The organism is Streptomyces sp. BL1, from assembly GCF_057628045.1.
The window spans coordinates 6,140,172-6,196,446 of sequence record NZ_JBXYWZ010000002.1 but is presented as its reverse complement, the minus strand read 5'-3'; the positions used below and the strand labels follow the sequence as shown (position 1 = coordinate 6,196,446).

The following is a 56,275-nucleotide window of genomic DNA, read 5'->3' as shown; positions in this document are numbered from 1 at the left end:
CAAGGATCCGCAGGTGAAGAACGGCAGTTACTCACTCGCGGCCGACCTGCCGAAGAAGTCGGGCCGGCACCTGATCTACAGCGTCTGGCAGCGCTCGGACAGCCCGGAGGCGTTCTACAGCTGCTCCGACGTCACCTTCGGCGGCAGCGGCAGCGCCACGAAGGCCGCGGCGGCCGGCTCCTCCGGTGACAGCACGAGTGCGGCCGCCGAGAGCAACGCGGCCGGGAGCGCGGCCCCGCAGGCGCCGAGCGACGAGCAGATCGCGTCGGACGCCGCGAAGTCGACCGTGGACCACAGCGGTCACGGCGCGGACCACGCGGGCCACAACGGTACGGAGACGCAGGCCGCCGGGGAGGGCACGCAGCCCAACGGCGGCGCGGCGAAGCTGGCGCACACCGGCGGCGGCGAGGACGACGGTACGACCACCGTCGCGATCGGCGGTGCGGCGGCCCTCGCGGTCGGTGCGGCCTTCCTGTTCGGCACCGTCCGGCGCCGCGCCGTGAACGGCCGGCACCGCGGCTGACCCGCGACCCCACAACCCGGCGCCGCCGCCCCCGCTCCTTCACCTCCGGGGTCGGCGGCGCCGTCCGCAGTACCGGCCGGATGCCCGCGTCCGGCCCGCTGTCACGTAACGGCCGTCACGAATTGCACGTGGTCGGCTTCGCGTTGGCGGGGTCGAGGGCGTTGGCCGTCTCGTGGAAGGCGACGCGGTCGGCGAGGCCCACCGCCAGGTGCTCGGAGATGTCCGCCGGGCAGAGGTCCTGCAGGGTCACGTTCTTCACGTCGGGCCCGTTCAGGAACTGCGACCGGTACGGGGTGACGACCTGGTCGTACTTCGTGGCGAGCACCGTGTACTTGACGCCCGGCACCGTGTCGCCGCCCGCGTTGAGCCGCTTCAGGAAGTCCGAGTCCTGCGTCTGCTGCATGGCCGCGGGCGAGAACCCCCGTACGGCGTCGCCGATCTGCGGGTACTTGCGGGCGAGTTCGGCGAGCCCGCCGAGGGTGGTGCCGTGGTTGCTGGGTGCGATGCCGACGAGCGCGTTCACGTGGGCGGCGCCGCCCAGGTACTTGAGGTAGTACCGCGGCATCATCCCGCCCTGGGAGTGCCCGACGAGGTCCGCCTTCCGGGTTCCGGTGGCGGCCAGCACCTTGTCGACAAAGGCGTCCAGCTGACCGGCCGACTTCTCCACGGGGCCGAGGCCGTGGACGAGGGGGATGCCCTTCCACTGCCCGTAGTCCAGGGAGAAGACGCAGTATCCGCGCTGCACCAGGTACGGGGCGAGGCCGAGCCAGTTGTCGACGCTGTTGCCGCCGGTGCCGTGTACGAGGACGACGGGGCGCGGGTGCGCGGCGGACGACTTGCAGGAGTAGTCGTTCCAACCGCCGCCGCCCGCAGGGGACTTGACGGGCGGGCCGGCCGTACGGGACGCCTCCGGCGTGGGCTCCGCACCCGAGACGGCCGGTGCGGCTCCCGCCGTGAGCGCCACCGCCGCGCCCACGGCGAGCGCCGCGCGAAGTACCGGGGCTCTACGACGGGTGCGGGCTCTGCGTTCCGTGCGTGCTGTGCTGTCCGTACGTGCTGACGGGTCCATGGTGCGGACCTCCTCGCGGCTCTGAGAGGACGGATCGCGCTTGTTGAATGGCTGTCAACATACGGACGGGTAACGGGGGTTACCAGCGGTGTGCACGTGAAGGTGTTGTGTCCCGGGCACGGAGGAGGCGCGGGATCACTGCACGGGTGTTCCCCGCCGTACGCGCCCGCGCCTACAGTCGTGCGCCGCTCCCCGACCTGCGGAAGCCCCCGGGAGGGCCCATGAGTTCCGCACCGCGCACCCCGTCCTCCGCGTCAACGGCACCCGGCACCCGTGGGCGTTGGCGCCCCTGGCACACGCTGTGGCTGCTGCTCCTCCTCGGCTGGACGGTCAGCGCAGCCGACCGCGCCGTGACCGGGCCCGTCGTCACCTGGATGATCGACAACGGGGTGGGCTTCCTCGCCGACGAGCCCAACCCGCACGCGCTCGGCGGCCTCGTCGGCGGGCTGTTCTTCGCGGGCTACATGCTCACGCAGTTCCCCGGCGGCTATCTCGGCGACCGGTACGGGCACCGCACGCTGATCGTCGTGAGCCTGCTGTGGGCGGGCGTGGCCACCCTCGCCACCGGATTCGTGGGCGGGCTCGTCGCGTTCATCGTCGCCCGCGTGGTCACGGGGCTCGGCGAGGGCGCGTACTACTCCAACGACCGCACCGTCATCGCCGCCGAGACCCCGGAACGGGACCGCAGCCTCGGCCTCGGGGTCGTCATCACCGGGCTCGCCCTCGGCATCACCATCGCCATCGTCTTCACCCCGCACTTCATCGGTCTCGGCAAGCTGCTCATGCCGGACGACGTGGAGGCGTGGCGGATGGCGTTCTGGGTGCTGGGGCTGGCCACCCTCGCCGTGGGGCTGCTGCTGGCCTGGTACTTCCGCGCGCACCTCACCCTTCCCCGGCTCGGGAAGGCGACCGGGCATCTGGCGCTGTACTCCGGGATCTCGCTCGCCCTGATCATGGCCGTGCATCTGCTGGGCGACGAGGCCGGGCTGCCGGGGCTGTGGATCGCGGTACTGGAGTGCGTACTCGCCGTCGGGCTCGTGCTGTTCGCGCTGCTGCGCAAGGGCGAGGAGCTGGGCCCGGTCCTGCGGAACCGCTCACTCGTCTGTATCTACCTCGCCTATATCGCCATTCTCTGGAACCTGTGGTTCTTCTCCTTCTGGTCGGTGTCCATCGTCTCGGGAGCGGCGCACTCCTCCTTCATGGCCGCTGCACTGACCGCCGGCTTCAACGCGGGCGCGGGCATTCTCGGCTTCCCCGCGGGCGGTTGGCTCTCCGATTACGCGGTACGCCGCGGCTGGAGCCGCAAGCCGATGCTGCTGTGGTTCACGGCGGCGCAGGCGGTACTGACGGTGGCGTTCGCCTGGTACCTGAGCGCGGCGGGAAAGCCCTCGCTGTGGATCATGGGGCTGCTGCTCTTCTCCGCGAGTCTGTTCTTCAATGCGCTGCAGCCCATCGGGCACGCGCTCCTCGCCGATATCGCCCGGCCCGACCTGCGGGGTTCGGCGTTCGGCATGCAGAACCTGATCGGCGAGATGGGCGCCGTCCTCTCCCCCGCCGTCAGCGGCGCGCTCCGGGACAGCACCGGGAACTGGGAGGCGGCCGTATGGCTGGACGCGGCAGTGGTGGTCGCCGGACTGTGCGTACTGCTGCCGGTACGGGCGGCACGGAACGCGCAGCCGGCCGGCTGACTGCCGGACCCGGAGCGCGTACTGAGGCGGTCGCACTCCGGCGCGTACTCCGGCGCTCCGACTCCCTTATGGCGTGGGGTATTTCACACATCAGGTCACCGGGAATTCACTGAACTTCAAACCCCGGTAAAAGAGAGTTCATATCCAGTAAAGCATTCATCAACCAAGCAAACTCCCCGAGTTAGTCGGCGACTTCCGGGCAGCAGCGGCCGGTAGCCAATGAGAGGGAGTTACTTGTGACAGCCGCACAGGCCGAACCAGCGGACGGCAAGCCGCTGCGGGTCGAGGAGATAACGGTCACCGAGCCGGGCGTCATCAAACGCGCCATCGGTGCGGCGGCCATCGGTAACGTGACCGAATGGTTTGATTTCGGGGTCTTCGCGAACCTCACCCCCGTCATCACCGAGGTGTTCTTCACCGGCGCCAGCAAGACGGTCGGGCTCATCGGCACGCTGGGCCTGTTCGCCGTCGCCTTCCTCGTCCGCCCCTTCGGCGGCATGTTCTTCGGCCCGCTCGGCGACCGCATCGGCCGCACGCGGGTGCTGTCGATCACCGTGATCCTGATGGCCGTCGGTACGTTCGTCATCGCGTTCATCCCCGGCTATGCGACCTGGGGTGCGGCCGCGCCCCTGCTGATGCTGCTGGCACGCTTGGTGCAGGGCTTCTCCACCGGCGGTGAGTACGGCGGCGCGATGACGTTCATCTCGGAGTACGCGCCGGACAAGAAGCGCGGATTCCTCGGCAGCTGGCTGGAGTTCGGCACGCTGACCGGCTACCTGTTCGGCGGGCTCGTCTCGCTGATCATCCAGCTGCCGGGCGTCATGTCCCACGAGGCCCTGATCTCCTGGGGCTGGCGCATCCCGTTCCTGATCTCCGGGCCGATCGGCATCATCGGGCTGTACCTGCGGCTCAAGCTGGAGGACACCCCCGCGTACCAGGCGCTGGCCGCCGAGTCGGAGGGCCGTGAGGGCAACCAGACCTTCAAGGAGATCAAGAAGATCTTCGTCAGGTACTGGCGGCCGATGCTCGTGTGCATGGGCCTGGTGCTGGTCTTCAACGTGACCAACTACATGCTCACCACGTACATGCTGGAGTACATCGCCTCCAACGCCCCCGCGGTGAACGCCACTTGGGCGCAGATCCTGGAGATCGGCGTGCTGGCGATCGGCATGCTCCTCATCACCTTCACCGGGCGGCTCTCGGACCGGATCGGCCGTAAGCCGGTGATCTTCACGGGCTGCGCGATGCTGATCGTGCTCGGTGTGCCCTCCGTCCTGCTGATCCAGCAGAACACCATCACCTCGGTCTTCCTCGGCCTGGCGCTGATGGCGCTGATGCTGCTGTGCTTCAACAGCACGATGCCCTCCGTACTGCCGGCGCTGTTCCCGACCGAGATCCGGTACGGCGGTCTGTCGATCGCGTTCAACATCTCGGTCTCGCTGTTCGGCGGTACGACGGCGGTCATCAACGCCTCGCTCGTGGAGGCGACCGGCGACATCAACGTGCCCGGCTACTACCTGATGGCGGCCGGTGTGATCGGTGCCGTGGCGTGTTACTTCGCCAAGGAGTCCGCGGGACGGCCGCTGCCCGGCTCGCCGCCCGCGGCCGCGACCAAGGAAGAGGCACGGGAGATGGTCGGCGTCGCGGCCTGACGCCCGCCCCCGTACGAGCCCGGACGGGGCGCGCGCCGAAGAGCGCGCGCCCGGGGGCAGCACCGGAGTCCGCACCGGCGGGCCTGTCCGGCGCCGCGGCACAGTCACGCGGCGTCGAGCAGCCCCGCCGGACGGACGGCCCCCGCGCCGAACCGGGCCCGTGCCCGGTCCGCCGCCGCCTCCGCGCGGCGGGCCTTCTCCTCCCGTACGTCGAAGGACAGCTGGCGGGCGGCCCGTCCGGCCTCCGTCAGCTGTTCCGCGCGCAGGACGACGGCCCGCACCCGGGCCCGCTGCAGCCCGAGCGCGTCGTGCAGCGCGTACGCGGCGGCCGCCAGCGCGGGGGTATGCGCGGTCGGTTCGGCCAGCGTGCGGGTACGGGTCGTGTCCGCGCTCCTGTCCCGTCCCGCGTACCGCACGGTGAGGCTCACCGTGCGGGCCACCCGGCCGTCGGCGCGCATCCCCAGGCCCAGTTCGTCCGCGAGGGTGAGCAGCGCACGGCGCCGCTGTTCCGGGTCGAGTTCGTCCCTCCCGAAGCGGTACTCCGCGCTCGCCGCGGGCTCCGGCACACCGGCGGTGACAGGCGTCGGGTCGATGCCGCGGGCCCGCTCGTACACCCGCCGTCCGGCGCGCGCGCCGAGGATGCGCTGCAGTGTCGCGGGCGGCGCGGCGGCGATCCGGCCGACGCTGTCCAGCCCGTACGAGCACAGGGTGCGGGCGGTCCGCGGGCCGACGCCGTCCAGGGCCGCCGCGGGACGGCGGTCGAGGAAGTCCGCGGTCTCCCCCGGCCGCACCACCCGCACCCCGCCGGGCGGCCCGGCCTGCGCGGCCATCCGGGCCAGCAGCCGGTTGGCGGCCACGCCGACGGTGCAGTCGGTGCCGTGGTGCAGGAGCACCCGGCAGCGCACCATCGACGCCAGCTCCGCCGCGTCCTGCCCGAAGTAGCGCAGCGCGCCGCGGACATCGGCGTACGCGGCGTCGGGCGGCAGGGCCTGTACGACGGGCGTCACGTCGGTGAGCAGCGCGAGCAGCGCGGCGTACTCCTCCTCCGTGCGGTTCCCGAAGTGCACGTACAGCACCCGCAGTTCACCGTCCGGCGCACCGGTGGCCCGGAGGCGGCCGCCGCTCATCCCGCGCTCCCCGGGCTGGAGTGCCACAGTTTCCGCACGGCCTGCGGCGATCCTGCGGACTCCCCCGCGGGGCGCAGGTCGGCCCAGGCGTTCATCTCGTAGCCGCTCGCCACCTCGATGGTGCGCTGCGGCGGCGCCCCGCCCTCCGTACGCTCCGGATCCGCCGGGGCCTCCGGGGGTGCCGCGAGCCGGGCCGCGACCGCGTCCAGACCGCCGGTGCGCCGGAGTTCGACGAGTTCGGCCAGGTCCCAGGCCGCCTCGCCGACCACGCTGAGGCTGCGCGCGCCGCGCCGCTGGACGGTGCCCCGCACCAGCAGCAGCCAGGAGTGGAAGACGGTGTGCGCGCACGCGGCGTGGCTGTCGTCGAAGAAGGCGAGGTCGGCCAGGCCCGTGCCGTCGTCGAGGGTGGTGAAGATGACGCGCCGCCCGGACCGGACCGGCGGGGTCTGGATCACGGCCTTGGCGCCGGCGACCAGCACCGTCGCCCCGTGTTCAGCGTCCCGCAGCCGGCGTGCGGTGTACGCGCCCAACTCCCGCAGAAACGCGGTGTGATCGCCCATGAGGTGCCGGGACGCGTCCATGCCGAGGACGCCGAGCTCCGCGCCCAGCCGTTCGTCGCGGCTGAGGTCGGGCAGTCCGGCAGGCTCCTGCTCCCGTACCTGCGCGGCGTCACCCAGGGCCAGCTGTCCCTCGCGGGCTCCCGCGCCGCGTCCGGCGCGGTGCAGTTCGGCGATGTGCAGCAGCAGATCGCGCCGGTTGCCGCCGGGTGCGAACGCGTCCAACGCGCCGACCTGCGCGAGGTTTTCTGCGACGGGGCGGGGCGGGCGGGCACGCTGCCAGAGGTCGGAGAGCGAACCGTACGGCTGCCCGGCCGCGATCCGTTCCGCGTCCGCGGCGCTGATGCCCTGCACCTCGGACAGGGCGAGCCGGAGGCCCCACTTCCCCGATTCGGACTCCAGTTCGATCCGGTAGGACGTGCCCGAACGGTTCACTTCCAGCGGCAGCACCGGCACTCCGCGCCGCCGCGCGTCCGCGAGCAGCAGCCGTTTCGGGTACATCCCCGGGTCGTGTTCGAGCAACCCCGCGTAGAACGCCGCCGGGTGATGGGCTTTCAGCCACGCCGACTGGTACGTCGGCACGGCGAACGCGACGGCGTGCGCCTTGCAGAATCCGTAACTGCCGAACGCCTCCACGATCTCCCAGGTGCGGGCGACGACGTCGTCCTCGTACCCGAGGCGTTCCGCCTCCTGCGCGAACCACGCCCGGACCCGGCCCAGCCGCTCCGGATCCGACAGCGCGCGCCGCGCCTCGTCGGCGAGCGCCCGTCCGCAGCCGGTCATGACCGAGACGATCTCGATGATCTGCTCGTGGAAGACCACCACCCCGTACGTGTCGCGCAGCGCGGGCTCCAGGTCCCGGTGCGGATAGCGGGGCGCCTTCCGCCCGTGCCGGGCCTCGATGAACGGCTTCACCATGTCGGCGGCGACAGGACCGGGGCGGAAGAGCGAGATGTCGACGACCAGGTCGTGGAAGGTCTCCGGCTGGAGCCGCCCGATCAGGTCGCGCTGGCCCGGCGACTCGATCTGGAAGCAGCCGAGCGTCTCCGCCGAGCGGATCAGCGCGTACGTCTCCGGGTCGCCGTCCGGCACCGCGTCCAGGTCGATCCGCTCACCCGTCGCCCGCTCGGTCTCCGTCACCGCGTGCGCCATCGCGGACTGCATCCGTACGCCCAGCACATCCAGCTTGAGCAGTCCCAGGTCCTCCACGTCCTCCTTGTCGAACTGCGACATGGCGAAGCCCTCGCCGCTGGTCGGCACGGCCGGGGTGCGGGCGAGCAGCGAGGCGTCGGAGAGCAGCACCCCGCACGGGTGCATGGCGACGCCGCGCGGCAGCGCGTCCAGCGCCTCGACCAGATCCCAGAAGCGGGTGCCGTACGCCTCCTCGTCCAGGTCCTTCAACGCGTCCTTCAGCTCGGGCAGTTCGGCCAGCGCGGTACGCGCGTCGCGGGCCCGGATGTGCGGGAACGCCTTGGCGAGGCGGCCCACCTCGTCCGGGTCCAGGCCGAGGGCGGCGCCCACGTCCCGTACGGCGTGCCGCACCCGGTAGGTCTCCGGCATGGCGACGGTGGCGACCCGCTCCTCGCCGAAGCGCTCGAAGATCGCGCGGTAGACCTCCAGGCGGCGGGCCGACTCCACGTCGATGTCGATGTCGGGCAGCGCGCCCCGGCGCGGGGAGAGGAACCGCTCCATCAGCAGCCCGTGCGCCACCGGGTCGGCCTGTGCGATGCCCAGCAGGTGCGCCACGAAGGAGCCGGCGCCCGAACCGCGCGCGGCCACCCGGATGCCGAGCGCCTTCGTGTCCTCGACGACCTGCGCGACGGTGAGGAAGTACGAGGAGAAGCCGAGCTGTTCGATGATCCGCAGCTCCTCGTCCAGCCGCTCCCAGCGCTCGCGGTCGCGCTCGTACCGCCGCGTGACCATCGCCGCGGCGCAGCGCGACCGCAGCACCCGTTCCGCGGTGCGCTGTCCGGCGCCGACCAGGCGCGGCTCGGGGAAGTGCACGTCGCCGATGCCGATGTCGTCCTCGGGGTCGACCCGGCACGCCGCCGCGGTCTCCGCGGTCAGCGTCAGCAGCCGGTGCGCGGTGTCGCCGCGGTATCCGGCGGCCTCCGCGATCCGCTCGGCGGCCGCCGCCATCCCGTCGGCCCCCTTCAGCCAGCGCCCCCCGCCGTCCAGGCCCCGCCGCGGGTCGACGGGTACGAGCCGGCGCGCCGCGTCCAGCACGTCGGCGACCGGGCCCTGGCCCGGGTCGGCGTACCGCACGGCGTTCGTCAGTACGGGCTTCGCCCCCTGCTCGGCGGCGAGCCCCAGCATCCGGGCAGCGTCTCGCAGCGGCGCGGCGGCGGAGACCTCCAGCCGCAGGGCGCCGCCGTACACCTCCCGCCACTGGCCCAGCAGCCGGGCCGCCCGGTCGGGGCGGCCCGCGGCCAGCGCGCGGCCCACGTCGGAGTCCGGGCCGAGCAGCACGATGACGCCGAACGCGCCGGCCATCTCCTCCCAGGGGAGCAGCGGCCGTTCACCGCCGTGCGCGTGTGCCGCGGTGACGAGCCGGCACAGCTGTGCCCAGCCCGCCGCCCCGTTCCCGGCCAGGAAGACGACCCGCTGCGCCGACTCGTCGACAAATGCCCCGCCCCTGACCGGCGCTCTTCTGCGCCGTACCGCGGTGCGCTCCGCCGCCTGCTCCCCCACGGCCAGTTCCACCCCGTACACAGGGCGCACCCCGGCCCTCGCGCTCGCCTTCGCGAACCGTACGGCGCCGGCGAGCGTGTCCCGGTCGGTCAGCGCGACCGCCGCCATTCCGCGCTCGGCGGCCCGCTCCGCGAGGGCCTCGGGGTGCGAGGCCCCGTACCGCAGCGAGAACCCCGAGGCCACGTGCAGATGCACAAACTCCGACACCGCACGCACCTCCTGCCGCGTCCGCGCCTCCCAGCTGATTCCGCCCCCGCGCCACCACTCTAAACCAGCCATCGAACTTTCGTTCGAACGCGGAATCTCCCCAGGTGACCCCTGGGCGGCCGCCCAGACCTGCTGACGCGGAGTGGCCGATTGTGTTCGGCCGCCGGGGAGGGACGGACGGCGGGGCGCGACGGGCCGAGGGCGTTCACGCCGCGAGGGAGGCGGGTGGGCGCCGGCATGGGGACACCCGCCCGGGACAGCCGGCCGTGTGCTGCCCGCTCGGGCAGGGCGGACGCCCGGCGGGTCGGGGCGTTCGACTCCGGAAGGCTTCCGCGACCGGCGCACCGACGGGGCGGGGGTGCCGCGTCTCCCTGCCGCCGCGCGCCCGGACCGCCGAACGGGCGCCCCGTCGCGGTCGGCCGACCGCGGGCGTTCCGCGCAGGCGGAGACCGCCCCGCCCCGGGTCTACTCGCCGCGGAGCAATGCCGCGCCCAGGGAGCCGAGTTGGTGGTGGACTTGGCCTCCTGTGCGGTGGGAGGTGATCAGGCCGGCCTCGCGGAGGATCGCCGTGTGGTGGGTGGCGGTGGCCGGGGCGATGTCCAGGCGGCGCGCCAGTTCCGAGGTGGTGCAGCCGAGGGCGACGACCTCCAGCGCCGCGGCGCGGGTACGGCCCAGCAGCGCGACGCAGGGGCTGTGCCGCCCCGCACCCGACCGTACCGGCGGGGTCCGCTCCGGCTCGGCCCAGCCGGGCTGGTGCTCGACCGGATAGACCAGCACCGGCGGCAGGGCCGGATCCCGCAGCATGAGCGGCGACTTCCAGCAGAAGAAGGACGGGATCAGCCGCAACCCGCGCCCGTCCAGGCGGAGTTCACGCGTCACGGAAGTGCCCCGCACCTCCAGCACGTGGCTGTTCCAGCGCAGTTTGGGGTGCAGGCCGGCGAGCAGGCCCTCCACCCCACCGTTCAGCACCCGCCGCGCCCGTACGGCACGGTCCGCCTCCAGATGGCTCCGGATGCTCGTCCGGTACGGGGCCAGCGCCCGCGCGTGGTACGTACGGATCGCGGACGCCAGCTGCTTCAGGCCGTCCGCCCCGGTGTCCCGCGCCCACCGGGGTACGCGGCGGCTCAGGGCGAGCCGTTCGAGGTCGGTGCGGAGCCGCTCGCGGGGCGTGCGCAGCAGCGCTTCGAGGCCCGCGTCCAGTCCGCCGGCGGACTCGGCGGGGGTGAGGAAGTCCGGCGAATAGCCGCGCGGCGGCGCGAGGGCGAAGAGCCGCCGGACGGACTCCGGGAGCTGCGGAAGGGTGCGCTCCCGCCACCGCCCGAAGACGAGCGCCCCCTCTCTGCCCTGCAGGACGTGCAGGCTGAGCAGCACCTCCCACAACGGATCCGGTGCGTCGGCCACTTGGGTGCGCGCCAGATCGTCGGCGCCGAAATGGATACGGATGGCCATGCGCCAGTGCCCCGTTCTCGTCCCCGTCGAAGGGGACGCCCCCGTGTCGAAGAGGACGCCCCCGTTCCGCGTCCTCACGATCAACAGGATGCAGTGCCTTCCGGAACTGTCAAGAGCGCTGGGGCGAGGACCGGCCACCCGGCCCGTTGACACCCCTGTGAGCTGCCAACTTCGAGCAGGATCTAAGGAGTTGGCGCGCCGCATGGGGCTGCGGACACGCTGGGGGAACGGACAGCGGACCGGGTGTGGGGCCGGACAGCAACAGGCCTCTGAACCGCGGCGGTCCGCGCAGTGAACCATCAACGGGGAGGCACCATGCCGAACATGACGTGGCTGGCCGACGTGCTCCGGCAGGCCGGTCTGCACGTACAGGAGGAAGGCGGCTGGCAGACGCGCGGCCACGGCGAGATGGGCGACATCCGCGGGGTCATGCTGCACCACACGGCGGGCGCCGCCGAGGGCAACTACCCGAGCCTGGAGGTCGTACGGGACGGCAACTCGGCGCTGCCGGGGCCGCGGGCCCAGCTCGGCCTGGGGCGGGACGGCACCTGGATCGTCATCGCCGCCGGGGTGGCCTGGCACGCGGGCGAGGGCGGCCCCTGGGAGAGCGTGCCCAAGGACGACGCGAACGACTACATGATCGGAATCGAGGCGGAGTCGGTGGGCACCCGCGCCGACTGGACGCCGCAGCAGCTCGACGCGTACCCGCGCGGCGTGGCCGCGCTGCTGAAGCACGTGCACCAGCCCGCGTCGCGGGCGCTCGGGCACAAGGAGTGGGCGCCGAGCCGGAAGAGCGACCCGGCGTTCTGGCCGGGCGACATGGACGGATTCCGCGCGGAGGTCGACAAGCACCTGAAGGGCGAGGGCCCGAAGCCGCCCCCGCAGCAGCCCGCCCCCGGGCAGCCGGGGCAGGGCCAACCGCAGCCCGACGGGCACCAGTTCGGCATCTGGGGTACGAACGTGCACGTCCGCAGTGAGCCGAAGCTCGACGCGCCCGTCGTACACACCCTCACGGCCCCGACGAAGGTCACCGTCGACTTCCAGCAGCGCGGCGACCTCGTGAACACGAACGGCTTCAGCAATCCGTTCTGGGCTCATCTCCCCCAGTTCAACGGCTTCATGACGAACATCTTCATCGACCACCCGGACTCGCTCCTGCCCGGAGTGCCGCAGCGCTGACCCGTACCGGCAGCACGTGACCCGTACTGACGGAGGAGAACCCATGGCCTTCGACGAGATCCGGGACTGGGGCAAGCGGCAGCTGGCCCGCCTGGGCACGGACGAGGAAGAGAACAAGGACGAGCAGCAGCCGGCACAGCCGCAGGGCGGGCCGGAAGAACAGCAGGCACAGACAGCAGCGCAGACACGGACAGAAGCGCAGACACAGGCACAGACGCAGCAGCGGGGAACGGGGAAGAAGATGGCGTACGACCTCGAAGCGGCCAAGACCATTTACCGGGTGGGCCGGGAGCTGAAGGTCAACGACAAGGTGATGCTGTCCGCGTTCGAGACGGGCATCGTCGAGTCGGGCATGCGGAATCTGAACCACGGCGACAGCGACTCCCTCGGCGTGTTCCAGCAGCGCCCGTCACAGGGCTGGGGCACACCGCAGCAGGTACTGGACGTGAACTACGCGGCGCACCAGTACTTCGACCGCGCGGTCAAGTCCGACCGGGAGAACCCGGGCCAGTCGACGGGCCACCTGGCGCAGAGCGTGCAGCGCTCCGCGTACCCGGAGCGGTACGACCAGGCCGAGGGCGAGGCGCGGCAGCTGCTCCAGCAGACGGCCGCGGCCGTCGACGGCGGGCAGCCGGCGCCCCAGCCGCCCGGCCCCGGCGGACCGCAGCCGGGCGGGCACGAGTTCGGCACGTGGGGGACGAACGTCCAGATCCACAGCGAGCCGAAGCTCGACTCGCCCGTCGTACACACCCTTTCGGCACCGACGAAGGTCACCGTCGACTTCCAGCAGCGCGGCGACATGGTCAGCACCGAGGGCTTCAGCAACCCGTTCTGGGCCCACATCCCCCAGTTCAACGGCTTCATGACAAACATCTTCATCGACAACCCGGACTCCCTCCTGCCCGGAGTGCCGCAGCGCTGACCCGCTTCAGGAACCGGCTGCGCACAGTCAACTCCTGTTGGCAGACTGCCCCTTCGTGACAGAGGAGAAGCAGTCATGACGAAGCAGAAGCAGGTGCCGGACGGCGGCCGGGTCGGCGGCTGGGTCACGTGGGGGCTGCTCGCCGCGTGGGCCGTGCACGACGCGGAGGAGGTGGCCGCGGTGCCCGCCTGGACCCGCCGCCGGGTGCCGGAGCTGCGGGAGCGTCTGCCGCGGGTGCCCGACGGGGTGTGGCGGCGCCTGGAGTCCCTCGACGGGCGGGAGTTCGCGACGGCCGTCGCCCTGATGGGAGTGGTGGTCGCCGCGGCGGCGGCCGACGGGCACCGTACGGGCGGGCGCTCCGGCTTCTACCAGGGAGCCCTCAACGGCTTCGGCCTGCACGGCCTGATGCACATGGCGCAGGCCGCCGCCGTCCGCGGCTACACACCGGGTTCCGTCACCTCGCCGCTGGTGGTCATTCCCTTCTCCCTGTCGGCCCGCAGGCGGCTGCGGCAGGCCGGGACGGCCACTCCGGTACGGCCGCGCGACACCGTGCAGGGGCTGGCCTTCGCCGCGGCGGCCACGTTCGGTGCGCACGCGCTGGCACGGCGCGTGCGCACCCGCGGCGGCAACAGCCCCGCACGGCAAGCGGGGTGACGACGCGTCAGCTGTACGCGGCCGACGCACCCGTTCGTCATCCATCCGGATCACCGGCAGCGGGGGCGGGAAGGGAAGGCGCGGGCGGCTCAGACCGCCGGGTCCGGCTTGCGGGCCTCGGTCAGACGGCAGGTTCCGGCTTGTGGGCCTCGATGAGGAAGCGGGCGGAGTGGGCCACGAACGGGCCCTGCGCCTCGATCTGTTCGTGCAGATCGCGCAGCCGGTCGCGGTACGCCTCGACGGTGAAGCCGGGGAGCGTCCAGACCACCTTGCGGAGGAACCAGACGACCGCGCCGATGTCGTGGAACTCCATCCGCAGCCGCGCCGTCCGTACGTCGGTGATCTCCAGCCCGGCGGCCTCGGCCGCGGCGCTCTCGACGTCCGGATGCCGCGCCCGCCGGTTCTCGTCGGGGAGCGGGCCGAGGAAGAACTCGATGAGCTCGAAGACGGTCTCGGGGCCGACGTGCTGCGCGAAGTACGTACCCCCGGGCCGCAGGACGCGGGCGATCTCCGACCACCACACCGTCGCCGGATGCCGGCTCGTCACCAGGTCGAACGCCTCGCCGGCGAACGGCAGCGGCGGTTCGTCGGCGTCCTCGACGAGCACCGCGCCGAGCGGGTGCAGCCGCCGCGTGGCCACTGCCGCGTTCGGCGGCCAGGACTCGGTGGCGGCCAGCACGCGCGGCAGCCGCTCCGCGGACTCCGCCGCGCCGCCGAGGACCTCACCGCCGCCGGTCTGGATGTCGAGCGCGGCGGACGCGGACGCGAGCCGTCCGGTCAGCAGCCGCTGGTAGCCCCAGCGGGGGCGTTCCTCGGTGGCCCGGCCGTCCAGCCAGGAGAAGTCCCAGCCGTCCACGGAGGCCGACTCGGCCTCGGCGACGAGCTCGTCGAAAGTACGTGACATGCCCACATGCCTACGGGAGGGACTGATGGTCGACAAGTCGTTTTCCGCGGGCCGCGGACCCGCGTCGCGCTCAGAGCGCGCGCTGGAAGACGACCCGGTCGAGGGAGGGGCCGTCGTAGTCGGTGACGGAGTCGCTGACGGAGAAGCCCATGGCGCGGTGGAAGCCGATGGAACGGGAGTTGACCGGTGAGGTGATCGCCTTGACGTGCGTACGGGCGTCGTCGCGGGCCAGCGCGAAGAACCGCTCGTACAGCTCGCGGGCCAGCCCGTCCCGGCGGCGCCCCGGGGCGACCCCCGCGAAGTGGACGTACGCCAGATGCGGCTGGGACGGCGAGAGGAAGCCGATCACGAAGCCGGCGAGGGAGCCGTCGTCCGCCTCCGCGACGAAGCTGGTGCCGGAGAAGTGGTCCAGGAAAAGCCGGTGCAGGGCCGACGAGACGGGGCGGCCCCACCATTCGTCGACCACGCCGACGATGCCGTCGTAGTCCTCGGGCTTCGCGGTACGGATGATCAACTCGCTCATGACCGGCAACCGTAGTCGCAGACGCGTACCGGCCCTGCGGCGGGGCGGCTCAGCCGCAGCTCAGCGGCGTGGGCGCCCCGCTTCGTACTCTCCGCCGCGCTCTCGTGCTCACTCGCCGCGGACCGACGTACGGAAGGCCGCCGGGGTGCTGCCGGTGCGCTGCGCGAAGAACTTGGAGAAGTTCGCGGCGTCCCGGAAGCCGAGCCGCCGGGCGACGCCCGCCACCGGCAGCGCACCGTGCGCCAGCAGCCGCTTCGCCTCCAACAGCACACGCCGGTCGATGAGTTCCTTCGCGCCCACCCGCTCCGCCGCGAGCGCGGCGCGCGCCAGGGTACGGGGCGAGTAGCCGAGCGTACGGGCGTAGTCCTCGACCCGGCGGGTGCGGGCGAAGTCCCGTTCGACGGCGGCGCGGAAGCGCAGATACGTCGCGTACGGGCCGTCCGTTCCCGGCCCCGCGCCCGGCGCGGGCGGCGGTCCGGCGAGCCGCAGCACCAGCGCGGCGAGCAGGTGCCGCAGCACCGCGACACGGGTCGCCGGCGGCAGCTCCGGGACGGCCGGCGCGGCGAACTCGCCCGACAACTGGGCGACCGCCGCGCCCAGCGCGGCACCCCGCGCACCGTCGGGGTGCTGGAGCGCAGGCCCGCCCCACGGGTCGTCGAGCCGGGCGGCCGCGGCGGTCTCCGCGTCCAGGAACCCGGGCTCGAACAGCACCAGCGTGCCGTCCGCCGCGAGCGGCCCGCCCCACTGCTGCACCTGTCCCGGACGCACCCACAGCCAGTCGCCGGGGCGCAGCGTGTACGCGGTGAAGTCGAGGGTGTGCCGGAGGCTGCCCGCCTCCAGGGCGATCAGGTGGTGGAAGCCGGGCCGCTGCGGGGCGTGCGGCATCTCGCCGCCCGGGGCGCGCGAGCGGAGCGTGGCGAGGGACAGCACCTCCACTCCGGCGGGGGTGCCGGCGGGCGGGGTGAAGGCGATCTCGGGGATCGCGGACGCGTCGGCCCCTGCTTCGACGTCGACCTCGGCAGCGTGTCGGTTTTTCACCATGACGAGTCCTCAGCGTACCGGGCCGATGCGCGGCCCGCGCCGTAGCGTGGAGAACGTCACCGCAGCTCAGCGCAGTACATGGTGAGCCTTTGCGGCTTGCCGCTTCCGGCGCGGTGACGGAAAAACACCCGTTCTCGGTACGTGGAGGAAACACCGTGAAGATCCTTCTGTTCGGCGCGACCGGCATGATCGGAAGCCGCGTCGCGGCGGAGGCGGCAGGGCGCGGCCACGAGGTCACCGCCGTCAGCCGCTCCGGCAAGTCCCCGGCCGACGGCGTGCACGCCGTGGCGGGCGACGCCTCCGACGCGGGCACCGTCTCCCGGCTGGCCGCGGGGTACGACGTGGTGGCGTCCGCGCTCGCGCCGCCCCGCGACGGTTCACCGACGGAGGCCCCGTTCCTGGCGGTGAACCGCGCGCTGGCGGAGGGTGTACGGGCCTCCGGCGCCGGGCGGCTGGCCGTGGTCGGCGGCGCGGGCAGCCTGGAGGCGGCGCCCGGCACGGCGCTGGTCGACACCCCCGGCTTCCCCGACGCGTACAAGGGCGAGGCGCTGGCGCACCGCGCGGTGCTCGACTTCTACCGCACGCTGGACGAGCCGGCCTGGACGTACCTCTCCCCCGCGGCGGAGATCGGCCCCGGCGAGCGCACCGGTACGTTCCGGCTCGGCGGCGACGCGCTCCTCACGGACGCGGAGGGCAACAGCCGGATCAGCGCGGAGGACTACGCCGTCGCCTTCGTCGACGAGCTGGAGCGGAACGCCCACCCGCGGGCCCGCTTCTCCGTCGCGTACTGACGGACCCCGCGGGGCCCGTCAACGGCGGGGGCCGGGCGGCTCGTTGGACGGGACGGCCTTCCGCCCCCTAGAAAAGCCGCCATGGTCCTCTCCACAGCACGGCTCCGGCGGCAGTCGCGGGACGGAGCGGCGGCAGCGCCGCGATCCGCTCTCCGCGGGCGGGACTTCCGGCTGCTGCTCGCCGTCACCCTCGGCACCTTCGCCAACTACGCGCCCCTGCTGTCCGTTGTGCCGCTGTGGGCGGCGCAGGGCGGGGCCGGGAACGGCGGCGCGGGTGCCGCCACGGGCGTGACCATGGGGACGACCGTGGCCGTACAGCTGTGCATGGGGCGGCTGTTGCGGCATCTCAGCCTGCGCCGGCTGCTTGCGCTGGGCGCGCTCGTGCTGGGGCTGCCGACCTTCGCGTACGCCTTCTCCTCCGGCGCCGCGTGGGTGCTGGGGGTGTCCGCGGTGCGCGGGCTCGGCTTCGGCGTGGTCGCGGTGGCGGGCAGCGCGCTCGTCGCCGAACTGGTACCCGCGGACCAGCGGGGCCGCGCCGTCGGCTGGTACGGGGTGGCCGTCGGACTCCCCCAGGTGGCACTGCTGCCCGCCGGCGTATGGGTCGCGGAACACATCGGCTTCACCCCGGTCTTCCTGGCGACGGGCACACTGTGCGTGCTGGCCGCGCCACTGGTCCTGGCGATGAGGACCCCGCGAGGGGGCCCCGCACAACAAGGGGCGCGGGGAACTGCGCACACCACAGCGGATCCGCAGCCCCCCAGCGCACAGGACGAGGCCACGTACGAGGCGGCGGGCCGGGACCAGGGCGCGCCTGCGCCCAACGCCCCTACGCCGCAAGCCCGTTGGCGACCACTCGCCGCCCCGTGGGTGCTCCTAGTGTGCGCCGCATGCGCACTAGGCGGCGTCACCTCGTTCCTGCCGCTCGCGCTGGACGCGCCCGGCGCCGCGCCGACGGCGCTGTTCGTACTGTCGGCCGCGAGCGTGGCCGGCCGCTGGGCCGCCGGCGTGTGGAGCGACCGGCGCGGCGCCGGCCGACTCCTCGTACCGGGGGTCGCGGCGTGCGCTGCCGGCATGACCGGCTTCGTCGCCGCGGCGGGCGGCACGTCACCCGCCGTGTTCGCCGCCGTCGGCGCCGCCTGTTACGGCCTGGGCTTCGGCGCGCTGCAGAACGAGACGCTCGTGGTGATGTTCCGGTCGGCGGGCCCCGGCGGCCACGGCCTGGCGAGCACCGCGTGGAACATGGCGTACGACGGCGGCATCGGCGCGGGCGCCCTCGCGCTCGGCCTGCTGTCCCAGCCGCTGGGCCTGCCCGGCGCGTTCCTCGCCTCGGCGGTGCTGATCGCCGCGACGCTGCCGGTGGCCCTGCGGCGGAACGTACGCGCCGCGGAACGTACGGGGTGAACCGCGCGGCGCGAGGGGCCGCGGCGCCGGATGAGATCCTGGGACCCGGACCCCGATGTCTGCCCTGACGATCACCCGGTGTGACCCACGTCAAAGAAGTGGCCGACCGTAAACGCGGCAGGGCAGGGTAGAGGCCCCCCGGGACGACGTACAGACTGTGAAGGAGCCCCATGAAGATCGGGATCGTTGGAGCCACCGGCCAGGTCGGCGGAGTGATGCGCGGCATTCTGGCCGAGCGGAAGTTCCCGGTCGACGAGCTGCGGCTGTTCGCCTCCGCTCGTTCCGCCGGGCGGACCCTCCCCTGGCAGGACGGCGAGATCACCGTCGAGGACGCGGAGCAGGCCGACTACTCGGGCCTGGACATCGTCCTGTTCTCCGCCGGCGGCGCCACCTCGAAGGCGCTCGCCGAGAAGGTCGCCGCACAGGGCCCCGTCGTCATCGACAACTCCTCGGCCTGGCGCATGGACCCGGAGGTCCCGCTGGTCGTCTCCGAGGTGAACCCGGACGCCGCGAAGCGCCGCCCCAAGGGCATCATCGCCAACCCGAACTGCACCACCATGGCGGCCATGCCGGTGCTGCGGCCGCTGCACGACGAGGCGGAGCTGACCAGCCTCGTGGTCTCCACGTACCAGGCCGTCTCGGGCAGCGGTCTCGCCGGCGTCGACGAGCTCAACGAGCAGGCCGTCAAGGCGGTCGAGAGCGACGCGTCGCGGCTGACCTTCGACGGCGGAGCGGTGGACTTCCCGGAGGGCAACAAGTTCAAGCGGCCGATCGCGTTCAACGTGCTGCCGCTCGCGGGCTCCATCGTCGACGACGGCCTCGACGAGACGGACGAGGAGCAGAAGCTCCGCAACGAGAGCCGCAAGATCCTGGACATCCCGGAGCTGAAGGTCTCCGGCACGTGCGTCCGAGTGCCGGTCTTCACCGGGCACTCGCTGCAGGTCAACGCCCGCTTCGCGCGGCCGGTCACGCCGGAGCGCGCGCGGCAGCTGCTGGCGGGGGCGCCGGGCGTCGAGCTGTCCGACATCCCGACGCCGCAGCAGGCGGCGGGCGCGGACGCCAGCTACGTGGGCCGCATTCGCGGCGACGAGACCGTGGAGAACGGGCTGTCGCTCTTCCTCTCCAACGACAATCTCCGCAAGGGCGCGGCGCTCAACGCCGTACAGATCGCGGAGCTCGTCGCGGCGGAACTCACTGCGTGAGCGCCCCCCGCTGACCCCTGAAAGGCCCCGGTCCACGTGGACCGGGGCCTTTCACGTTCCCGCCCCGGTGAGGAGCCCCGGCCCCGCCCTAACCCGTTTCTCCGGGGACACGCCCCGGCCCCCTCCCAGACGCCCCTCCCGCCGCAGCGGCACGCAACCACCCGCGAAACAGGCCCGGCGGAATCAACACCCGGCGCGGCCACGGGCATTGCGCGCGACGCGCACACACCGCCGACCGGACCCGGCGCGGTCACCCGCCACCGCGGCGGAGAAGGAAGCGCGTCCCTCCCGCCGCAGCGGCACGCGGCCAGCGGCGGTGGAGAAGGGGATGCCGGGGCCGGCACGGTCGGCCGCCGTCGCAGCCGCGCGGGCGAAAACGGACGGCGGGCCCGCCCCGTGGGGTGGGCCCGCCGTTTAGCGTGTCGACCAGGCGTCAGCCGATTTTCGCGCCGAAGGCCTGGAGGGCCTCGTCGACGGGCTGGAAGAACGTCTCGCCGCCGGCGGAGCAGTCACCGCTGCCGCCCGAGGTGAGGCCGATCGCCTTGTCGCCCGAGAAGAGCGCGCCACCGCTGTCGCCGGGCTCGGCGCACACGTCGGTCTGGATCAGACCGTCCACCGTGCCCTCCTGGTACTCGACGGACGCGCCGGTCGCCTTGACCGTGCCGTCGTGCACCTGGGTGGTGCTGCCGCTGCGGGTGACCTTCATGCCCTTGGTCGCCGCACCGGCACCGGAGATCTTCTGCGGGCTGCCGCCGTAGGTGTTGACCTCGCTCGGGTGCGGGGTGTCGCCCGTGTAGAGGGCCAGCCCGTAGTCGTTGCCGGGGAAGCTGCCGTCCTGCGTCTTCGCGATCTCCGAGCCGCCCTGCTTGTCGGACCAGCTGTCGACCGAGTTGGTGCAGTGTCCCGCGGTGATGAAGCCGGGCTTGCCGCCGACGTCGACGTTGAAGCCGAGCGAGCAGCGTGAACCGGAGCCCCAGATGGCGTCGCCGCCCGCGATGCGGGTGGTGTACTTGCCGGTGGTGCGCTTCAGTTCGGCCTTGTCGCCCTGCGCGGCGACCTGCTTCTTCAGCCGGTCGAGCTTCGCGCCCTTGACCGTGCTGTCCGCGGTGACGACGACCTTGTTGGTCTTCGGGTCGACGGCGCGCGCGGTGCCCACGACACGGTCGGCGCCGCCGAACGAGTCTTTCGCCTTGGCGAGTTGGCCGAGGGTGTGCTGGACGACCCGGGCTTCCGCGCCGGCCGCCTCGATCTTCTCCGCGGCCGACTTGTCGGTCACGTTCACGACGAGCTTCTTCGCCGCGGCGTCGTAGTACGAGCCGGCGTCGCCCTTCACGTCGGAAGTCAGCTTGGTCGCCAACTGCGAGGCCGAGGTGGCGGAGAGGGACTTGAGTGTGGGGGTGTCCTCGGCGGCGTTGGCCTGGGTGAGGGTCAGCGACGTGGCGACGAGAGCGGCGACTCCGGCGCCCGCGAGAGCGGCACGACCCTTGGATATGTGGCGCTTGTGTCTCAACTCGACTACCTCCAGTGGGGGGTTGGGGTCCGATTTGTGGGGAATCGGCCCCGGAGGAATGGATGCGGACATGATTGTTCTTCCCAGCCTGACAGGCTTGAAGACGCGTCCATGCCAACTTGTCGCCGCTGAGTATTGCGAGAAGGACGCCGGAGGCACAAGAGCCGGATCACGTCAGGCGGAGGAATGTTCGGTTCCGCGAAGTTGACGGTCCGGCGTACCGAAAGTCGTGCACGTCGGCTCCGCATCCGGACACCCCGTGCACACAGAGGCGCACGGCACTCTGTGTGCCGTGCGCCGGGCGGAAGTTGTCCGGTAACCGCCCCTCAGGTGTCGGATTCCGGCAGGCTCTTGAACAACGCCTCGGTCGTTACGGGCGTTTCGCCGAGTTCAGCCGGCTTCACAAGCCGTTCCGGGTCCACCGTTTCATCCGGTTTTATCTCGTTCTCCGCTTTTTCCTTCTCCACGAGCTCCTGGACGTCGGCGCTCGGATTGGGCACGCTCACCTCGGACTTCCGCGCGGGCGCCTGCTGCCGGCCGGCGGCTTCCTCCGGGCGGGGCCCCTCCAGGAACCGCAGCAGCTCCACCGGGAAGGGCAGCACCAGCGTGGAGTTCTTCTCCGTGGCCACCGCCGCCACCGTCTGCAGCAGCCGCAGCTGGAGCGCCGCCGGCTGCTGCGACATCTGCTCGGCCGCCTCGGACAGCTTCTTCGACGCCTCCAGTTCGGCGTCGGCGTTGATGACCCGGGCCCGCCGGTCGCGCTGCGCCTCGGCCTGCCGCGCCATCGAACGCTTCATGGTCTCCGGCAGGGAGACGTCCTTGATCTCTACACGGTCGACGGTGACGCCCCACTCCACGGCCGGGCTGTCGATCATCAACTCGAGGCCCTGGTTGAGCTTTTCCCTGTTGGAGAGCAGATCGTCCAGTTCGCTCTTGCCGATGATGGAGCGCAGGGAGGTCTGTGCCATCTGGGAGACCGCGAAGCGGTAGTCCTCGACCCGGATGATCGCGTCAGCGGGGTGCGCGACCTTGAAGTACACCACCGCGTCGACCCGGACCGTGACGTTGTCCCGGGTGATGCCCTCCTGCGCGGGCACCGGCAGGGTCACGATCTGCATATTGACCTTCTGCAGCCGGTCGACCGCGGGAATGATCATCGTGAAGCCCGGTTCTCGCAGGCCGGGGCGGAGCCGGCCGAGCCGGAAGACGAGCCCTTTCTCGTACTGCCTCACCACCCGGGCCGCGGCCACCGCATAGAGCGCACCGCCCGAGAGCACCGCCACCACCAGCTCCACGACCATCATGGCCTCCTGCCGCTCAATTCCGGCATTCAGGGAGTGATGTCTTCAACGGTAGCTCTGCGCGGGGGCCCGGTCGAGAGTCGTGCTCACGCACCGGGCGGGCCGTTCCTCCCCGTCGGGCGGGTCCGCCGGAAGGGCCTCGCCCCCGTGCCGGTGCGCGGACACGGGGGCGAGGTTCGTACAGGCCGGGCTGCGTACAGAACCGCCGGTCAGTAGACGCTGACGCCGTAGGCGTTCAGGGCCTCGACGGCGGGCTGGAAGAAGGTCGTTCCGCCGCTGCTGCAGTTGCCGCTGCCGCCCGAGGTCAGACCGTGCGCGGTGCTGCCGGAGTAGAGCGGGCCGCCGCTGTCGCCGGGCTCGGCGCAGACGGTGGTCTGGATCAGACCGTTGACGATGTCGCCGTTGCCGTAGTTGACGGAGGCGTTCAGGGCGGTGACCTTGCCGCTGTGGGTGCCGGTGGTGCTGCCCTTACGGGTGACGGTCTGGCCGACGGTGGGGTCGGCCGCCCTGGTGATGTCGATGCTGCCGACGGTTCCGGGGTGCGTGAGCGAGGAGTTGCCGTACTTCACCAGGCCGTAGTCGTTGCCGGGGAAGCTGGAGCCGGCGGTCGGGCCGATGAGCGTGGTCTTCGCGGAGTTGGTGTACCAGTTGCCCGCGCCGTCGGTGCAGTGGCCCGCGGTGATGAAGTAGTACGTGGTGCCGCTGCGCACGTTGAAGCCGGCCGAGCAGCGCCAGCCGGCCTGCGCGTAGATGGCGTCGCCGCCGGAGAGCAGCTTGCTGAACTTGCCGGGGGTGCGCTGCACCTTGAGTGCCGCGGCGTCGTCGCCCGCGGCGTCGCGCAGCTTGGCCACCTCGGCCTGCGAGACGGTGCTGTCGGCCGTGACGACGAGGCGGTCCGTCTTCGTGTCGGTGTACCAGGCCGTGCCGGGTACGTCCGCCGACCGCACGGAGTCGCCGACGGCCTTGAGCTCGGACGCGGTGAAGCCGGGGGTGGTGTCCGCGGTCGCCGAGGCCGGTGCCAGCAGCGCGCCCGCCACGGCGAGACCGGACGCGGCGGCGAGGAACGCATTGCGTCTGCGGCGGGTGGTGCTGCCGGATATTGAGCGCTTGATCCCCACTTGTCCTCCAGGATGTGATGTAGGAGCGTGCTCCTGACAAACGCTGCACGGAGTATTTGCAGGGATATTCGGGACTGGCAAGGGCGTGTTTTGGACTATCGGAACGGCCCGTCCGGAAACCGGACGGGCCGTCGGCGCACCCCTGAAGGCCCCCTGAGACCCCCTCAGGGACCCTCAGGGCCGCTCAGGGCTCTCTCGGCACCGTCTCAGCGCTCCGCCAACTCCCGCTCGCCCGCCGGGACTTCGAAGGGCAGGGTGTTGCCCGGCGGCGGGAACGGGCACAGGAAGTGGTCCGTGAAGGCGCACGGCGGCAGCACCGTACGGTTGAAGTCCACGGTGACCGCGCCGGTTTCCGGCTCCGGGGCCGGGGTGTACAGAAAACGGAAGCGGTAGCTGGTCCGCCCGCTGGTGCCGTCCGCCAGGACCGCCCACAGCCCGCCGTCCTGATACTGCGTCACCTGGAGGGTGTGCTCCGCGCCGTCGGGCCCGGCGAAGGCCAGTTCGCCCGCCAGCCCCAGCCCGCGCCGCACCCCGTCCGCGTTGCCGACCCGTACGCTGCGCTCCCCCGTCCCGTAGGGGCGGAACTCTCCCGCGCGCACCCACTCCGGGGCGTACGGGAAGGTCTCGATCGCCGCGAAGGCGCGCCGCGCCGCCGCACCGGGGTCGAACACGCGGACCGCCCACTGGCCCTCGCGGTGCATCAGCACCAGCCGGCGCTCCCCGTACGAGACCCGGGACCGCTCGGGCGGGCCGGTGTCCGGGCCGAGCCGCACCTCGCCCGCGAGGAGTTCGCCGTCGACGGCGATCCCGTCGGCGACGGAGCCCCGCAGCAGCACGCCGTCGCCGTCCCCCGGGTCGGTCCACTGTCCCGGCAGTCCGGGCAGCCGCCCGTCGTCGGCGTCGGCGAGCCAGAGCGTGGCGGTCACCGAGAGCGGCCCGTAGGGGGCGGCCGCCTCCGTCGTCCGCCGCGTGTGCCACTGCTCCCACGCGTGCCGCGCCGCCGCGCTCGTCTCCGGAGTGTTCTGTGCGTCCCGTCCGTCCTGTGCATCCGTCGTCATGGTGATCAACTTAGATCCCCAGGTGCCCGCGGAGCGTGCTGCCCTCGTACGCCGTGCGGAAGCTGCCCCGCTCCTGGAGCAACGGGACGACCCGGTCGACGAACTCGTCGAGGCCGCCCGGCGTCAGATGGGGCACCAGGATGAAGCCGTCCGCCGCGTCCGTCTGCACGAACTCGTCGATCTCCGCGGCGACCGACTCGGGCGTGCCGATGAAGGACTGCCGGCCCGTCGTCTCGATCACCGTCTCGCGGATGGACAGCCCCTTCTCCTCGGACAGCGCCCGCCACTTGGCGGCGACGGCGAGCGGGTCGGCGTGCCGGACCCGGCCCTGGGCGAGCCCGGAGTCCGGTTCCGGGTCGACCGTCGGCAGCGGCCCGTCGGGGTCGTACGAGGAGAGGTCGACGCCCCACACCTGCTCCAGCGCGACGATCGCGTTCTGCGGGGTGACCTGGCGCCGCCGGATGTCCGCCGCGCGCTCCTGCGCCTCGGCCGGGGTGTCGCCGAGGACGAAGGTCGCCCCCGGCATGATCTTCAGGGAGTCGGGGTCGCGCCCGTAAGGACCGAGGCGGCGCTTCACGTCCGCGAAGAAGTCCCGGCCCGCCTGGAGTCCGCTGTGCCGGGTGAAGACGACGTCGGCCGTTGACGCCGCGAACTCCCGTCCCTCGTCCGAGTCGCCGGCCTGGATGACGACGGGCCGGCCCTGCGGCGACCGCGGCAGGGAGAACTCCCCTGCCACGTCGAAGTGTTCGCCGCGGTACGAGAACGGGCGCGGGCCCGGCTCCCCCTCCGGCCACGAGTCCCACAGCTCCCGCGCGAGCGACACGAACTCCGCGGCCCTGGTGTAGCGGTCCGCGCGGTCCAGGAAGCCGCCGCGCCGGAAGTTCTCGCCCGTGAACGCGTCGGAGGAGGTGACCACGTTCCATGCGGCGCGGCCCGCGGAGAGGTGGTCGAGGGAGGAGAGCCGGCGGGCGAGTTCGTACGGCTCGTTGAAGGTGGCGTTCACCGTGCCGGCCAGGCCCAGATGACGGGTGACGCCGGCGAGGGCGCTGAGCACGGTGAGCGCCTCGGGGCGGCCGACGACGTCCAAGTCGTGGATGCGGCCCTTGTGTTCGCGCAGCCGCAGCCCCTCCGCGAGGAAGAAGAAGTCGAAGAGGCCGCGTTCGGCGGTGCGGGCCAGGTGCTCGAACGAACCGAAGTCGATCTGGCTGCCCGACCGCGGATCGGTCCAGACGGTCGTGCTGTTGACGCCCGGGAAGTGGGCCGCCAAGTGGACTTGCTTGCGCGACCGGCTCGTCCTGCGTGATGTGGCGTCGCTCATGATGCGCTCCGTTCCTCCCCGGTGAGTGCGTAACGGCTTTCGGGGCGGTCGAGCCCCAGGTGCGCCCGGAGCGTGCTGCCGCTCGGGTACGGGGCGGGCCGCAGCCCCCGCTTGCGCAGCAGCGGCACCGTGACCCCGGTGAGCTGCGCGAGCACGTCCCCCGGATCGGCGGGCCGCAGGTGGAAGCCGTCGGCCGCGTCCTCCGCCGCCCAGTCGGCGATCAGGTCGGCGAGGCCCACCGCGTCGCCGGACACGTCGAGTTCGACGGGCAGCGACGCCACGACGACGAGCCCGGGGCGCCGTGCCCGCAGCTCCTCGCGGAGCGCCCGCGCGGTGACGGGGTCGTCGGCCCGTACGAGGGCGACGTCCGCGTACCGCACCACGGTCCCGCGCGGCTCCGGCTCCGTGGCGTCGACGACGACCACCGGGCGTCCCTGCGGCGGCCGGGGCACGATGGCGGGGCCGCGCACGCTGAAGTGCTCGCCCGCGAAGTCGACATAGTGCAGCTTGTCGCGGTCGATGAAGCGCCCTGTCGGCTCGTCGCGGATCTCCGCGCCGTCCTCCCAGCTGTCCCACAGCCGGGTGACGACGTCGGCGACCTCCCCCGCCTCCCGCCACAACTCCCCGGCGGGCGCGGCCGGTTTGCGCCCGAAGAGGGCGGCCTCCGCCTCCGTACGGGAGACGTCGACCGCCCAGCCGGCGCGGCCGCGGCTCGCCCAGTCGAGGGTCGCGAGCGCGGACGAGACGTGGAACGGCTCGGTGTGCGTGGTCGTCACGGTGGGCACGAGGCCGATGTGCCGGGTCTCGGGCGCGAGCCGGGCGAGGGTGCCGAGCGCGTCGGCGCCGGGCCCGGCGAACGAGTCGCCGAGCGTCACGAAGTCGAGCCCGCCGCGCTCCGCGAGCCGGGCGAGATGCAGGTACGGGTCGGCGGAGTACCGGCCGGCTCCGTAGCCGTCCGGCAGGTCGAGGGCCGCGGAGAGGAACACCGTACGGCCGTCTGTCTGTGTCATGGTCCCGTCCTCAGCTCTTGAGCTCCGGCAGCCCTGCCGGGTTGATTTCGGACTTCGGTACGGCCTCGCCCTTCAAGTGCCAGCGCTTGAGCACCTTCGCGTACGTACCGTCCTCGATGGACGCGTCGATCGCGCCCTGGAGGGCCTTGACCAGGCCACTGTCCCTTTTGGTGGTCGCGGCGATCTTGCCCTGGAGGGTGTCGCCGCCGGAGAGGGTGCCGACGATCTCGGTCTGGCCCGATGTCGAGACGTGGTATCGAGCGGTGGGGTTGGGGCCCAAGTAGGCGTCGATACGGCCCGATTGAAGCGCCAGGTAGTAGTCCGAGGAGCGCTGGAAGTAGCGGATGTCGACGGGCTTGCGGCCCGCCTTCTCGTTCTCCTTGCTCCAGTCGACAAGGATCTTCTCCTGGTTGGTGCCGGAAGAGACGGCGATCCGCTTGCCCGCCACGTCCTCCGGACCCTTGATGTGCAGCCCCCTGCCCTTCTTCGCCTCGAACGCGATCTCGTCGAGCCGGTAGGTGGCGAAGTCGTACTTCTGCTTGCGCTCCTCGGTGACCGTGATGTTGGAGAGCGCCGTGTCGAGCTTTCCGCTGTCCAGGCCGACGAAGATGTTCTCCCAGGAGGACGGCTTGAACTGCGGCTTCAGGCCCAGGTGGTCGGCGAACAGCGTCGCCAGGTCGGACTCGATGCCGATCAGCGTCTTGTCGTCGCTGGCGCGGAAGGTCAGCGGCGGCGAGCCGTCGGCGTCCACGCCGACGGTGAGGGTGCCCCGTCTGCGGATCTCCTCCGGCACCTGCGCGGCGAGCTTCGGGTCCTTCTCCCCGCGTATCCGGTGCTGCTGCGGGCTGACGTTGATGTTCTGCTTCTTTCCGCCCGCGCCGGCGGCCTCGACGGCGCCGGTGCCTCCGCTGCCGCAGGCGGAGAGCAGCAGGGCTCCGAGGACGGCGGTGGTGGTGCCGGTCACGGCGGTGGTGGTGCGGTTCACGTCGCTGCTCCTGTGCGTGGGTGCGTGATCGTGTGCAGGTGAGGGGGTGTCAGAGGACCTTGGCGAGGAAGGCCTTGGTGCGCTCGTGCTGCGGCGCGTCCAGGACGGCCGCGGGCGGGCCCTGCTCGACGACGCGTCCGTCGTCCATGAAGACGACCGTGTCGGCGACCTCGCGGGCGAAGCCGATCTCGTGGGTGACGACGATCATCGTGGTGCCCTGCCGGGCGAGATCCTTGATGACGTCCAGTACCTCGCCGACGAGTTCGGGGTCGAGGGCCGAGGTCGGCTCGTCGAAGAGCAGCAGCTTCGGTTCGACGGCGAGCGCGCGGGCGATGGCGACCCGCTGCTGCTGGCCGCCGGACAGCTGCTTGGGGTAGGCGTCCTCCTTGTCCTGGAGCCCGACCCGTTCCAGCAGCCGCCGCGCGCTCTCCACCGCCTCCTTCTTCGGGCGGCGCAGCGCTGACACCGGGGCCTCGGTGATGTTGTCGAGGACGGTGAGGTGCGGGAAGAGGTGGAAGTTCTGGAAGACGAAGCCGATCCGGGTGCGCTGCTTGAGCACTTCGCGCTCGCGCAGTTCGTACAGCTTGTCGCCGGACCTGCGGTAGCCGACGAGCGCGCCGTCGACGCTGACCAGACCGCTGTCGACCTTCTCCAGGTGGTTGATGGTGCGCAGCAGGGTGGACTTGCCGGAGCCGGAGGGCCCGAGGACGACGGTGACGTCGCCGGCCCGGACGTCGAGGTCCACGCCGCGCAGCACCTCCTGCGGGCCGAAGCTCTTGTGTACGGCGCGGAGTTCGACCATGGCGGCCGTATCGCCGGTGGTCTCTTCCCCGGCGGGGCGGGTGGCGGTGCTCGTGGCGGTGCTCGTGCTCATCGGTTCTCTCCCTTGGCGAAGTGGCGTTCGACGTAGTGCTGGAGGACGGAGAGCACCGTGGTGAGCAGGACGTACCAGGCGGTGGCCACCATGAGCAGCGGCACCACCCGTCCGTTCCGTCCGTAGATGACCTGGACCTGGTAGAAGAGTTCGCCGATCGCCATGACGGAGACGATCGAGGTGCCCTTGAAGAGGGAGATGACCTCGTTGGCGGCGTTCGGCAGGATCGAGCGCATGGCCTGCGGCAGCACGATCCGGCGCAGTTGGCGCAGCCGGGGCACGCCCAGCGCCGCTGCCGCCTCCAACTGGCCGCTGTCGACGGACGCGAGGCCGCCGCGCACGATCTCCGCCGCGTACGCCGCCTGGTGCAGGGCGAGGCCGAGCACGGCCGCGCTCATCGCGCCGACGAGGTTCATGGTGTCGAAGGAGATGAAGCCGGGGCCGAACGGGATGCCGATGTCGAGCCGCTTGTAGAGGTAGGAGAGGTTGAACCAGAAGAGCAGCTGGACGATGAGCGGGATCGAGCGGAACGCCCAGATGTACGTGAACGCCACCGTCTTCAGGAACGGGCTGGCGGACAGCCGCATGAAGGCGAGCACGAGGCCGAGGGCGAAGCCGAGGACGGTGCCGTAGGCGGTGAGCTGGAGGGTCACCCAGACGGCCCTGACGATGGTGTCGGTGCTGAAGAACTGGGCGAACACCTCCCATTCCCAGCCGGGGTTGGTGGCCAGCCCGTGCGCGAACTGGGCGAGGACCAGCGCGGTCGCGGCGATGGCGACCCAGCGCCAGGGGTGGCGTACGGGGACGACCTTCAGCGCGCCGGCCTCCGGCGCGGGGTCTGCTCTCCCGGGTGCGTCGGCGGCAGGGGCGTCGGCGGCGGGCGCGTCGCCGGTGAGGGCTGCGTCGCTGGTGAGAGGCATGGATTTCCTCGGTGGATACGGATGGATACGGGTGGATACGGAAGGGGGACGGGGTGGGCCGGTACGGCTGTCAGGCAGCGGCGCGACATGCGGTGTCGCGCAGGAACGTGAGGGCCGCGCGGGCCGTCGCGTCGTTCTGCCGGAAGGCGGGCGCGTTGGTGCGGGGCCGCGCGAACGCGGCGTACGAACGGGTGTTGGTGGGTGCGCCGAGGGCGATGCGGCGCGGGTGCGGGGTGCCGTCCCCGTCCAGTACGCGGCCGTCCTCCGGGGAGACGGAGAGCAGCCCGGTCGGCAACTGCCGCGCACCGTCGGCCAGCAGCTCCTCGCCGCCCGCCCCGTCCTCGTAGAGACCGCGCAGCAGCGGGTCGCGGGTGCGGCGTACGGACGGTGCGGGCAGCCGGGCCTCGACCAGGGCGCGGGCCGCGGTCGAGGCTCCTGGCAGCGCAGCGCAGCGAGCCCGGAAGAGGCCGCGCCCGTTCAACTCCTCGGTCTCCACGCTCAGTTCGGGCCCCAGGAAGCGGACGAGGCCGGCGCGCTGCAGGGCCAGCAGCTGCCGCAGCCGGTACGGCGGCGGCCCCGAGGCGAGGTAGCTGAAGTAGCCGTGCCACCAGCCGTCCAGTTCGCCGATGCGGGAGCGCGGGGCGAACCGGCCCGACGACATCAGCGCCGGCAGCTGCCCGTACACGGACAGCAGGGCGAGGAAGACCGCCAGGTCGGGGCTGTGCTGCGGGTCGGCGCGGCGGTCCATGTCGGCGGTGATGTACGAACGCAGCGCGTCCTGCAGGGAGTCGGCGTCCGCGAAGCGCGCCCCGGCGAACGGCCGGTCGAGGGCTGCCGGGTCGAACCGGTCGGCGGGGTCGGGGACGGTGGCCTCGACCAGGGCGCGCAGCTCCGGACTGCCGTAACCCGACGCGGGCGTGCTGCCTGTGCCCCCCGTGTCGTCCGCCCCGCCGGCCGGCTCCGTGACGTCCACGGCGGCGTACTTCTCCGCGAAGTCGGCCCAGTCGGCGAGAGTGCGCTCGGGGTGGGCCGTGAACAGGCGGTGGTAGTGGGCGTGTCCGAGCTCCTTGGCGATGAGCGGCCAGACGTCCCGGCGGAAGTCGAGCGGCTCGTCCCGGCGGAGCAGCTCCGCTGTCTGTTCGGGGCCGAAGTAGCAGGGCAGGGGCGGGCGTTCGCCGGTCCAGGCGTAGCCGAGCTTGGCGTGGTACGGGACGCCGCGGCGGGAGCCGACATGCAGTACGGGCTCCCGCCCGGAGGGCCGGTACACCAGCTCGCCGCCGGTGCCCGTCTCCTCGTACCGTCCGCCGCGGCCCTCCGTCAGCAGCACCATCAGGTCGATGAAGGCGAGGCCCGCGCCGCGGACGATGACGTCCTCGCCGGGCCGCAGCGCGGAGAGGTCGGCGTCGGCCGTGTAGGACGGCGGCAGGTGGGTGAGGCCGTGCTCCTCCGCGAACCGGGACAGTCCGCGCTGTGCTTCGTCCGGCGCGGAGTCGAGATGGCCGAGCGCGAGGACGACGAGGTCGGCGTGCAGTTCGCCGCCGTCCTCCAGCCGGACGCGCTGCCGCCCCTCGCGCGGACCGGTGAGCCGTACGGCGCGCTGCCGGTGGATGTGCAGTCGCACGGTGGGCGGGAGCGCGGCGACGGCCTGGTCGAACGTCCAGCCCAGATAGGCGCTCTGGAGCCTGCGGGTGGCGAAGTGATGGCCCTCCAACGCCCGGGCCTCGGCGGCCAGTTCGGGGTCTTCCGGCGCGGGGACGGTGCCCTCGCGCACTCCGGCCGCCCACTCGGCGAGCGAGGGGCCCGTACGGATCGGGCCTGCGCACTCGACGGTGTCGTCGGTGAACATGGTGACGTCCTCGGCCATGGAGTTCATCCACAGCAGCGGCGACTGCCCCGGCCGCCACACCCGTCCCCCGCCGGGCGGGTACGGGTCGACGAGGTGCAGGTCCAGCGGCCGGTCTCCGTACAGTCCGGCCGCGTTGGCGGCGATCCGCTCGACCAGTCCTGCGCTGCGCGGGCCCGCCCCGACGAGCGCCAGCGAGGGCGCGGTGCCGCCGTCCGCGGCGCCGCCGGTCACCGGGCACCCGCCGTACCGCGCCCGTAGCGCCGCTCGACGTAGTGCTGTCCGACGCTGAGGAGGGACGTCACCACGAAGTACCAGAGGGTGGCGACCATCAGCAGCGGGATCACCTGATAGGTGCGGTGGTAGACCAACTGCACGGAGTACAGCAGGTCCTGGACCGCGATCACGCTGATGATCGAGGTGCCTTTGAGGGTGCCGATCAGCGCGTTGCCGGCGGGCGGCACGATGGCGCGCATGGCCTGAGGGAGCACGATGCGGCGCAACTGCCGTCCGCTGCTCAGGCCGAGCGACTGGGCGGCCTCGGTCTGGCCCTTGTCGACCGACAGCAGTCCGCCGCGCACGATCTCCGCCGCGTACGCCGCCTCGTGCAGGGTGAGTCCGACGAGCGCGACGGTGAGCGGCCCGAGGAGCTGCGTGGTCTTCACCGTCAGGAACTCGGGCCCGAACGGGATGCCCAGACCCAGCCGCGGGTACAGCGCCCCGATGTTGAACCAGAACAGCAGCTGCACCAGCACCGGAACGGACCGGAACACCCACACGTAGCCCCAGCTGACGTGCCGCAGCACCGGGTTGGACGCCAGCCGGAGAACCGCCAGGAGCGTGCCGAGGGCGAAGCCGAACAGCATGACCAGGGCGGTCAGCCAGAGCGTGAGCCCGAGGCCGCGCAGCACGGCGGCAGAGGTGAAGTACTCGCCGACGACGGCCCATTGGAAGGCCTCGTTGCGGACGACGGAGTTGACCGCCATGGCGAGCAGCAGCAGGACGACGACGGCCGCGGCCCACTGTCCCGTGCGGCGTACGGGCACGACGCGGGGCGGCGCCGGGGGCGCTGCGGACTGCTGGGAGGTGGCGGAGAGGGTATCCGGCGGTGCGGACATGCGAAGGCTCCGTGGATGCTGCGCACCGGCCGCAGAACGGGCCGGGCAGGGCGGAATCGCCTTCACGTCTCCGGCCGCGCCCCTCAGCACGACCGGACCCGCAGAGTAGGCGGGGCACCTGGACGGCTGTCAAGCCCGGGGGTGCGTGCGCGACTTGGCCTCGGCCGACGCGGCGCCGGGCTCGGTTGACGCGGCGGGGAATGCCTGTTCCACTTGCGTCCATGCGTCCCTTGCAGCGGCTGGTCACCCGCGACCACATCGACTTCGGTCGAGTGTGGTCCTGCTCCTGTCAGCTCTGACCTGCGCACGCCTGCCGGCGGCCGCGGTCCCCTGCTGTTGAGGCCCTGAGTCCGCAGGACTCCGACGCCCCGCAGGGCGGCCCCTTTCCGGGACCTTTCTCCGCGTTTCCGTGCCCGCGCGCGCCCTTCGGCTTCTGCCTTCTCCCCCTTCGCCTTCACACACGCTGCCGCGTGCTGCCCGCGCGCGGCCGCACCCTCCCCTCCCCTCTGTGATCCAGCACCGCTGAGATCCCAGCACTTCTGTGATCCACCACGCCTGCAGAAGGGCCGTGTATGCGCTTCGGTGTCATGACTTTGATCGACAATGTTCCGGATGCGGTCTCCGGCCGCACTCTCACTCCGCACGAGCGGCTCCGGGACGTCGTCGAACTCGCCGTCCTCGCCGAGGAGCTGGGCTTCGACGCGTTCGGCGTCGGCGAACGCCACGGCGCGCCGTTCCTGTCGTCCTCACCCGCCACGGTGCTGGGCGCGATCGCGGCCCGTACCCGCCGGATCCGGCTCTTCACGACCGTCACCGTGCTGAGCACCCTCGATCCCGTACGGGTCGCCGAGGACTACGCCACCGTCGACCAGCTCTCCGGCGGCCGGCTGGAGCTGATGGTCGGCAAGGGCAACGCACCCGAGCCGTGGCAGCTGTTCGGCCGCGACCCCGGGGAGCAGTACGAACTGCAGGAAGAGGGGTACGAACTGCTGCGCCGCCTCTGGTCCGGCGAACGGGTCAGCTGGTCGGGCCGGTTCCGGCCGCCCCTGCACGAGGCGACCACGGTGCCCCGCCCCCACCAGCAGCCACCCACCCTGTGGCACGGCAGCGCCACCAGTGAACGCTCCGCCGACCTGGCCGCACTGTGGGGTGACCCGCTGTTCACCGCCAACGTGATCCAGCCGGTGGAGAACTACGCCCGCCTGATCCGCCGTTACCGCCGGCAGTGGGTGGAGTACGGCCACGAACCGTCGGCCGCCGTGGTCGGTGCGGGTGGCCTGCTCCACCTCGCGGAGAGCGACCGGCGGGCCCGCGACGTGTTCGCGCCGTATTACGAGGCCGCCGTCGCCGCCCGCGACGTCCCCGGCAACAACACCCCGTTCCGCTCCCTGGAGGACATGGCCGACCACGGTCCCGCGCTGGTCGGCTCCCCCGGCCGGGTGCTGGAGAAGCTGCACCGGCAGCACGAGGCGTACGGCCACGACCTCCAGCTGTTCAGTGTGGACACCGCCGGTCTGCCCTTCGCGGCGCGCGCCCGGGTGCTGGAACTGGCCGCCACCGATCTGCTGCCCGCGGCCCGCAAGGAGCTTCCCGACGGGCTCGGCTGGGAGGCGGCACCGTGAGCGCACCGCCCGGAGAGCGGGACGGGACACGGCAGTTGACCGTGCACCGCACCACCCTGCACGACCCGCTGGCCGTGCCCCTTCTGGAGGAGCTGGGGCACGTCTACCGCACGCGGTACGGCTCGGACGCCGACCTGCGGCGGTACCCCGTAGCGGAGTTCGCCCCGCCGCACGGCATGTTCCTGCTCCTCCTGGAGGAGGGCCTGCCGGTCGCCGGCGGCGCCTACCGGCGGTACGACGCGGAGACCGCCGAGCTCAAGCGCATGTGGACGCACTCGCGGCACCGCCGCCGCGGCCTGGCCCGGCTGGTGCTGGGCGCGCTGGAGCACGAGGCCGCGCGGTGCGGCTACCGCCGCCTGTATCTGACCACCGGACCGCGGCAGCCCGAGGCCAAGGGGCTGTATCTGGCGGCCGGTTACCACCCGCTGTTCGACCTGTCCGCCGCCCCGGAGTCGATCGGCAAGCTGCCGTTCGAGAAGCGGCTGGACGCCCCGACGCACCTGGAGTCCCGCACCTCATGAGACGTCCCCGCACCCTCGCCCTGTCCGCGGCGCTGCTCGCCTCCGCCACCGTCCTCGCGGGCTGCGGCAGCGGCGGCACCCCGGCCTCCTCCGCCGCGGAACAGCCCCGCATTCCCACCCGCGATGTGGTCTCGCAGGTGAAGAAGGACCCCGCCGCGGCGAAGCTGTTGCCCTCCTCGGTACGGAAGAAGGGCACGCTCACCGTCGCCAACAGCGTCGGCTCGCCGCCCTCCTCGACCTACCTGGAGGACGGTAAGACTGTCGTCGGTCAGGACATCGACTTCGCCGACGCGGCGGCCCGCGTGCTCGGCGTGAGGCTGCAGCACGAGGAGGCCGGCTTCGAGGCGATCCTCCCTGCGCTCGGCAGCGGCAAGTACGACCTGGGCACCGGCAACTTCGGCGTGACCGACGACCGGCGCAGGACCATCGACTTCGTCACGTACATCAACGACGGACAGGGCTTCGCCGTACGGAAGGACAGCCGGCTGAAGAAGGTCACCGACCTGACGCAGCTGTGCGGGCTGACCGTCGCCACCGGCGCGGGCACCACCTTCGAGAAGACGCTCGCCGACCACAAGTCCGCCTGCGGCAAGGCGGGCAAGAAGCCGTACAGCGTGAAGACGTACTCCGAGCAGAGCGCCCCGTGGGAATCGCTCCAACAGGGCCGCAGCGATGTGGTGATGAGCACCATCAACGGTGTGCGCTACGCGGTGAAACAGCAGCCGGGGCTGCGGTTCCTGAACGAGTATCAGCGACTCGACGTCGGCTTCGCGCTCAAGAAGCACTCACCGCTCGCGCCTGCTTTCCAGGCGGCGGTCGACCGGCTGCAAAAGGACGGCACCTACGACCGGATCCTCGCCAAGTGGGGCACTCGCAAGTCGGGCATCGAGCACTCGCAGATCAGCCCGCCGGAACGGAAGTGACCCCGCGCGTGCGAGGGCGCGCGGCGCGCGCCCTCGCACGCGCGGGTGCGTCAGTTGCACCCGCAGTCGCAGCCGTCGCAGCCGCAGTCGCACCCACCGTCGCCGCCGCAGCAGGAGCAGTCGCCGCAACAGCCCTTGCAGTCGCACTCCCAGCCCTCACAGCATTCGCACCCGCTGCAGCAGTCGCCGCAGTCGCAGCAGTCGCGGCACCAGCCCTCCCTGGGCTTCCCGCTCCAGGGGTCGTGGTACGGATCGCGGCAGCACAGCTGCCCGGTGACGCACAGTCCGGTCCACACGGCGCAGCCCGCGACCGCCCCGCGCCGGCGGCCCCATCCGTGCTTGCTCTTCCCCCCGTCGGGGCCGTCTGCTTCCGCGGTGGCGTCCTCCCGGTCATGCGTGTGTCCGCACGCGGAGCCCGACGCGCGGAACGAGCGCCGTACGGAGCGCCGCAGTTCCTTGCCGAGCAGCAGCCGCGCCAGCCCGTCGTCGGTGAAGTGCGTCTCGTCCAGGGCGAGCCGGATGCCGTGCGCGGCGTCGTCGCACAGCCGCCGCGCCTCGGGCAGCGGGGTGCCGGTGGCGGTGAGCGGGTTCCACGCGCCGGCTTCCTCATCCGCCGTCAGGTCCTCGACGGCGTCGAGGAGATGGGCGAGCCGTCCGAACAACCGGCCCGCCTCGGCGAGGGGTTCCTGGTTCTCCGGCCGCCCCGCGAGGACCGCGGTGTGGGCGAAGGCCGCGGCGGTGGCCGTCTCGGTCGGTTCCGTGACATCCAGGACGGAACCGCCGTATACGGTCGCCTCCTCCAGCGACTGCTGCCGGTCGACGGCGTCGGTCAGCACCGTGGTGTCGAAGCCGAGTTCGGCACCGGTCCGCGCTCCCGCGCGGTCCCAGCCCGCCGCCACCCGGCGCGCCGCGGCGGCCACCGGCCGTCGCCGCAGCGCCCCGTCGCCGTCGTCCGCGTGGTCGCGCACCTTCGCGGAGGCCAGTACGAGCGAGACCGCGGCGGCCAGCCGCGCCCCCTCGCCCTGCGCGACGGACGCCGTCCGCATACCGCGCAGCGGGCAGGGTCCTGCCGTACGGCGTCGCGCGCTCGTACCGGCTGACCGGTCCGACTGGGCCTCGACGAGCACGGAGATGATGAGTCCGTCGTAGTTGGTGGCCATCCTGGAGAACTGCCCGTGGTCGCCCCGGAGTGCGAGGCACAGCCCGCACAGATGCGCCATCCACTCCGTGCGCAGCCGCTCGCCCAACCGGTGCGCGCAAGGCCTGACGATCCCGAACACCGTTCCCCCGTTCCACAGTTCCGCCACGGACGTCGGAACCCTAACCCGTCACGCACACGACAACCGGAGCGGGTTCCTCACCCGTCTGTCCCCCTCGCCACCCGTCCGGCGGGAAAACCGGAATCTGTCGCTCCGTCACCTCCTTTTCCCTGCGCGGCGCCTGATCACGCGCCAGATACCGTGCACCAGTACCGTCACGAATCCGGGCTGAGGTGGGTATCCGCTTGGCGCATCGTCCGCATCATGCACGACCATAGAGTTGCGGACGGTACGGAGACCGCGCGCAGAGGAGAGGAGGCGTCCATGGGATCGGTGCGCAAGGCGAGTGCCTGGCTAGGCCTCGTCGACGACAACGAGATGCGTTACTACGACGACGACTACGCCGAGGGGCCGGAGCCCGGTGACGTCGCCGACGCCAACCGCGAGCCGTGGGTGACGGACCCGCGCGTGCGGGTCACGGCGGAGACCGCGCAGGACCAGGGCACCAGAATCGCGACGGTCACCCCGGACGGGTTCCGGGACGCCCGCGGTATCGGCGAGCTCTTCCGGGACGGGGTCCCGGTCATCATGAACCTCACGATGATGGAGTCCGCCGACGCCAAGCGCGTCGTCGACTTCGCGGCGGGGCTGACGTTCGGGCTGCGCGGCTCGATCGAACGCGTGGCGACGCGGGTGTTCCTGCTGTCTCCCGCCGAGTACAAGGTGGTCAGCGGAGAGAAGCGGCGCACCGCCGAGGGCGGCTTCTTCAACCAGGACTGAGCCCGGCAAGGGGCCGCTCGCCGGAGCGCCGCTCCCCCGCTGACGGTCGGCTGTCCGTCAGCGACTCTGCTGACCTCTCAGCGGGCTCTGCTGTTCTGTCAGCGGCTCTGCTGATCCGTCAGCGGAAGGCGTCCAGACCGGTGAGCGCCTTGCCGAGCACCAGTTGATGCATCTCGACGGTGCCCTCGTAGGTGAGCACCGATTCCAGATTCGTGGCGTGCCGCATGACGGGGTATTCGAGGGAGATCCCGTTCGCACCGAGGATGGTGCGCGCCGTGCGGCAGATCTCGATGGCCTCGCGCACGTTGTTCAGCTTGCCGAAGCTGACCTGTTCCGGGCGGAGTCCGGCACTGTCCATCCGGCGGCCCAAGTGGTGCGCCAGAAGTATGCCCTTGTGCAGTTCGACCGCCATGTCGGCGAGCTTGGCCTGGGTGAGCTGGAAGCCGCCGATGGGCTTGCCGAACTGTTCACGGGTCTTCGCGTAGTCGAGGGCCGCCTCGAAGCTGGAGCGGGCCGCGCCCATGGCGCCCCACACGATGCCGTACCGGGCGTGGCTCAGACAGCTGAGCGGCCCGCGCAGTCCGGTCACCTCCGGCAGCACCGCGTCGGCGGGCAACCGGACCTGGTCCAGCACCAGTTCACTGGTGACGGAGGCGCGCAGCGACCACTTGTGCTTGATCTCCGGAGCCTCGAAGCCGGGGCTGTCGGTGGGGACGACGAAACCGCGGACGCCGTCGTCGGTGTGCGCCCAGACGACGGCGACACCGGCCACGGACCCGTTGGTGATCCACATCTTGCGGCCCGTCAGCACCCAGTCGTCGCCGTCCCGCTTGGCGTACGTCTTCATCCCGGCCGGGTCGGAGCCGTGGTCCGGCTCGGTCAGTCCGAAGCAGCCGATGACCTCGCCGGACGCCATGCGCGGCAGCCACTGCTGCTTCTGCTCCTCGCTGCCGAACCGGTGGATCGCGTACATGGCGAGCGAGCCCTGTACGGAGACCAGCGAGCGGATGCCGGAGTCGGCGGCCTCCAGCTCCAGGCAGGCCAGGCCGTACTGGACGGCGCTGGCACCCGCGCAGCCGTACCCCTCCAGCGACATGCCCAGCGCGCCGATCGAGCCGAGCTCGCGGGCGAGTTCCCGTACGGGTGGCAGCTCGCCCTTCTCGTACCACTCGGCGATGTCCGGCAGGACACGGTCGGCGGCCCAGTCGCGGACGGTGGCGCGGACCGCGCGGTCCTCGTCGCTCAGCAGGTCGTCGAGAGAGAGGGGGTCACCGGCGTCGAACGCGGGACGGTTGCTCATGGTGGTGTGCCTCCGGCAGGAAGATCAGCTGCGGCTCGCCGCTGACGCTACGGCCGGCTCACACCGCTCGACAAGAGGTTCTCAGGACCGCTGTCCTGGTCATCGGCGCGCACGGCACGTCCCGCGGGACCTCCCTTGGCCGCCGCCGGCGGGCCCGCCGGACCGGCGTGCCGCTTCGCTTCCTCCTCCGCCGGGCGGGAGCAGTCCATCGCGCGCGGCAGCCGCAGCGCGGCGAGCGCGCCCAGGAGCAGCAGGGCGGCGCTGACGGTCAGGGTCACGTGCAGTCCGTGGACGAAGGCGTCACGGGCGGCCTGCCGGAGGGCGTGACCCGCGTGGCCGAGCTGGCCCGCCACCTCGTACGCCTCACCGATCGAGTGGCCGGCGTCGCTCGCCGCTCTGCCGGAGACGCCGGGTACGTCGCGGACTCCCGGCGCGTAGGCGGCATTCATGACGCTGCCGAGCAGCGCGATGCCGATCCCGGCGCCCAGCTGGTACGCGGTCTCGCCCACGGCTGCCGCGCCGCCCGCCTGGTCGGCGGGCGCCTCGCTGAGCATCGACTCGTAGCAGCCGAACAGCGTCGTCTCCAGGCCGAAGCCGAGCAGTACGAAGCCGCCGACGAGGATGCCGGGGCGGTCCTCCTGGCCGACGGTCGTCAGACAGAGCACGGCCACAGCGGTCACCACGAAGCCGAGCGACACCATGGCGCGCGGCCCGAGCAGCCGCAGCAGCCGGGAGCCGACGAGGCCCGCGGCGATGGCGGCGACCGAGAGCGGCAGCAGCCGCAGCCCGGTCTGCAGCGGGGAGAGGCCGAGGACGAGCTGGAGGTACTGGGCGGCGATCAGCGCCAGCCCGACCAGCGCCAGCACCGTCAGCACGATGCAGCCCAGCGAGGTGCCGAAGGCGGGCCGGGCGACCGTACGGAAGTCGATCAGCGGATGCGGCCTGCGGCGCTGCCGTACGACGAAGGCCGCGATCAGTGCCGCGCCGACGGCCACCGGGACGATGGTCATCACGGAGAACGGCTCGCCGCTCCCGGCGTGCTTGACGCCCACGATGATGCCGAACAGGCCCGCCGCCGCCATCAGCGCGCCGAACACGTCCCACGGACCCTGGGTGTCGCTCGTGGACTCGGGCAGCAGCCAGCGCCCGACGGGCAGGCTGGCCGCCATCAGCGGGATGTTGATGAGGAAGACGGAGCCCCACCAGAAGTGCTCCAGCAGCGCACCGCCCACCAGCGGGCCGACCGCGGCGCCCACGGCGGCGACGGCGCTCCAGATGCCGACGGCCAGCGCGCGCTCTCTGCGGTCGGGGAAGACCTGGCGCAGGATCGACAGCGTCGCCGGCATGATCATGGCGCCGCCGACGCCGAGCAGGGCGCGGGCCGCGATCAGCACTCCCGGCGTGTGCGCGTACGCGGCCAGCGCGGAGGCCAGCGCGAACAGCGCGTACCCGAACAGCAGGACGCGGCGGCGTCCTATCCGGTCGCCGAGGGTGCCGAAGAGAATGAGGAGGGAGGCGCAGACGAGGGGGTAGGCGTCGACCATCCACAGCAGTTCCGCCGAGCCGGGCCGCAGGTCCTCGGTGACGGCCGGCACCGCGACGTGCAGCACCGTGGCGTCGATGGCGACGAGCAGCAGGCTGGCGCAGAGCACGACGAGGACGGTCCAGCGGTTCGCCGGTCCGCCGGTGACGGCCGGCCCCGCAGGGACGTCCGGCTGGCGGCCTGTGGCCGTGGTCGTCCCGGACATGTACGCACCTCCTCTTGCGCTCGCACCTTCTTGTACCGTCCGTGAGGCTCTGCCATGTGTCGCGAGCCGAACGGCGTCGGGACAGTGCGCCGTCCGGACACGGGAGCGGAAGGGCGAGTGGGCGTCAGCGTACGCGAGACGTCTCGCGTGCTGCGTGGCGCATCACACCTTCGCCGGAATCGGCACCTCTTTCCGCGTGCCCTCCCCGCCGGGCACGGCACGGTGCAGCCCCGTTCGGGCCCGGCATGACGCAGCGCCCAGAGCAGGGTAGGCGACGTCGGGGGGCGCGGCCCAGTGCGCACCGGGGGCAGCGCGGGGCGCGCACCCTTTCCCCGGCCGGGGAAGGGAAGGAGGAATTCCCGCTTACGCGGCGGTGAACTTCAATTCTGTGCACCGTGTGGAATGTGTCTCGGCAAAGTCGACCGGATTGCGCGACGTAAGTCGCGGATAAGCTGCAGGAATTCATGGAACAAAGAGTCGGGTGAGACACACTCCACATCACATCGTCATCACGAACCCGGTGACATGTCAGGCCACCTCTCACGGTCGATGTACCGTCGATTGGGTGCGTACCGACCGAATCCTCGCCCGGCTCGAGCAAGAGCCGGAGCGACCGAGCAGCCGCGATGTCCCGCGGATGAGCCGAACCCGCAAGGCGTTGTTCGGCACGACATTGGTGCTGTATGCGCTCATTGTCCTTGCCGTGGTCATGCCGACAGATCTGGTGCGGCTCGACTGGCAGCTGTTCCTCTTCCGGCCCTACAAGCAGTGGCCGGAAGTCCACGCGTTCCTCGACTACTTCGTGGTGCTGGGCCAGCGCGGCCCCACCGCCGTCCTCGTGATGGCCTGGCTCGGCTGGCGGTCCTGGCGGCAGCGCACGCTGCGGCCCCTGCTGGTGCTGGGCAGCTCGCTGTTCCTGCTGAACGCCACGGTCGGCGCGGTCAAGTTCGGCCTGGGCCGGCTCGGCCCGCACTACGCGACCTCCATCGGCTCGGCCGAACTCTTCGCCGGCGGCGATATATTCCCCTCGGGTCACACCGCCAACGCCGTGGTGACCTGGGGCATCCTGGCCTACCTCGCCACCACCCCGCGGGCCCGCCGGGTGCTGTCCGTCGTCGCCGCCTTCTTCGCCCTCACCATCGGCGCGACGACCGTCTATCTGGGCACCCACTGGGCGAGCGACGTCGTCCTCGGCTGGGCCGCGGGCCTGGTCGTCCTGCTGGCGCTGCCCTGGTGCGAGCCCGCCATCGCCTACGCGGAGGCGCTGGTCTTCGCGCTGCGCGAGCGGCTGCGCACCGCGGGCCGGCGCGGCCGGGGCCTGCTGCCGGCCCCCGTCTCCCCCGCGGGCGCGGCCGGCGCCGGCGCCCCGCTGATGACGCAGGGTCCCGCCGACACGGAGCCGGCGCACAGCGCGCAGACCCTCCAGGACGAGGCGGCAGACGGTACGGGCGTTCCGGGAGCACGCCCGTCCCCCGCCACCGCCGCTGCCGGCACCGGCTCCGCCGCCACGGGGTCCGCCGCCAACGCCACGTCCCGCCCGCACCACTCCGGCGCGCGGCAGCACCCGCTGCGCGCGGAGCGCGCCCCTGTCACCCCGGCGCCCGCCCCGGGTCCCGGGCCGCGCCGGGGCTACCCGGACCGCCCGGGCCCGCGCACCGCGCCGCTGGGTCCGCGCGGCAACAGCAAATAGCCGCCGTACGGGGCGAGTAACGTCCGTCCCCGACGGGAACCCACAGACCGCGGGGACGGTACGCACAGTCTTTCCCCGCACACCACGGCCCCGGCACTCCGCGTGAGTGCCGGGGCCGCGCGTATGTCCGCCCGCTGTCGTGCTGCGGCAGGCCGGGTCAGCCCGGCCAGCAGCGCACCACCGTGCCGCCGTCGACGGCGAGATTGATGCGCCCCGTCAGGTACTCCATGGTGATGACCGCGTCCGGCGCGAGCGTCCGCACAGTCCTCCAACCGCGTTCGTACGCACGCCGTTCCGCCTCGTCGGCGGCGAGTCCCACGTAGCTGTCCGGCTCGTCCCCGGACGCGTCCGGTCCTGCTGTTTCCGGTGCCATGCCCGCCACCGTACGGTCTCCTCTATCAGCCCGGAAGTCCCGCCCTGATCCGCGCCGCGTCACACTTCTGTCACAACGCCGCAGTCCTTCTCCGGAGTTACTCGTGTCACCCGTACGTGCGGGTGAGGACCCTTCTCTTTCCGCGCCCGGCACTTCCCCGAATCCTTGCGCGAAAACCGGCGTACGGGAGGGCACCTGGAATTCACGGTGCGGCTCGATTTCTGTTTGGGCGGCGACGTCCGGGTACCCGCCGCCCGGTGGAACCCGAGGCAGAGAACGACGAGTTGACACCGATCGAAGTCATGCGCGTCGCACGCGACGAGCTCGTGGCACTGACCGGTATGCACGTGGAGAACGTGTCGCGACTCCAGCCGTCCGAGGACGGCTGGGTGGTGGAGATCCAGGTGCTCGAACTCGAGCGCATCCCCGACACGATGAGCCTGCTGGCGTCCTACGAGGTGACCGTCGGCAGCAGCGGAAAGCTCACCGGCTACCGGCAGCTGGGCCGCTTCGAGCGCGGCAGGGCCGGGCCGGCGCGGGGAGGCGCCTGACCACGGACACGCCCGTCGCGCACGAGTCCGGCGCGCGGGCCGACCGGGCGGCACCCATCGCCCAGGAGGGGGGCAACGACATGACCGTTGTTCCGGCACAGCAGCAGAGCGGGGGCGGCGGAGGCGGCGGCACCAGTGGCCTCTACGACGTCCTGGAACTCATCCTCGACCGCGGACTGGTGATCGACGCGTTCGTCCGCGTCTCCCTGGTCGGCATCGAGATCCTCAAGATCGACATCCGGGTCGTGGTGGCGAGCGTCGACACGTATCTGCGCTTCGCCGAGGCGTGCAACCGCCTCGACCTCGAGACCGGCGCCAACAAGGACCCGGGGCTGCCCGAAATCGTGAACGACGCCACGGAGTCGGGCGCCCGCGGCAAGACCAAGGGCGCGCTGTCCGGCGCGGCCGAGACCTTCTCCGACGCCTTCAAGCAGGGCCGCGAGGAGTCGTCCGACGGCCGGCAGAAGGAGAGCGCCGGTGCGAAGCGCCGCACCACGACGCGCCGTAAGGAGGAGTCGGAGTGAGCGTCTACGTGTACGGCATCGCCCGTGACGACCATCCGGCGCTGCCCGAACGCATGGAGGGCATCGGCGACCCGCCGCGCCCGGTACGCACCCTGCGCGCCGGCGGCCTCGCCGCCGTCGTCAGCGACTGCCCGGAGGATCTGCGGCCCAAGCGCCGCGATCTGCTGGCCCATCAGCAGGTGCTGACCGAGGCCGGTTCCTCCGACGTGGTGCTGCCGCTGCGCTTCGGCAGCGTCTCCGCCGACGAGGACACGGTGCGCTCGGTGCTCGCCGAGCACGCCGAGCACTACCGCGGCCAGCTGGCGGAGCTGGAGGGCCGCGTCGAGTTCAACGTGAAGGCCGCGCACAACGAGGAGGCCGTACTGCACCAGGTGCTGGCCGAAGAGGCCGAGGTGCAGGCGCTCAGCGCCGCCAACAAGGCGGCGGGCGGCGGCACATACCAGGACAGGCTGCGGCTGGGCGAGCTGGTCGCCAACGCGGTCAGGGCACGCGAGGTGCGCGACGCCCGGCGCGTCGAGGAGGCACTCGCCCCGCTCGCCGACCGGCACTGCCCGGGGCCCGAGGGCTCGGGCTGGCTCGTCAACCTCTCGTTCCTGGTGCGCCGGGACGGCGAGCGGGACGACGCGCCGGAGCTGATCGAGGCGACGGAGCAGCTGCGCGAGCAGAACCCCCAGCTGGAGGTGCAGATCTCCGGGCCGCTGCCGCCGTACAGCTTCGTCACGCAGCCCGCCCCCGGCAACGCGCCGGCCCCGGAGCCGTCCCCGCAGCACGCGGAGTGACGCCACGTGGGCCTCATCGGTGAAGTGCTGATGCTGCCGGCAGCACCCGTCCGCGGCGTCGGATGGGTGCTCCGGCAGGTCGTCGCCGAGGCGGAACGGCAGTACTACGACCCGGCCGCCATCCAGGCCGAACTCCGCCGCCTCGCCCAGGCCCTGGACGAAGGGGCCATCGGCGAGGAGGAGTTCGACCGGCGGGAGGACGAGTTGCTGGACCGGCTGGAGGCGACGAGGAGACGACAGGAAGAACGAGGAGAGCGCTGAGATGAAGAACCGCACGGGTCTCGCACTGGCCGTCGCAGGCGGCTATGTGCTGGGCCGTACCAAGAAGGGCCGGCTGGCGCTCGGCGTCGGCGGCATGGTGCTGGGCAAACGGCTGGACCTCAGCCCGCAGAAGCTCGCCGGACTGGTCGGCGACCAGATCAGGAACAACCCCCAACTGGCCGAGCTCGGCGGGCAGCTGCGCGAGGACTTCTCGGGCGTCGGCAAGGCCGCGACCGGCGCGCTGGTCAACCGGCAGCTGGAGTCCCTCGCGGACTCGCTACACGGCCGTACGGAAGGCATCCGCGAACAGCTCGCCCCGGCGGGGCTGCTGGACGAGGACGAGGAGGAAGACGCGGACGACGGCGAGCCCGACGAGGACGAGGCGGCGGCCGCCGCGCCGGAGCGGAAGCCGCAGAAGGCGGCCAACGCCCGCCGTACGACAGCCGTGCCGGAGGCAGCGCGGAAGGTCCCCGAGCAGGCCGCGAAGCAGAACTCGAAACAGGACGCCAAGCAGAGCCCCAAGCAGAGCCCCAAGCAGTCCGGCACGTCCGGCAACGGCGCCCGCGGCGCGAACACCCGCTCCAAGAGCGGCGCCCAGACCGACGGCAAGGGCGGCACCGGCGCCAAGAGCGGCGCCGGGAACGGCGCCAAGTCCGGTGCGGCGGGCGGCTCCACGGCCCGTTCGGGCGCCAAGCGGGCCGCCGCGGGGGCTTCGTCCGCCCGCAAGACGGCCGCCTCGGCGGGCAAGTCGGCCGCCAAGAAGGCCGGAGCCTCCGGAGGGGGCGGTCGCCGTGGCTGAGCAGCAGCGGAACAGCAGCTCGCGGGACGGCGGTTCAGCGCTGGACGAGCTGAGGACGAGCCTCACCAGCGGCCCCGCCGTCGAACGGCTCAAGGAGGAAGCCGCGGGCTACGCGGCGGCGCAGGTCCAGCGGATCGTGACCGGTGCCGGCCGGAAGCTCGGCGACACCACGAACAAGCTCAACGACATCGCCGAGGGCAAGAGTCCGGGGCTGGCCAGGATGGCCGCCCAGGGCGGCAAGAAGTTCGCCGAGGGCAAGGGGCCCGTACGGTCGGCCCTGGAGATCGGCGCGGGCAACGTCAAGGACAAGGCGAAGGAAGCCTTCAAGAGCCTCGGCGGCAAGCGCAGGAGCGGTGGCGGCACGGCCAAGTTCATGAACATCACCGAACACATCGACGTCGGTGTGCCGGTGCGCGAGGCGTACAACCAGTGGACGCAGTACCAGGAGTTCGGCACCTTCGCCAAGGGCGTGCAGGGGGTCGAGGCGGCGGACGACACCACGGCCAACTGGCGGGCGAAGATCTTCTGGTCCAGCCGCAGCTGGAAGGCGGACATCACCGAGCAGGTGCCGGACGAGCGGATGGCCTGGACGTCCGAGGGTGCGAAGGGCAGCACGAAGGGTGTGGTGACCTTCCACGCGCTCACCGACAACCTGACGCGGGTGCTGCTGGTCATCGAGTACTACCCCAAGGGCCTGTTCGAGAAGACCGGCAACATCTGGCGCGCCCAGGGCCGCCGGGTCCGGCTCGACCTCAAGCACTACCAGCGCTTCGTGATGATGCGCGGCGAGGCGACCGGCGAGTGGCGCGGTGAGATCCGCGACGGCGAGGTCGTCCGCAGCCACGAGGAGGCCGTCGAGGACGAGGACGGCGAGCCGGCGGAGGAGCCCGCGACGACGGAAGAGGGCCCGGACGGCGAGGAGCCCGCGGCCGAGGACGACGAGCCGGAGCGCGAGCCGGACGAGGAGCCGGACGAGGACGACGAGGACGACGAGGAGACGTACGAGGCGGAAGAGGACGAGGACCGGGAAGACGGCGAGGACGAGGACGCGGACGAACTCCGGGACGAGGAGGCCGAGATCGCGGACGAGGACGAGGAGGTCTACGAACCCGAGCGCGAACCGGAGCGTGTGCGATGACGACTCTCCCCGAACGCCAGGCCCCGTCCGGCGGCGGCAGCAGCGCCAACCTCGCCGACATCCTCGAACGCGTCCTGGACAAGGGCATCATCATCGCCGGCGACATCCGCATCGACCTGCTCGACATCGAGCTGCTGACCATCAAGCTGCGGCTGATCGTCGCCTCCGTCGAGCGGGCCGAGGAGATGGGCATCGACTGGTGGCGCGACGACCCCTCGCTGTCCTCGCAGGCACGCAAGCGCGAGACCGCGCGCGAGAAGGAGAACGCGGCGGTCAGCGGGAACGGACACGACCGGCTCGGCGAGGAGAACGAGCGGCTGCGCGAGCGCATCGCCGAGCTGGAGCGGAAGCAGCTGGAGGCCGAGAGTGAGTGACGACGGGGCGCAGTTGATGTACGTCTACACCGTGCTCCGCGCGCGCGACGCCGCACCGGAGGGCCCGCCTCCGGTGTCCGGCACCGTGGCGGGGGTGGCGGGCGGACCGGTCCGTGCCGTGCGGCACGGCGAGCTCGCCGCGCTCGCCGGGCCCGTCCCCCGGGCGGAGTTCGACGAGGCGGGGCTGCGGCGGAACCTGGAGGACATGGACTGGCTGGAACGTACGGCCCGCGCCCATCAGAGTGTGGTGGCCGAGGCCGCCGGGTCGGCCGACGTGCTGCCGCTGCGGCTGGCCACGGTCTGCCACGACGAGGCGGGCGTACGGCGGCTGCTCGACGAGGGCCGGGAGCGTTTCACGGCGGCGCTGGACGCGCTGACCGGCCGCGTCGAATGGGGCGTGAAGGTCTTCGCCGAAGCCCCGCAGAGCGCCGGGGCCCCGCAGCGCGTGGGGACCGAGCAGAGCACCGAGGCCCCGCGGTCCGACGGGGAGCGGTCCGAAGGCCCCGACTCGCCCCGTACGAACCGCCGTTCGGCGCCCGTGGCCGGTGCCGGTCGCGCGTATCTGCGGCAGCGCAGCAGCGCCCGGCAGGCCGGCGAGCGGCGGGCCGCCCGCTCCGAGGCGTGCGCCCGCGAGGTGCACGAGGAGCTCACGGGCCTCGCCGAGCAGCACAGGCTGCACCGGCCGCAGCATCCGAAGCTGTCGGGCATGGCCGCCGACAATCTGCTCAACGCCGCCTATCTCGTACCGCAGGAGCGCTCCCGCGCCTTCGCCGACCGGGTCGGGGACCTGACGGCGCGTGAGGAGGGGGTGCGGATCGAGCTGACGGGTCCGTGGGCCCCGTACTCCTTCGCCGAGGCGCTGACGGAAGAGCCGCATGACACAGCCGTACGAAGCTGAGCTCCGGGACGCCAGGTTCGACCAGCCACTGGCACAGCGCCAGATCGCGCTGGTCGACCTGCTGGACCGGCTGCTGGCCGGGGGCGCCGTCATCGCCGGTGATCTGACCCTGCGGATCGCCGATGTGGACCTGGTCCGCATCGACCTGCGGGCGCTGGTCAGTTCGGTGAACGACCGCGTCCCCTCCCCCTTCGTCGAGGAGCCGCCCCGTGAGTGAGCACCGAGGCAACAGCCAGGGCAACCGCACCGTCGAACTGGACCGGGACACCGTCGAACGCGATCTGATGCGCCTGGTGCTGACCATCATCGAGCTGCTGCGCCAGCTGATGGAGCGCCAGGCCCTGCGCCGTGTCGACCAGGGCGATCTGAGCGACGAGCAGGAGGAGCGGATCGGTCTCACCCTGATGCTGCTGGCCGAGCGGATGGACGAGCTGTGCGACCGCTACGGCCTGGACCCGTCCGAACTCAACCTGGACCTGGGCCCGCTCGGCCCATTGCTGCCGCGCGACTAGCGGCGCCATCATGGGCTGGGCTTTGCGGCCCCCGCTGTACAGTCCGGCCGGACACGCGGACACAGTCCGCCCGGTCAGGCCCGCGCAGCGCGAACACCGCAGTCCGTACGGCCCGTTGGCACGCTAGCGAAGGGGCACGGCATGGCGACGCACACCGCCGACGTGGCGGCCGGAGCACAGCCCGCGGGGCACCCGCGGCGGCCCGGACGGCTGCTCGTGGAGTGGCTGACCACCACGGACCACAAGAAGATCGGCCATCTGTATCTGATCACGTCCTTCGGCTTCTTCCTGGTGGGCGGCGCGCTGGCGCTTCTGATGCGGGCCGAACTGGCCCGTCCGGGGCTCCAGTTGATGACCAACGAGGAGTTCAACCAGGCGTTCACGATGCACGGCACGATCATGCTGCTGCTGTTCGCCACCCCGATGTTCGCGGGCTTCGCCAACGAGATCATGCCCTTGCAGATCGGTTCGCCCGATGTGGCCTTCCCGCGGCTGAACATGCTCTCGTACTGGCTGTTCCTGTTCGGCGGGCTGACCGTGCTCGGCGGTTTCCTGACGCCCGGCGGTCCGGCCGCCTTCGGCTGGTTCGCGTACGCGCCGCTCAACTCGCTGACCCGTTCGCCGGGTGTGGGCGCGGACATGTGGATCATGGGGCTCGCGCTGGCCGGTTTCGGCACCATCCTGGGCGCGGTCAACTTCCTGACGACGATCATCGGGATGCGGGCGCCCGGCATGACGATGTTCCGGATGCCGGTGTTCACCTGGAACACGCTGTTCACGTCGATCCTCGTGCTGATCGCCTTCCCCGTGCTGGCGGCGGCGCTGCTGTGCCTGGAGGCCGACCGGCGGTTCGGCGCCGTGGTGTTCGAGGCGTCCAACGGCGGGGCGCTGCTGTGGCAGCACCTGTTCTGGTTCTTCGGGCATCCCGAGGTCTACATCATCGCGCTGCCGTTCTTCGGCATCATCACGGAGATCATCCCGGTGTTCTCCCGGAAGCCGATCTTCGGCTATGTGATGCTCATCGGCGCCACGATGGCCATCACCGGGCTCTCGGTCGTCGTGTGGGCGCACCACATGTTCACCACGGGCGCGGTGCTGCTGCCGTTCTTCGCCTTCATGTCGTTCCTGATCGCGGTGCCGACGGGGGTGAAGTTCTTCAACTGGATCGGCACGATGTGGCGCGGCTCGGTCTCCTTCGAGACGCCGATGCTGTGGGCCGTCGGCTTCCTCGTGAGCTTCCTGTTCGGCGGGCTGACGGGCGTCATCCTGGCGTCGCCGCCGCTCGACTTCCACGTGTCCGACACGTACTTCGTCGTGGCGCACTTCCACTACGTGGTGTTCGGCACGGTGGTGTTCGCGACGTTCGCCGGGTTCTACTTCTGGTGGCCGAAGTTTACCGGGAAGATGCTGGACGAGCGGCTCGGCAAGCTGCACTTCTGGACGCTGTTCACCGGCTTCCATCTGACGTTCCTGGTGCAGCACTGGCTGGGCGTCGAGGGCATGCCCCGCCGGTACTCGGACTATCTGGCCGCCGACGGGTTCACCGCGCTCAACACCCTCTCCTCCATCGGCGCGTTCCTGCTGGGGCTGTCCACGCTGCCGTTCCTCTACAACGTCTGGAAGACCGCCAAGTACGGCGTGAAGGTGGAGATGGACGATCCGTGGGGCTTCGGCCGTTCGCTGGAGTGGGCGACGTCCAGCCCGCCGCCGCGGCACAACTTCGTGACGCTGCCCCGGATCCGCTCCGAGTCCCCCGCCTTCGACCTGCACCATCCGGAGGTCCCCTCCGGCGTGTTCGGCGCGGAGCCCGCGAAGGCCGCGGAGCCCGCGAAGGCCGGGGACGCGGGGGAGGCCGGGGGCACGGCAGAGGGCCCGGACGGATCCGGACCCTCTCGCTGAACCTCGGCGTCACCGCCGGCCGCAGGTCACCAGCGGTACCAGCGTGCCCTGCGGCCGCCGGCGCTGCTGCGCATCAGGAAGCCGAGCAGCCAGACCACCAGGACGGCGATCGCGATCCACCAGAGTGCCTTCAGGGCGAAGCCCGCTCCGAAGAGCACCAGCGCGAGCAGCAGTACAAGCAGAATGGGAACCATCAGTCGTCCACCTCCGCGGGCCGGGTTGCCAGCAACTCGCCTTGTACACCGGCCTCTTGGGGCTAGACGCCTTCGGTCACCCGCACGGAGAGGTCGTTGTCCAGCGTGTAGTACGGCTGGACCGTGAAGAGGCCGCCCTCCCCCGCCACCTCGCGCGGCGGATGGACGAACAGCAGCTTCTTGTCCGGCACATCGTCGAGTATCCGCGCGATGCGGGCCGGCTCCGCGGCGCCGCCGGGCGCCACCAGCAGGTCCCACACCGCGCAGCCGGTCAGCTCGGCGTACGGCAGGGCGGCCGCGAACCCCGTGCCCTCGGCCCCGCTGTCGTCCTGGTCCGGGGTGACGGGGACGGAGATCTGCACGGCCTCCGTGTGGACGGCATCGGTGTGCGCGGCGCCGGTACGCCGGGCGCGGGCCAGCAGCCGCGCGCCGTCGGCGAGTTCGGCTCCGTACAGCCTGCCGTGCAGCACCAGTTCGTCCTGGCCCACGAACAGTTCGCCCGCCTCCGCGTGCGGCCAGCGCAGCCAGGCCCGCACGACGAGCAGGCCCTCCTGGGTGGCGTACGGGATGCGTACGCCGAACCAGGTGCGGCCGTGCCGCGGGGTGCGTCCCACGAGCGGGCGCAGATCGTGCACGCCCTGCCGCAGCCGCAGGGGGTCGCCGGTGGAGCCGCCGGGTTCGAGGTACGCGTCCCACCGGCCTTCCGGGAGCGTCATGGTGCTGGGCAGGGCGGCCCGCAGCGGGCCGCCCGGCGCGACGGGCGTGAGCGGCAGCCGTACGGTGTCGGCGTCCTCGCCCGCCGGGCCGCCCCGCCGCACCAGCAGCAGAGCGGCGTCCGCGGTACGCGACAGGCCGGCAGCGGCGGCCTCCGCCTCCGTACGGGCGCCGCCGGCGGGCCCCGGCAGCTCCACGTCGAAGGTGAGTCCGCCGGCGCGGTCGGCGGTACAGTCCGCACGCGGCAGCACCGCGTCCTCCGGTGCCGCCGGATCGAGCGGGACGATCGGCTCGGTGGTCACGGCGCCCCTTCTCGGAAAATAAGTATGCATTTCACCCGTGTCCGACGGTACGTCGCGTCCGGCCCCCTCCGGACGCCTCCCGCCCCGTTGGACCGGTTTTTCCGTGCGAGGGTTGGGCATTATCACCACCTTGTTCCCGAAGAGATGGGACATCGTGATGCGGAGCCGGGAACTCCGGCTCACCAGGGGGCTACTGGGGCCGAACGGCCGCGGGAGCGGGGCTACGGGCGATAGCCGAGCTGGGGCACGGTGAAGCAGTTGCGGGTCATCTCCCCTCCTTGAGTGACCCATCCGGACCCGTCCCGCCAGCGTGCGACGGACAGGCAGGTGCGGCGCTCCCGAGGTGGCTCGCTGTGCCGCTGGTACGACACGGGCAGCAGCAGCCCGTGCGCGGTGTAGGGCTCTTTCCGCTCCAGGTAGCGCTCCACACAGCGGCGCGTCAACTCCCGGCACGAGACCGCCGCGTCACGGAACCACAGGGCCGCCGCCCAGCCCTCCAGTTGCCACTGCGACAGCGCCGGGCCGCCCTTCCCCTGCCGGGCCAGCTCCGTGCGGAACTCCCGTACGGCCGGGTGCCCGGTGTCCGCGTGATTGCGGCTGCTGCCGGTCACCCAGAGGGAGTTGCGGCAGTGCGGGGCGCGCTTGTACTCCGACGCGACGTCATCGTTCCAGTTCTGCACGTTGGTGACCTTCGCGGTGAGCCGCACGTCCGCCGCGTCGAGTGCCTCGCACAGTTGCGCGTTGCCGTGCGCGTCCAGCGCGTCGAAGACCAGATCCGTCTTCTGTTCGCGCAACTGGGCAGCGACCGCCGCGAAGTTCGGCAGCGCGAAATCGGCCCGCTGAACGGTCACCCGGTATCCCTCCGCGCGCAGTCCGCGTGTCAGCAGTCTGGCGTAGGCCGCGGAGGCGGACTGGTTGTACGAGACGACGGCTGCCGTGCGTGCGCCGTGTTCACGCTTGAAGTACCGGTAGACCTCCGTTCCGCCGTACAGTTTTCCGCCCCAGCCGGGACGCCCCTCGCGCGGCGCCCAACTGCCGTAGATCCCGTACAGATGCGGGTACGTGTCGTACGCGGCGCCGACGGGCTGGCCCCCGATGTCGGGCACCCCGGCGGCGGAGACCCGCCGGGCTCCCGCGTAGTCCAGGCTGGCGCCCGCCACCAGCGCGAACACCTTGTCCCGCTGCAACAGCCGCTGCACACAGGCGTTGTTGCCGACGCCGCTGCCGCCGTCGTCACAGGTGACGGCCCGCACCTTGCGGCCGTGTACGCCGCCCTCGCGGTTCAGCCTGTCGAAGTAGGCGCGGGCGCCGTCCCGCGGACCGGTGAACGCGTCGCCTCCGACGGGGCTGGTGGCGCTGGTGATGATGCCGACCTTGAGCGGCCCGGCCGTACGGGCGTCGTCCCGGCCGCGGTCCCGGTGCGTGAAGTCCCGTTCGGGCAGCCTGCTTCCGCAGCCGGCGGCGCCCGCCAGCAGCACTGCCGCCAGTACGCCCGTCAGACACCGGCGCACACGCCGGCCCGCGGAACCGCCCGGCAGTGCGGCATCCTCTGACGCTGCGTCCTCTGGCGCTGCACCGTCTAACAACCTGGCGCCTTCGGCACCTCGTTGCCGCTCATGCTGACCAGCGCGCACAGCGACTTGACCGACACCTTCCACACGCCGCGCTGTTCGACGGAGGTGCCCTTCGCGCCGGGCAGCGCCGTGGCGCCCTTCAGCGTCAGCGCGTAGTCCACGTCGGCGCCCGTCGCGGAGGTGAAGCTGACACGCTGGACCTGCGCGCGCACCTGCCGGCCCCGCTGGTCGTCGTTGAACGCCTCCAGCAGCAGCTTCAGTTGCTCGCCGTTCTCCAGGACCTTCGCCTTCTCGTCGTTGGAGACGTCCGGGTCGAAGAACCGCTGCCAGTTCTTCCGCACCTCCGCCCTGGCCGCGTCCGGGTCGGCGGGCTGCGGCCCCTGCTCGCTCACCGACGGCCGCACGCTCTCCTCCTTCGTCGGCTCAGGCGCCGACTCCCGGTCCTCGCCCGGGTCCCCGCACCCCGCGGCCGCCACCAGCAGGCCCGCCGCCACCAGCGCGCGGACAGCCGCCCTCGCTCCCCGTCCCCCCATGTGTCCCACCCCTTCTGCTGTCGGTCCCCTCACGGCATAGTGCCCCTCAACACGTGCCGTGCACAGGCACAGGGGGGACCGGCATGCGGACGTGCGGGGCGGCGGACGGAACGGCGGCATGAGGACCTGGACGGCGGGCTGGGCCGCCGTCGCGGCGGGCGCCCTGCTGTGCGTGCTCGGCTGGTACGGGGTGTCCGGCGAGCGGTTCGCCGAGCGGCAGATCCCGTACCTCGCCTCGTGCAGCATCCCGGGCGCGGCCCTCCTCGTCGCCGGAGCCCTGCTGCTCGCGCCCACGCGCGCGGGAGCGCCCGTACGGGGGCGAACCGGATTGCCGGAGCACACTGTTGACGCCTCGGAGCCCCGCGCTCCCTCGTCGGACGAACCGCCGCTGTCCGTGCCCGGCGGGCGGCTCGCCCACCGGCCCGACTGTCCGCTCCTCGACGGCAAGGAGACCCTGCCGGCGGACCCCGCCGCGGAACCGTGTCCGGTCTGCGAGCCATGCTCACCTACGAACTGACCCTCGCCGGGCTCGCCGTCGGCAGCGCCGCCGCGCTGAGCGGCATCGGACTGATCGTCACGTACAAGGCCACGGGTGTGCTCAATCTGGCACACGGGGCACTGGCGATGATCTGCGCGTACGTGCTGCGGCACCTCGTCGTCGAGTGGCACTGGCCGCTGCCGCTCTCCGCAGCCGTCGTCCTGCTGCTCTTCGCGCCCGCTCTCGGACTCGCCCTGGACCGCGCGGTGTTCCGCACCCTGACCGGGGTGCACGCGCTCGTCGCCACGGTCGGCGTCTTCATCCTGCTCATCGGCACGGCGACGCTCGTGTGGGGCACCGGCGCACGCGCCGACGCGCCCCGGCTGCTGCCGGGCGACCCGTGGATCCAGCTCGGCACCGTCCTGCTGCTCGCCGCCGCCGTCGCGGCGGTCACCCGGTGGACGCGTTTCGGGTACGAACTGCGCGCGGTCGTCGACGACCGCGCACTCGCCGGACTGACCGGCATCCACGCCGGCCGGGTCGCCGCGGCCGGCTGGGCGTTCGGCACGTTCACAGCGGGGCTCAGCGGCGTCCTGCTGGCACCCCAGCTGCGGCTCGACCCGTACGGGCTGCCGCTGCTCGTCATGGAGGTCATGGCCGTCGCCGTCGCCGCGCGGCTGCGCAGCATGCCGGTCGCCGTCGCCGCGGCCCTCGCCATCGGGGTGACGCAGAGCCAGCTGACCCGCGTACACCCCGACTTGAGCGCGAACCTGTTCGCCCTCGCGCTGCTGGCCGCCGCGCTCGCCCTCCCGTCCGGGCCCGCTCCCCCGCCGCCCGGCCGGCACGCCCGTACGGGCCGGCCCGTCCTGGCCCTCGTCGCGGGCGTCCTCACCCTGCTGCCGCTCGGCTTCGCCGGGAGCGACCTGCGGACCTCCGTCCAAGTGCCGGCGCTGGCGGTCGTCCTGCTGTCCCTCGTGGTGCTGACGGGCCAGATCTCCCTCGGCCAGGCCGCGTACGCGGGCCTCGGCGCGCTCGGCACGGCACTGCTGTCCCCGCACATGCCGAACCTCCTCGCCCTCGCCCTGAGCGTCCTGCTGGTCGCCCCGCTCGGACTGGCGACCGGCTGGCGCCGCCAGGGACTCGCGCTCGCCCTGACGACGCTCGCCATCTCCCTGACCGTCAGCCGCTTCGTCCTGGAGCGCCCGTACGAACTGCTGCCGGACCGGCCCGCGGGATTCGGCGACGACCGCGCCTACTACGCCCTCGAACTCGTGCTGCTGGCCTCGGCCGCCGGCACGGTGGCACTGCTGCGCCGGGGCCGCTTCGGCCGCGCGCTCGCGGCCGTCGGCGACGACGAACAGGCCGCGGCGGCAGCGGGCGTCGCGGTCCCCCGGGTCAAACTGACGGCGTTCGTGACGGGTGCGGCCCTGGCCGCGCTGGGCGGCGGGATGCTGACGATGGGAGTCCGCGCCTTCGACGCCGGCACGTTCGACCCGGTACGCGGACTCCTGTGGTTCGCCGCCCTGTTCGTGCTCGGCTCCGGCACGATGACGGCCGCGCTCACCGCCGCGGCACTGCTGGTCGCCCTCGACGCCGGACCGTACGCGGGCTGGCCCGCGGCCGTCATCGGCGTCCTCGCCGTCCTGACGGGCCGCGTCCCGGCCCTGCGCGCGGGCCTGTTCCCCGCCCTCACCGCACTCTTCGGCACCCCCGGGAAGGAGCCCGGCGGAACTCCCGCGCGCGGGACGCCGATTCGGGGCGGGCCCTCCCGGAGCCCCGTCACGAAGCGTGCCCCCTCACGCAGCACGCCCGGCCCCGCGCAGGGGCTGGTCGCGGACGGGGTGACCGTCGCGTACGACGGGCGTCCCGTGCTGCGGGGCCTCACGCTCGCCGT

Annotated in this window: 53 protein-coding genes (2 of these 53 only partly in view); 27 read left to right on the top strand and 26 right to left on the bottom strand. The window is 72.2% G+C overall.

Annotated elements, in window-relative coordinates; genetic code table 11:
• Window positions 1-523, top strand: the 3' portion of a protein-coding gene (locus tag AC3AGO_RS27225; RefSeq protein WP_487822871.1) for a lytic polysaccharide monooxygenase auxiliary activity family 9 protein. The gene continues 488 nt to the left of window position 1, outside the view; only the last 523 of its 1,011 coding nucleotides appear in the window; the start codon falls outside the window, past its left edge; it ends in the stop codon at window positions 521-523.
• Window positions 524-638: 115 nt separating this feature from the next.
• Here AC3AGO_RS27225 and AC3AGO_RS27220 read toward each other — a convergent pair whose 3' ends face one another.
• Entirely contained in the window at window positions 639-1,592 is a 954-nt protein-coding gene (locus AC3AGO_RS27220; protein ID WP_487822870.1) for an esterase/lipase family protein, read from the bottom strand.
• A gap of 221 nt (window positions 1,593-1,813) precedes the next feature.
• Between AC3AGO_RS27220 and AC3AGO_RS27215 the strand changes: the two genes are divergently transcribed.
• Together AC3AGO_RS27215 and AC3AGO_RS27210 are read left to right on the top strand one after the other, a co-directional pair.
• On the top strand, window positions 1,814-3,280 hold the full coding sequence (locus AC3AGO_RS27215; RefSeq protein WP_487822869.1) for an MFS transporter: 1,467 nt from the start codon (window positions 1,814-1,816) through the stop codon (window positions 3,278-3,280).
• Between the two features lie 236 nt (window positions 3,281-3,516).
• On the top strand, window positions 3,517-4,932 hold the full coding sequence (locus tag AC3AGO_RS27210; RefSeq protein ID WP_487822868.1) for an MFS transporter: 1,416 nt from the start codon (window positions 3,517-3,519) through the stop codon (window positions 4,930-4,932).
• A gap of 104 nt (window positions 4,933-5,036) precedes the next feature.
• Here the strand turns inward: AC3AGO_RS27210 and AC3AGO_RS27205 are convergent, their stop codons facing one another.
• From AC3AGO_RS27205 to AC3AGO_RS27195, 3 genes are all read right to left on the bottom strand, one after another.
• Window positions 5,037-6,059, bottom strand: coding sequence for a DNA polymerase Y family protein (locus tag AC3AGO_RS27205; protein WP_487822867.1), 1,023 nt, complete (start codon window positions 6,057-6,059; stop codon window positions 5,037-5,039).
• Entirely contained in the window at window positions 6,056-9,514 is a 3,459-nt protein-coding gene (locus AC3AGO_RS27200; protein WP_487822866.1) for a DNA polymerase III subunit alpha, read from the bottom strand. The genes AC3AGO_RS27205 and AC3AGO_RS27200 overlap by 4 nt, the downstream gene beginning before the upstream one ends.
• A gap of 465 nt (window positions 9,515-9,979) precedes the next feature.
• Complete coding sequence (locus AC3AGO_RS27195; protein ID WP_487822865.1) at window positions 9,980-10,963, bottom strand: ArsR/SmtB family transcription factor; 984 nt, start codon at window positions 10,961-10,963, stop codon at window positions 9,980-9,982.
• A gap of 315 nt (window positions 10,964-11,278) precedes the next feature.
• On the opposite strand from AC3AGO_RS27195, the gene AC3AGO_RS27190 reads away from it, so the two are divergent.
• The 3 genes from AC3AGO_RS27190 (at window position 11,279) to AC3AGO_RS27180 (ending at window position 13,718) form a co-directional block, all read left to right on the top strand.
• Window positions 11,279-12,142 (top strand): peptidoglycan recognition protein family protein, encoded by an 864-nt coding sequence (locus AC3AGO_RS27190; protein ID WP_487822864.1) that lies wholly within the window; start codon window positions 11,279-11,281, stop codon window positions 12,140-12,142.
• A gap of 43 nt (window positions 12,143-12,185) precedes the next feature.
• Entirely contained in the window at window positions 12,186-13,064 is an 879-nt protein-coding gene (locus tag AC3AGO_RS27185; protein ID WP_487822863.1) for a hypothetical protein, read from the top strand.
• 75 nt (window positions 13,065-13,139) lie between these two features.
• Entirely contained in the window at window positions 13,140-13,718 is a 579-nt protein-coding gene (locus AC3AGO_RS27180; RefSeq protein ID WP_487822862.1) for an HXXEE domain-containing protein, read from the top strand.
• A gap of 121 nt (window positions 13,719-13,839) precedes the next feature.
• Here the strand turns inward: AC3AGO_RS27180 and AC3AGO_RS27175 are convergent, their stop codons facing one another.
• From AC3AGO_RS27175 to AC3AGO_RS27165, 3 genes are all read right to left on the bottom strand, one after another.
• On the bottom strand, window positions 13,840-14,622 hold the full coding sequence (locus AC3AGO_RS27175) for a methyltransferase domain-containing protein (RefSeq protein WP_487822861.1): 783 nt from the start codon (window positions 14,620-14,622) through the stop codon (window positions 13,840-13,842).
• Window positions 14,623-14,692: 70 nt separating this feature from the next.
• On the bottom strand, window positions 14,693-15,145 hold the full coding sequence (locus AC3AGO_RS27170) for an N-acetyltransferase family protein (protein ID WP_487822860.1): 453 nt from the start codon (window positions 15,143-15,145) through the stop codon (window positions 14,693-14,695).
• Between the two features lie 108 nt (window positions 15,146-15,253).
• The gene (locus tag AC3AGO_RS27165) at window positions 15,254-16,186 is read right to left on the bottom strand and encodes a helix-turn-helix transcriptional regulator (protein WP_487822859.1); all 933 of its coding nucleotides are present in this window, start codon (window positions 16,184-16,186) and stop codon (window positions 15,254-15,256) included.
• Between the two features lie 155 nt (window positions 16,187-16,341).
• Between AC3AGO_RS27165 and AC3AGO_RS27160 the strand changes: the two genes are divergently transcribed.
• From AC3AGO_RS27160 to AC3AGO_RS27150, 3 genes are all read left to right on the top strand, one after another.
• The gene (locus AC3AGO_RS27160; RefSeq protein WP_487822858.1) at window positions 16,342-16,977 is read left to right on the top strand and encodes an NAD(P)-dependent oxidoreductase; all 636 of its coding nucleotides are present in this window, start codon (window positions 16,342-16,344) and stop codon (window positions 16,975-16,977) included.
• An 81-nt stretch (window positions 16,978-17,058) separates the two neighbouring features.
• Entirely contained in the window at window positions 17,059-18,378 is a 1,320-nt protein-coding gene (locus tag AC3AGO_RS27155; RefSeq protein WP_487822857.1) for an MFS transporter, read from the top strand.
• A gap of 170 nt (window positions 18,379-18,548) precedes the next feature.
• Window positions 18,549-19,580 carry an aspartate-semialdehyde dehydrogenase gene (locus AC3AGO_RS27150; RefSeq protein WP_487822856.1) on the top strand — a complete coding sequence of 344 codons (1,032 nt, stop codon included), beginning with the start codon at window positions 18,549-18,551 and terminating at the stop codon, window positions 19,578-19,580.
• A 433-nt stretch (window positions 19,581-20,013) separates the two neighbouring features.
• Here AC3AGO_RS27150 and AC3AGO_RS27145 read toward each other — a convergent pair whose 3' ends face one another.
• The 11 genes from AC3AGO_RS27145 to AC3AGO_RS27095 all read right to left on the bottom strand — a co-directional run bounded on the left by AC3AGO_RS27145 (window position 20,014) and on the right by AC3AGO_RS27095 (window position 32,635).
• Window positions 20,014-21,090, bottom strand: coding sequence for a S1 family peptidase (locus AC3AGO_RS27145; protein WP_487822855.1), 1,077 nt, complete (start codon window positions 21,088-21,090; stop codon window positions 20,014-20,016).
• A gap of 326 nt (window positions 21,091-21,416) precedes the next feature.
• Entirely contained in the window at window positions 21,417-22,391 is a 975-nt protein-coding gene (locus AC3AGO_RS27140; protein ID WP_487824842.1) for a slipin family protein, read from the bottom strand.
• 209 nt (window positions 22,392-22,600) lie between these two features.
• On the bottom strand, window positions 22,601-23,509 hold the full coding sequence (locus AC3AGO_RS27135) for a S1 family peptidase (RefSeq protein ID WP_487822854.1): 909 nt from the start codon (window positions 23,507-23,509) through the stop codon (window positions 22,601-22,603).
• Window positions 23,510-23,715: 206 nt separating this feature from the next.
• Entirely contained in the window at window positions 23,716-24,567 is an 852-nt protein-coding gene (locus AC3AGO_RS27130; RefSeq protein WP_487822853.1) for a DUF1684 domain-containing protein, read from the bottom strand.
• Window positions 24,568-24,577: 10 nt separating this feature from the next.
• Window positions 24,578-25,885, bottom strand: a complete 1,308-nt coding sequence (locus AC3AGO_RS27125) for an LLM class flavin-dependent oxidoreductase (protein WP_487822852.1) — start codon at window positions 25,883-25,885, stop codon at window positions 24,578-24,580.
• On the bottom strand, window positions 25,882-26,895 hold the full coding sequence (locus tag AC3AGO_RS27120) for an LLM class flavin-dependent oxidoreductase (protein WP_487822851.1): 1,014 nt from the start codon (window positions 26,893-26,895) through the stop codon (window positions 25,882-25,884). Before AC3AGO_RS27120 ends, AC3AGO_RS27125 begins: the two co-directional genes overlap by 4 nt.
• A 10-nt stretch (window positions 26,896-26,905) precedes the next feature.
• Window positions 26,906-27,880 carry an ABC transporter substrate-binding protein gene (locus AC3AGO_RS27115; RefSeq protein WP_487822850.1) on the bottom strand — a complete coding sequence of 325 codons (975 nt, stop codon included), beginning with the start codon at window positions 27,878-27,880 and terminating at the stop codon, window positions 26,906-26,908.
• A 49-nt stretch (window positions 27,881-27,929) separates the two neighbouring features.
• Window positions 27,930-28,682 carry an amino acid ABC transporter ATP-binding protein gene (locus tag AC3AGO_RS27110; RefSeq protein ID WP_487824841.1) on the bottom strand — a complete coding sequence of 251 codons (753 nt, stop codon included), beginning with the start codon at window positions 28,680-28,682 and terminating at the stop codon, window positions 27,930-27,932.
• A gap of 68 nt (window positions 28,683-28,750) precedes the next feature.
• Window positions 28,751-29,674 (bottom strand): amino acid ABC transporter permease, encoded by a 924-nt coding sequence (locus AC3AGO_RS27105; RefSeq protein ID WP_487822849.1) that lies wholly within the window; start codon window positions 29,672-29,674, stop codon window positions 28,751-28,753.
• Between the two features lie 70 nt (window positions 29,675-29,744).
• Window positions 29,745-31,751, bottom strand: coding sequence for an FAD/NAD(P)-binding protein (locus AC3AGO_RS27100; protein WP_487822848.1), 2,007 nt, complete (start codon window positions 31,749-31,751; stop codon window positions 29,745-29,747).
• A complete protein-coding gene (locus AC3AGO_RS27095; protein ID WP_487822847.1) occupies window positions 31,748-32,635 on the bottom strand; it encodes an amino acid ABC transporter permease in 888 nt (295 codons plus the stop codon). Before AC3AGO_RS27095 ends, AC3AGO_RS27100 begins: the two co-directional genes overlap by 4 nt.
• A gap of 572 nt (window positions 32,636-33,207) precedes the next feature.
• Between AC3AGO_RS27095 and AC3AGO_RS27090 the strand changes: the two genes are divergently transcribed.
• From AC3AGO_RS27090 to AC3AGO_RS27080, 3 genes are read left to right on the top strand one after another with little or no spacing between them, the layout of a single operon-like run.
• A complete protein-coding gene (locus tag AC3AGO_RS27090; protein WP_487822846.1) occupies window positions 33,208-34,257 on the top strand; it encodes an LLM class flavin-dependent oxidoreductase in 1,050 nt (349 codons plus the stop codon).
• On the top strand, window positions 34,254-34,778 hold the full coding sequence (locus tag AC3AGO_RS27085) for a GNAT family N-acetyltransferase (RefSeq protein ID WP_487822845.1): 525 nt from the start codon (window positions 34,254-34,256) through the stop codon (window positions 34,776-34,778). The genes AC3AGO_RS27090 and AC3AGO_RS27085 overlap by 4 nt, the downstream gene beginning before the upstream one ends.
• Entirely contained in the window at window positions 34,775-35,701 is a 927-nt protein-coding gene (locus AC3AGO_RS27080; protein ID WP_487822844.1) for an ABC transporter substrate-binding protein, read from the top strand. Before AC3AGO_RS27085 ends, AC3AGO_RS27080 begins: the two co-directional genes overlap by 4 nt.
• Before the next feature lie 50 nt (window positions 35,702-35,751).
• Here AC3AGO_RS27080 and AC3AGO_RS27075 read toward each other — a convergent pair whose 3' ends face one another.
• The gene (locus AC3AGO_RS27075; RefSeq protein WP_487824840.1) at window positions 35,752-36,981 is read right to left on the bottom strand and encodes a DUF5685 family protein; all 1,230 of its coding nucleotides are present in this window, start codon (window positions 36,979-36,981) and stop codon (window positions 35,752-35,754) included.
• Window positions 36,982-37,284: 303 nt separating this feature from the next.
• Between AC3AGO_RS27075 and AC3AGO_RS27070 the strand changes: the two genes are divergently transcribed.
• Entirely contained in the window at window positions 37,285-37,740 is a 456-nt protein-coding gene (locus AC3AGO_RS27070) for a cell division protein SepF (protein WP_487824839.1), read from the top strand.
• A 118-nt stretch (window positions 37,741-37,858) separates the two neighbouring features.
• Here the strand turns inward: AC3AGO_RS27070 and AC3AGO_RS27065 are convergent, their stop codons facing one another.
• Entirely contained in the window at window positions 37,859-39,040 is a 1,182-nt protein-coding gene (locus AC3AGO_RS27065; protein WP_487822843.1) for an acyl-CoA dehydrogenase family protein, read from the bottom strand.
• A gap of 47 nt (window positions 39,041-39,087) precedes the next feature.
• Window positions 39,088-40,788: an MFS transporter gene (locus tag AC3AGO_RS27060; RefSeq protein WP_487822842.1), complete on the bottom strand. Its 1,701-nt coding sequence runs from the start codon at window positions 40,786-40,788 to the stop codon at window positions 39,088-39,090.
• Window positions 40,789-41,353: 565 nt separating this feature from the next.
• Between AC3AGO_RS27060 and AC3AGO_RS27055 the strand changes: the two genes are divergently transcribed.
• Complete coding sequence (locus AC3AGO_RS27055) at window positions 41,354-42,478, top strand: phosphatase PAP2 family protein (protein ID WP_487822841.1); 1,125 nt, start codon at window positions 41,354-41,356, stop codon at window positions 42,476-42,478.
• A gap of 157 nt (window positions 42,479-42,635) precedes the next feature.
• Here AC3AGO_RS27055 and AC3AGO_RS27050 read toward each other — a convergent pair whose 3' ends face one another.
• A complete protein-coding gene (locus AC3AGO_RS27050; RefSeq protein ID WP_487822840.1) occupies window positions 42,636-42,851 on the bottom strand; it encodes an I78 family peptidase inhibitor in 216 nt (71 codons plus the stop codon).
• A gap of 257 nt (window positions 42,852-43,108) precedes the next feature.
• Between AC3AGO_RS27050 and AC3AGO_RS27045 the strand changes: the two genes are divergently transcribed.
• The 11 genes from AC3AGO_RS27045 to ctaD all read left to right on the top strand — a co-directional run bounded on the left by AC3AGO_RS27045 (window position 43,109) and on the right by ctaD (window position 50,586).
• Window positions 43,109-43,402: a gas vesicle protein GvpO gene (locus AC3AGO_RS27045; protein ID WP_487822839.1), complete on the top strand. Its 294-nt coding sequence runs from the start codon at window positions 43,109-43,111 to the stop codon at window positions 43,400-43,402.
• Between the two features lie 80 nt (window positions 43,403-43,482).
• The gene (locus tag AC3AGO_RS27040; RefSeq protein ID WP_487822838.1) at window positions 43,483-43,926 is read left to right on the top strand and encodes a gas vesicle structural protein GvpA; all 444 of its coding nucleotides are present in this window, start codon (window positions 43,483-43,485) and stop codon (window positions 43,924-43,926) included.
• Complete coding sequence (locus AC3AGO_RS27035) at window positions 43,923-44,705, top strand: GvpL/GvpF family gas vesicle protein (protein WP_487822837.1); 783 nt, start codon at window positions 43,923-43,925, stop codon at window positions 44,703-44,705. The genes AC3AGO_RS27040 and AC3AGO_RS27035 overlap by 4 nt, the downstream gene beginning before the upstream one ends.
• A 6-nt stretch (window positions 44,706-44,711) precedes the next feature.
• Window positions 44,712-44,966 carry a gas vesicle protein GvpG gene (locus AC3AGO_RS27030; RefSeq protein WP_487822836.1) on the top strand — a complete coding sequence of 85 codons (255 nt, stop codon included), beginning with the start codon at window positions 44,712-44,714 and terminating at the stop codon, window positions 44,964-44,966.
• A 1-nt stretch (window position 44,967) separates the two neighbouring features.
• Window positions 44,968-45,765, top strand: coding sequence for a DNA primase (locus AC3AGO_RS27025; RefSeq protein WP_487822835.1), 798 nt, complete (start codon window positions 44,968-44,970; stop codon window positions 45,763-45,765).
• Complete coding sequence (locus tag AC3AGO_RS27020; protein ID WP_487822834.1) at window positions 45,758-46,903, top strand: SRPBCC family protein; 1,146 nt, start codon at window positions 45,758-45,760, stop codon at window positions 46,901-46,903. Before AC3AGO_RS27025 ends, AC3AGO_RS27020 begins: the two co-directional genes overlap by 8 nt.
• The gene (locus AC3AGO_RS27015; protein ID WP_487822833.1) at window positions 46,900-47,277 is read left to right on the top strand and encodes a gas vesicle protein; all 378 of its coding nucleotides are present in this window, start codon (window positions 46,900-46,902) and stop codon (window positions 47,275-47,277) included. The genes AC3AGO_RS27020 and AC3AGO_RS27015 overlap by 4 nt, the downstream gene beginning before the upstream one ends.
• A complete protein-coding gene (locus AC3AGO_RS27010) occupies window positions 47,270-48,175 on the top strand; it encodes a GvpL/GvpF family gas vesicle protein (RefSeq protein WP_487822832.1) in 906 nt (301 codons plus the stop codon). The genes AC3AGO_RS27015 and AC3AGO_RS27010 overlap by 8 nt, the downstream gene beginning before the upstream one ends.
• Window positions 48,153-48,392, top strand: coding sequence for a gas vesicle protein (locus AC3AGO_RS27005; protein WP_487822831.1), 240 nt, complete (start codon window positions 48,153-48,155; stop codon window positions 48,390-48,392). Before AC3AGO_RS27010 ends, AC3AGO_RS27005 begins: the two co-directional genes overlap by 23 nt.
• Window positions 48,385-48,687 (top strand): gas vesicle protein K, encoded by a 303-nt coding sequence (locus AC3AGO_RS27000; protein WP_487822830.1) that lies wholly within the window; start codon window positions 48,385-48,387, stop codon window positions 48,685-48,687. The genes AC3AGO_RS27005 and AC3AGO_RS27000 overlap by 8 nt, the downstream gene beginning before the upstream one ends.
• 141 nt (window positions 48,688-48,828) lie before the next feature.
• The gene (ctaD, locus tag AC3AGO_RS26995; protein WP_487822829.1) at window positions 48,829-50,586 is read left to right on the top strand and encodes an aa3-type cytochrome oxidase subunit I; all 1,758 of its coding nucleotides are present in this window, start codon (window positions 48,829-48,831) and stop codon (window positions 50,584-50,586) included.
• Between the two features lie 26 nt (window positions 50,587-50,612).
• Here the strand turns inward: ctaD and AC3AGO_RS26990 are convergent, their stop codons facing one another.
• The 4 genes from AC3AGO_RS26990 to AC3AGO_RS26975 form a co-directional block, all read right to left on the bottom strand.
• Window positions 50,613-50,780, bottom strand: coding sequence for a hydrophobic protein (locus tag AC3AGO_RS26990; protein ID WP_487822828.1), 168 nt, complete (start codon window positions 50,778-50,780; stop codon window positions 50,613-50,615).
• A 62-nt stretch (window positions 50,781-50,842) separates the two neighbouring features.
• Window positions 50,843-51,796 carry a hypothetical protein gene (locus tag AC3AGO_RS26985; protein WP_487822827.1) on the bottom strand — a complete coding sequence of 318 codons (954 nt, stop codon included), beginning with the start codon at window positions 51,794-51,796 and terminating at the stop codon, window positions 50,843-50,845.
• A 221-nt stretch (window positions 51,797-52,017) separates the two neighbouring features.
• On the bottom strand, window positions 52,018-53,307 hold the full coding sequence (locus AC3AGO_RS26980) for an ABC transporter substrate-binding protein (RefSeq protein ID WP_487822826.1): 1,290 nt from the start codon (window positions 53,305-53,307) through the stop codon (window positions 52,018-52,020).
• A gap of 68 nt (window positions 53,308-53,375) precedes the next feature.
• Window positions 53,376-53,903, bottom strand: a complete 528-nt coding sequence (locus AC3AGO_RS26975; protein ID WP_487822825.1) for an MTB12 C-terminal domain-containing protein — start codon at window positions 53,901-53,903, stop codon at window positions 53,376-53,378.
• A 118-nt stretch (window positions 53,904-54,021) separates the two neighbouring features.
• Here AC3AGO_RS26975 and AC3AGO_RS26970 point away from each other — a divergent pair, with 118 nt between their 5' ends.
• Both AC3AGO_RS26970 and AC3AGO_RS26965 read left to right on the top strand, forming a co-directional pair.
• Entirely contained in the window at window positions 54,022-54,420 is a 399-nt protein-coding gene (locus AC3AGO_RS26970) for a hypothetical protein (protein ID WP_487822824.1), read from the top strand.
• Window positions 54,402-56,275: the 5' portion of an ABC transporter permease subunit gene (locus AC3AGO_RS26965; RefSeq protein WP_487824838.1), read on the top strand. The gene runs 622 nt beyond the window's last position; 1,874 of the gene's 2,496 nt are visible here — the first part of the coding sequence; the start codon lies at window positions 54,402-54,404; the stop codon falls past the right edge of the window. Before AC3AGO_RS26970 ends, AC3AGO_RS26965 begins: the two co-directional genes overlap by 19 nt.

Bases quoted from the DNA above. Each gene is read 5' to 3' on its own strand.
- AC3AGO_RS27190 (WP_487822864.1), top strand. From the start codon at position 11,279: ATGCCGAACATGACGTGGCTGGCCGACGTGCTCCGGCAGGCCGGTCTG.
- AC3AGO_RS27165 (WP_487822859.1), bottom strand. From the start codon at position 16,186: ATGGTGAAAAACCGACACGCTGCCGAGGTCGACGTCGAAGCAGGGGCC.
- AC3AGO_RS27040 (WP_487822838.1), top strand. From the start codon at position 43,483: ATGACCGTTGTTCCGGCACAGCAGCAGAGCGGGGGCGGCGGAGGCGGC.
- AC3AGO_RS27025 (WP_487822835.1), top strand. From the start codon at position 44,968: ATGAAGAACCGCACGGGTCTCGCACTGGCCGTCGCAGGCGGCTATGTG.
- AC3AGO_RS27065 (WP_487822843.1), bottom strand. From the start codon at position 39,040: ATGAGCAACCGTCCCGCGTTCGACGCCGGTGACCCCCTCTCTCTCGAC.
- AC3AGO_RS27205 (WP_487822867.1), bottom strand. From the start codon at position 6,059: ATGAGCGGCGGCCGCCTCCGGGCCACCGGTGCGCCGGACGGTGAACTG.
- AC3AGO_RS27005 (WP_487822831.1), top strand. From the start codon at position 48,153: ATGACACAGCCGTACGAAGCTGAGCTCCGGGACGCCAGGTTCGACCAG.
- AC3AGO_RS27125 (WP_487822852.1), bottom strand. From the start codon at position 25,885: ATGAGCGACGCCACATCACGCAGGACGAGCCGGTCGCGCAAGCAAGTC.
- AC3AGO_RS27070 (WP_487824839.1), top strand. From the start codon at position 37,285: ATGGGATCGGTGCGCAAGGCGAGTGCCTGGCTAGGCCTCGTCGACGAC.
- AC3AGO_RS27095 (WP_487822847.1), bottom strand. From the start codon at position 32,635: ATGTCCGCACCGCCGGATACCCTCTCCGCCACCTCCCAGCAGTCCGCA.
- AC3AGO_RS27150 (WP_487822856.1), top strand. From the start codon at position 18,549: ATGAAGATCGGGATCGTTGGAGCCACCGGCCAGGTCGGCGGAGTGATG.
- AC3AGO_RS27170 (WP_487822860.1), bottom strand. From the start codon at position 15,145: ATGAGCGAGTTGATCATCCGTACCGCGAAGCCCGAGGACTACGACGGC.
- AC3AGO_RS27185 (WP_487822863.1), top strand. From the start codon at position 12,186: ATGGCCTTCGACGAGATCCGGGACTGGGGCAAGCGGCAGCTGGCCCGC.
- ctaD (WP_487822829.1), top strand. From the start codon at position 48,829: ATGGCGACGCACACCGCCGACGTGGCGGCCGGAGCACAGCCCGCGGGG.
- AC3AGO_RS27140 (WP_487824842.1), bottom strand. From the start codon at position 22,391: ATGGTCGTGGAGCTGGTGGTGGCGGTGCTCTCGGGCGGTGCGCTCTAT.
- AC3AGO_RS27195 (WP_487822865.1), bottom strand. From the start codon at position 10,963: ATGGCCATCCGTATCCATTTCGGCGCCGACGATCTGGCGCGCACCCAA.
- AC3AGO_RS27155 (WP_487822857.1), top strand. From the start codon at position 17,059: ATGGTCCTCTCCACAGCACGGCTCCGGCGGCAGTCGCGGGACGGAGCG.
- AC3AGO_RS27110 (WP_487824841.1), bottom strand. From the start codon at position 28,682: ATGGTCGAACTCCGCGCCGTACACAAGAGCTTCGGCCCGCAGGAGGTG.
- AC3AGO_RS26970 (WP_487822824.1), top strand. From the start codon at position 54,022: ATGAGGACCTGGACGGCGGGCTGGGCCGCCGTCGCGGCGGGCGCCCTG.
- AC3AGO_RS27130 (WP_487822853.1), bottom strand. From the start codon at position 24,567: ATGACGACGGATGCACAGGACGGACGGGACGCACAGAACACTCCGGAG.
- AC3AGO_RS26990 (WP_487822828.1), bottom strand. From the start codon at position 50,780: ATGGTTCCCATTCTGCTTGTACTGCTGCTCGCGCTGGTGCTCTTCGGA.
- AC3AGO_RS27215 (WP_487822869.1), top strand. From the start codon at position 1,814: ATGAGTTCCGCACCGCGCACCCCGTCCTCCGCGTCAACGGCACCCGGC.
- AC3AGO_RS27175 (WP_487822861.1), bottom strand. From the start codon at position 14,622: ATGTCACGTACTTTCGACGAGCTCGTCGCCGAGGCCGAGTCGGCCTCC.
- AC3AGO_RS27015 (WP_487822833.1), top strand. From the start codon at position 46,900: ATGACGACTCTCCCCGAACGCCAGGCCCCGTCCGGCGGCGGCAGCAGC.
- AC3AGO_RS27105 (WP_487822849.1), bottom strand. From the start codon at position 29,674: ATGCCTCTCACCAGCGACGCAGCCCTCACCGGCGACGCGCCCGCCGCC.
- AC3AGO_RS27090 (WP_487822846.1), top strand. From the start codon at position 33,208: ATGCGCTTCGGTGTCATGACTTTGATCGACAATGTTCCGGATGCGGTC.
- AC3AGO_RS27060 (WP_487822842.1), bottom strand. From the start codon at position 40,788: ATGTCCGGGACGACCACGGCCACAGGCCGCCAGCCGGACGTCCCTGCG.
- AC3AGO_RS27080 (WP_487822844.1), top strand. From the start codon at position 34,775: ATGAGACGTCCCCGCACCCTCGCCCTGTCCGCGGCGCTGCTCGCCTCC.
- AC3AGO_RS27050 (WP_487822840.1), bottom strand. From the start codon at position 42,851: ATGGCACCGGAAACAGCAGGACCGGACGCGTCCGGGGACGAGCCGGAC.
- AC3AGO_RS27180 (WP_487822862.1), top strand. From the start codon at position 13,140: ATGACGAAGCAGAAGCAGGTGCCGGACGGCGGCCGGGTCGGCGGCTGG.
- AC3AGO_RS26975 (WP_487822825.1), bottom strand. From the start codon at position 53,903: ATGGGGGGACGGGGAGCGAGGGCGGCTGTCCGCGCGCTGGTGGCGGCG.
- AC3AGO_RS27120 (WP_487822851.1), bottom strand. From the start codon at position 26,895: ATGACACAGACAGACGGCCGTACGGTGTTCCTCTCCGCGGCCCTCGAC.
- AC3AGO_RS27220 (WP_487822870.1), bottom strand. From the start codon at position 1,592: ATGGACCCGTCAGCACGTACGGACAGCACAGCACGCACGGAACGCAGA.